Source organism: Denitrobaculum tricleocarpae, assembly GCF_007004665.1.
In the GTDB taxonomy this organism is placed as follows: Bacteria; Pseudomonadota; Alphaproteobacteria; order Kiloniellales; family Kiloniellaceae; genus Denitrobaculum; species Denitrobaculum tricleocarpae.
In genome coordinates this window covers 618,858-674,597 of sequence record NZ_ML660054.1, presented here as the reverse complement: position 1 = coordinate 674,597, position 55,740 = coordinate 618,858, and the positions used below count along the sequence as shown (strand labels likewise).

57 protein-coding genes (2 of these 57 running past the window's edge) are annotated in these 55,740 nt (G+C 59.3%); 30 read left to right on the top strand and 27 right to left on the bottom strand.

Annotated elements, in window-relative coordinates:
• The 3 genes in view from FKG95_RS12260 to FKG95_RS29655 are tightly spaced (at most 22 nt apart) and all read right to left on the bottom strand, a layout consistent with a single transcriptional unit that may run on beyond the window.
• On the bottom strand, positions 1–739 hold the 5' portion of the coding sequence (locus FKG95_RS12260; RefSeq protein WP_142896627.1) for a hypothetical protein. It extends 86 nt beyond the left edge of the window; the window shows 739 of its 825 coding nt (coding positions 1–739); it begins with the start codon at positions 737–739; its stop codon lies off the left edge, out of view.
• Positions 736–1,281 carry an RNA polymerase sigma factor gene (locus tag FKG95_RS12255; RefSeq protein WP_246116749.1) on the bottom strand — a complete coding sequence of 182 codons (546 nt, stop codon included), beginning with the start codon at positions 1,279–1,281 and terminating at the stop codon, positions 736–738. The genes FKG95_RS12260 and FKG95_RS12255 overlap by 4 nt, the downstream gene beginning before the upstream one ends.
• A gap of 22 nt (positions 1,282–1,303) precedes the next feature.
• Positions 1,304–1,474, bottom strand: coding sequence for a hypothetical protein (locus tag FKG95_RS29655; RefSeq protein WP_179954007.1), 171 nt, complete (start codon positions 1,472–1,474; stop codon positions 1,304–1,306).
• A 46-nt stretch (positions 1,475–1,520) separates the two neighbouring features.
• Here FKG95_RS29655 and FKG95_RS12250 point away from each other — a divergent pair, with 46 nt between their 5' ends.
• The 5 genes from FKG95_RS12250 to FKG95_RS12230 all read left to right on the top strand — a co-directional run bounded on the left by FKG95_RS12250 (position 1,521) and on the right by FKG95_RS12230 (position 5,668).
• Positions 1,521–2,246 carry an alanyl-tRNA editing protein gene (locus tag FKG95_RS12250; RefSeq protein WP_142896626.1) on the top strand — a complete coding sequence of 242 codons (726 nt, stop codon included), beginning with the start codon at positions 1,521–1,523 and terminating at the stop codon, positions 2,244–2,246.
• Positions 2,243–2,998 (top strand): SDR family NAD(P)-dependent oxidoreductase, encoded by a 756-nt coding sequence (locus FKG95_RS12245; RefSeq protein WP_142896625.1) that lies wholly within the window; start codon positions 2,243–2,245, stop codon positions 2,996–2,998. The genes FKG95_RS12250 and FKG95_RS12245 overlap by 4 nt, the downstream gene beginning before the upstream one ends.
• 57 nt (positions 2,999–3,055) lie before the next feature.
• A complete protein-coding gene (locus FKG95_RS12240; RefSeq protein WP_142896624.1) occupies positions 3,056–3,892 on the top strand; it encodes an AraC family transcriptional regulator in 837 nt (278 codons plus the stop codon).
• A gap of 231 nt (positions 3,893–4,123) precedes the next feature.
• Complete coding sequence (locus FKG95_RS12235; RefSeq protein ID WP_179954075.1) at positions 4,124–5,023, top strand: alpha/beta hydrolase; 900 nt, start codon at positions 4,124–4,126, stop codon at positions 5,021–5,023.
• Between the two features lie 18 nt (positions 5,024–5,041).
• On the top strand, positions 5,042–5,668 hold the full coding sequence (locus FKG95_RS12230; RefSeq protein WP_142896622.1) for a LysE family translocator: 627 nt from the start codon (positions 5,042–5,044) through the stop codon (positions 5,666–5,668).
• Between the two features lies 1 nt (position 5,669).
• On the opposite strand, the gene FKG95_RS12225 is transcribed toward FKG95_RS12230, so the two are convergent.
• Positions 5,670–6,500, bottom strand: coding sequence for an alpha/beta fold hydrolase (locus tag FKG95_RS12225; RefSeq protein ID WP_142896621.1), 831 nt, complete (start codon positions 6,498–6,500; stop codon positions 5,670–5,672).
• Positions 6,501–6,638: 138 nt separating this feature from the next.
• Here FKG95_RS12225 and FKG95_RS12220 point away from each other — a divergent pair, with 138 nt between their 5' ends.
• The gene (locus FKG95_RS12220; protein WP_179954074.1) at positions 6,639–7,241 is read left to right on the top strand and encodes a CGNR zinc finger domain-containing protein; all 603 of its coding nucleotides are present in this window, start codon (positions 6,639–6,641) and stop codon (positions 7,239–7,241) included.
• 28 nt (positions 7,242–7,269) lie between these two features.
• Here FKG95_RS12220 and FKG95_RS12215 read toward each other — a convergent pair whose 3' ends face one another.
• From FKG95_RS12215 to FKG95_RS12190, 6 genes are all read right to left on the bottom strand, one after another.
• Positions 7,270–8,244, bottom strand: a complete 975-nt coding sequence (locus FKG95_RS12215) for a CobW family GTP-binding protein (RefSeq protein WP_142896619.1) — start codon at positions 8,242–8,244, stop codon at positions 7,270–7,272.
• Complete coding sequence (locus tag FKG95_RS12210) at positions 8,237–9,871, bottom strand: amidohydrolase (protein ID WP_142896618.1); 1,635 nt, start codon at positions 9,869–9,871, stop codon at positions 8,237–8,239. The genes FKG95_RS12215 and FKG95_RS12210 overlap by 8 nt, the downstream gene beginning before the upstream one ends.
• Positions 9,868–10,209, bottom strand: coding sequence for a GYD domain-containing protein (locus FKG95_RS12205; protein ID WP_142896617.1), 342 nt, complete (start codon positions 10,207–10,209; stop codon positions 9,868–9,870). Before FKG95_RS12205 ends, FKG95_RS12210 begins: the two co-directional genes overlap by 4 nt.
• Before the next feature lie 24 nt (positions 10,210–10,233).
• Positions 10,234–11,748, bottom strand: a complete 1,515-nt coding sequence (locus tag FKG95_RS12200; RefSeq protein WP_142896616.1) for an ABC transporter permease — start codon at positions 11,746–11,748, stop codon at positions 10,234–10,236.
• Entirely contained in the window at positions 11,745–12,815 is a 1,071-nt protein-coding gene (locus tag FKG95_RS12195; protein ID WP_142896615.1) for a quaternary amine ABC transporter ATP-binding protein, read from the bottom strand. The genes FKG95_RS12200 and FKG95_RS12195 overlap by 4 nt, the downstream gene beginning before the upstream one ends.
• A 129-nt stretch (positions 12,816–12,944) precedes the next feature.
• Positions 12,945–13,910, bottom strand: coding sequence for an ABC transporter substrate-binding protein (locus tag FKG95_RS12190; protein WP_246116748.1), 966 nt, complete (start codon positions 13,908–13,910; stop codon positions 12,945–12,947).
• A 198-nt stretch (positions 13,911–14,108) separates the two neighbouring features.
• On the opposite strand from FKG95_RS12190, the gene FKG95_RS12185 reads away from it, so the two are divergent.
• From FKG95_RS12185 to FKG95_RS12175, 3 genes are all read left to right on the top strand, one after another.
• On the top strand, positions 14,109–14,798 hold the full coding sequence (locus FKG95_RS12185) for a GntR family transcriptional regulator (protein WP_142896614.1): 690 nt from the start codon (positions 14,109–14,111) through the stop codon (positions 14,796–14,798).
• A gap of 70 nt (positions 14,799–14,868) precedes the next feature.
• On the top strand, positions 14,869–15,165 hold the full coding sequence (locus FKG95_RS12180) for an antibiotic biosynthesis monooxygenase family protein (RefSeq protein ID WP_179954073.1): 297 nt from the start codon (positions 14,869–14,871) through the stop codon (positions 15,163–15,165).
• A 24-nt stretch (positions 15,166–15,189) separates the two neighbouring features.
• A complete protein-coding gene (locus FKG95_RS12175; RefSeq protein ID WP_142896612.1) occupies positions 15,190–15,591 on the top strand; it encodes an NUDIX hydrolase in 402 nt (133 codons plus the stop codon).
• Between the two features lie 86 nt (positions 15,592–15,677).
• Here the strand turns inward: FKG95_RS12175 and FKG95_RS12170 are convergent, their stop codons facing one another.
• Together FKG95_RS12170 and FKG95_RS12165 are read right to left on the bottom strand one after the other, a co-directional pair.
• Entirely contained in the window at positions 15,678–16,196 is a 519-nt protein-coding gene (locus FKG95_RS12170; protein WP_142896611.1) for a GNAT family N-acetyltransferase, read from the bottom strand.
• Positions 16,197–16,218: 22 nt separating this feature from the next.
• Positions 16,219–16,881: a Crp/Fnr family transcriptional regulator gene (locus FKG95_RS12165; protein WP_142896610.1), complete on the bottom strand. Its 663-nt coding sequence runs from the start codon at positions 16,879–16,881 to the stop codon at positions 16,219–16,221.
• Between the two features lie 126 nt (positions 16,882–17,007).
• Between FKG95_RS12165 and FKG95_RS12160 the strand changes: the two genes are divergently transcribed.
• The 6 genes from FKG95_RS12160 to FKG95_RS12135 all read left to right on the top strand — a co-directional run bounded on the left by FKG95_RS12160 (position 17,008) and on the right by FKG95_RS12135 (position 24,772).
• Positions 17,008–17,196: a YgaP family membrane protein gene (locus FKG95_RS12160; RefSeq protein ID WP_142896609.1), complete on the top strand. Its 189-nt coding sequence runs from the start codon at positions 17,008–17,010 to the stop codon at positions 17,194–17,196.
• Positions 17,197–17,308: 112 nt separating this feature from the next.
• Positions 17,309–18,169 (top strand): MBL fold metallo-hydrolase, encoded by an 861-nt coding sequence (locus FKG95_RS12155; RefSeq protein WP_142896608.1) that lies wholly within the window; start codon positions 17,309–17,311, stop codon positions 18,167–18,169.
• Between the two features lie 47 nt (positions 18,170–18,216).
• On the top strand, positions 18,217–19,899 hold the full coding sequence (locus FKG95_RS12150) for a bifunctional protein tyrosine phosphatase family protein/NAD(P)/FAD-dependent oxidoreductase (RefSeq protein WP_142896607.1): 1,683 nt from the start codon (positions 18,217–18,219) through the stop codon (positions 19,897–19,899).
• An 88-nt stretch (positions 19,900–19,987) separates the two neighbouring features.
• On the top strand, positions 19,988–21,829 hold the full coding sequence (locus FKG95_RS12145; RefSeq protein ID WP_246116746.1) for a SulP family inorganic anion transporter: 1,842 nt from the start codon (positions 19,988–19,990) through the stop codon (positions 21,827–21,829).
• A gap of 120 nt (positions 21,830–21,949) precedes the next feature.
• Positions 21,950–22,996: a histone deacetylase family protein gene (locus FKG95_RS12140; protein ID WP_142896605.1), complete on the top strand. Its 1,047-nt coding sequence runs from the start codon at positions 21,950–21,952 to the stop codon at positions 22,994–22,996.
• Positions 22,997–23,245: 249 nt separating this feature from the next.
• Complete coding sequence (locus FKG95_RS12135; RefSeq protein WP_179954072.1) at positions 23,246–24,772, top strand: PAS domain-containing sensor histidine kinase; 1,527 nt, start codon at positions 23,246–23,248, stop codon at positions 24,770–24,772.
• 435 nt (positions 24,773–25,207) lie between these two features.
• Here FKG95_RS12135 and FKG95_RS12130 read toward each other — a convergent pair whose 3' ends face one another.
• The 7 genes from FKG95_RS12130 to FKG95_RS12100 all read right to left on the bottom strand — a co-directional run bounded on the left by FKG95_RS12130 (position 25,208) and on the right by FKG95_RS12100 (position 32,893).
• Positions 25,208–25,831: a PAS domain-containing protein gene (locus FKG95_RS12130; protein ID WP_142896603.1), complete on the bottom strand. Its 624-nt coding sequence runs from the start codon at positions 25,829–25,831 to the stop codon at positions 25,208–25,210.
• 223 nt (positions 25,832–26,054) lie between these two features.
• Entirely contained in the window at positions 26,055–26,618 is a 564-nt protein-coding gene (locus FKG95_RS12125; RefSeq protein WP_142896602.1) for a tautomerase family protein, read from the bottom strand.
• 10 nt (positions 26,619–26,628) lie between these two features.
• Positions 26,629–27,315 carry a fumarylacetoacetate hydrolase family protein gene (locus tag FKG95_RS12120; protein ID WP_142896601.1) on the bottom strand — a complete coding sequence of 229 codons (687 nt, stop codon included), beginning with the start codon at positions 27,313–27,315 and terminating at the stop codon, positions 26,629–26,631.
• 169 nt (positions 27,316–27,484) lie between these two features.
• Positions 27,485–28,717 (bottom strand): ABC transporter substrate-binding protein, encoded by a 1,233-nt coding sequence (locus tag FKG95_RS12115; protein ID WP_142896600.1) that lies wholly within the window; start codon positions 28,715–28,717, stop codon positions 27,485–27,487.
• A 196-nt stretch (positions 28,718–28,913) separates the two neighbouring features.
• Entirely contained in the window at positions 28,914–30,047 is a 1,134-nt protein-coding gene (locus tag FKG95_RS12110) for a galactokinase (protein ID WP_142896599.1), read from the bottom strand.
• Between the two features lie 56 nt (positions 30,048–30,103).
• Positions 30,104–32,059: a beta-galactosidase gene (locus tag FKG95_RS12105; protein WP_218940168.1), complete on the bottom strand. Its 1,956-nt coding sequence runs from the start codon at positions 32,057–32,059 to the stop codon at positions 30,104–30,106.
• Positions 32,060–32,116: 57 nt separating this feature from the next.
• Positions 32,117–32,893 carry a DeoR/GlpR family DNA-binding transcription regulator gene (locus FKG95_RS12100; RefSeq protein ID WP_142896598.1) on the bottom strand — a complete coding sequence of 259 codons (777 nt, stop codon included), beginning with the start codon at positions 32,891–32,893 and terminating at the stop codon, positions 32,117–32,119.
• A gap of 88 nt (positions 32,894–32,981) precedes the next feature.
• On the opposite strand from FKG95_RS12100, the gene FKG95_RS12095 reads away from it, so the two are divergent.
• A complete protein-coding gene (locus FKG95_RS12095) occupies positions 32,982–33,890 on the top strand; it encodes an aldose 1-epimerase (RefSeq protein ID WP_179954071.1) in 909 nt (302 codons plus the stop codon).
• Here FKG95_RS12095 and FKG95_RS12090 read toward each other — a convergent pair.
• The 3 genes from FKG95_RS12090 to FKG95_RS12080 are packed head-to-tail and all read right to left on the bottom strand — an operon-like array spanning position 33,887 to position 37,781.
• Positions 33,887–36,037 (bottom strand): alpha-galactosidase, encoded by a 2,151-nt coding sequence (locus FKG95_RS12090; protein WP_142896596.1) that lies wholly within the window; start codon positions 36,035–36,037, stop codon positions 33,887–33,889. The two genes, FKG95_RS12095 and FKG95_RS12090, sit on opposite strands and share 4 nt — an antisense overlap.
• A gap of 9 nt (positions 36,038–36,046) precedes the next feature.
• Positions 36,047–36,898: a carbohydrate ABC transporter permease gene (locus FKG95_RS12085; RefSeq protein WP_142896595.1), complete on the bottom strand. Its 852-nt coding sequence runs from the start codon at positions 36,896–36,898 to the stop codon at positions 36,047–36,049.
• A gap of 4 nt (positions 36,899–36,902) precedes the next feature.
• A complete protein-coding gene (locus FKG95_RS12080) occupies positions 36,903–37,781 on the bottom strand; it encodes a carbohydrate ABC transporter permease (RefSeq protein ID WP_142896594.1) in 879 nt (292 codons plus the stop codon).
• A gap of 346 nt (positions 37,782–38,127) precedes the next feature.
• Between FKG95_RS12080 and FKG95_RS12075 the strand changes: the two genes are divergently transcribed.
• The 6 genes from FKG95_RS12075 to FKG95_RS12050 all read left to right on the top strand — a co-directional run bounded on the left by FKG95_RS12075 (position 38,128) and on the right by FKG95_RS12050 (position 44,621).
• A complete protein-coding gene (locus FKG95_RS12075; protein WP_142896593.1) occupies positions 38,128–39,228 on the top strand; it encodes an ABC transporter ATP-binding protein in 1,101 nt (366 codons plus the stop codon).
• A 205-nt stretch (positions 39,229–39,433) separates the two neighbouring features.
• Positions 39,434–40,915, top strand: a complete 1,482-nt coding sequence (locus tag FKG95_RS12070) for an ABC transporter substrate-binding protein (protein ID WP_142896592.1) — start codon at positions 39,434–39,436, stop codon at positions 40,913–40,915.
• 65 nt (positions 40,916–40,980) lie between these two features.
• A complete protein-coding gene (locus FKG95_RS12065; protein WP_142896591.1) occupies positions 40,981–41,937 on the top strand; it encodes an ABC transporter permease in 957 nt (318 codons plus the stop codon).
• A complete protein-coding gene (locus FKG95_RS12060) occupies positions 41,930–42,778 on the top strand; it encodes an ABC transporter permease (protein ID WP_142896590.1) in 849 nt (282 codons plus the stop codon). Before FKG95_RS12065 ends, FKG95_RS12060 begins: the two co-directional genes overlap by 8 nt.
• Before the next feature lie 2 nt (positions 42,779–42,780).
• Positions 42,781–43,767: an ABC transporter ATP-binding protein gene (locus FKG95_RS12055; RefSeq protein ID WP_142896589.1), complete on the top strand. Its 987-nt coding sequence runs from the start codon at positions 42,781–42,783 to the stop codon at positions 43,765–43,767.
• Positions 43,767–44,621, top strand: coding sequence for an ABC transporter ATP-binding protein (locus FKG95_RS12050; protein ID WP_142896588.1), 855 nt, complete (start codon positions 43,767–43,769; stop codon positions 44,619–44,621). The genes FKG95_RS12055 and FKG95_RS12050 overlap by 1 nt, the downstream gene beginning before the upstream one ends.
• Before the next feature lie 11 nt (positions 44,622–44,632).
• On the opposite strand, the gene FKG95_RS12045 is transcribed toward FKG95_RS12050, so the two are convergent.
• On the bottom strand, positions 44,633–45,364 hold the full coding sequence (locus FKG95_RS12045; protein ID WP_142896587.1) for a PhoH family protein: 732 nt from the start codon (positions 45,362–45,364) through the stop codon (positions 44,633–44,635).
• A gap of 548 nt (positions 45,365–45,912) precedes the next feature.
• Here FKG95_RS12045 and FKG95_RS12040 point away from each other — a divergent pair.
• The 3 genes from FKG95_RS12040 (at position 45,913) to FKG95_RS12030 (ending at position 48,688) form a co-directional block, all read left to right on the top strand.
• Positions 45,913–46,674, top strand: a complete 762-nt coding sequence (locus tag FKG95_RS12040; RefSeq protein ID WP_142896586.1) for a sulfite exporter TauE/SafE family protein — start codon at positions 45,913–45,915, stop codon at positions 46,672–46,674.
• Positions 46,675–46,723: 49 nt separating this feature from the next.
• Complete coding sequence (locus FKG95_RS12035) at positions 46,724–47,419, top strand: glutathione S-transferase family protein (RefSeq protein ID WP_142896585.1); 696 nt, start codon at positions 46,724–46,726, stop codon at positions 47,417–47,419.
• 162 nt (positions 47,420–47,581) lie between these two features.
• A complete protein-coding gene (locus FKG95_RS12030) occupies positions 47,582–48,688 on the top strand; it encodes a S1C family serine protease (protein WP_218940167.1) in 1,107 nt (368 codons plus the stop codon).
• A 37-nt stretch (positions 48,689–48,725) separates the two neighbouring features.
• On the opposite strand, the gene FKG95_RS12025 is transcribed toward FKG95_RS12030, so the two are convergent.
• Positions 48,726–50,033 (bottom strand): NAD(P)/FAD-dependent oxidoreductase, encoded by a 1,308-nt coding sequence (locus FKG95_RS12025; RefSeq protein ID WP_142896584.1) that lies wholly within the window; start codon positions 50,031–50,033, stop codon positions 48,726–48,728.
• 300 nt (positions 50,034–50,333) lie between these two features.
• Here FKG95_RS12025 and FKG95_RS29650 point away from each other — a divergent pair, with 300 nt between their 5' ends.
• From FKG95_RS29650 to FKG95_RS12010, 4 genes are all read left to right on the top strand, one after another.
• Positions 50,334–50,504, top strand: coding sequence for a hypothetical protein (locus FKG95_RS29650; RefSeq protein ID WP_179954070.1), 171 nt, complete (start codon positions 50,334–50,336; stop codon positions 50,502–50,504).
• 309 nt (positions 50,505–50,813) lie between these two features.
• Entirely contained in the window at positions 50,814–52,328 is a 1,515-nt protein-coding gene (locus tag FKG95_RS12020) for a hypothetical protein (RefSeq protein WP_142896583.1), read from the top strand.
• 171 nt (positions 52,329–52,499) lie between these two features.
• Entirely contained in the window at positions 52,500–52,700 is a 201-nt protein-coding gene (locus FKG95_RS12015) for a hypothetical protein (protein WP_142896582.1), read from the top strand.
• A gap of 87 nt (positions 52,701–52,787) precedes the next feature.
• Positions 52,788–53,255, top strand: a complete 468-nt coding sequence (locus tag FKG95_RS12010) for a cell wall hydrolase (RefSeq protein WP_142896581.1) — start codon at positions 52,788–52,790, stop codon at positions 53,253–53,255.
• A 73-nt stretch (positions 53,256–53,328) separates the two neighbouring features.
• Here the strand turns inward: FKG95_RS12010 and FKG95_RS12005 are convergent, their stop codons facing one another.
• Together FKG95_RS12005 and FKG95_RS12000 are read right to left on the bottom strand one after the other, a co-directional pair.
• Positions 53,329–53,871, bottom strand: coding sequence for a hypothetical protein (locus tag FKG95_RS12005; RefSeq protein ID WP_142896580.1), 543 nt, complete (start codon positions 53,869–53,871; stop codon positions 53,329–53,331).
• Positions 53,872–54,260: 389 nt separating this feature from the next.
• On the bottom strand, positions 54,261–54,584 hold the full coding sequence (locus tag FKG95_RS12000) for a hypothetical protein (RefSeq protein WP_142896579.1): 324 nt from the start codon (positions 54,582–54,584) through the stop codon (positions 54,261–54,263).
• A 453-nt stretch (positions 54,585–55,037) separates the two neighbouring features.
• Here FKG95_RS12000 and FKG95_RS11995 point away from each other — a divergent pair, with 453 nt between their 5' ends.
• The gene (locus FKG95_RS11995; RefSeq protein WP_142896578.1) at positions 55,038–55,307 is read left to right on the top strand and encodes an usg protein; all 270 of its coding nucleotides are present in this window, start codon (positions 55,038–55,040) and stop codon (positions 55,305–55,307) included.
• A gap of 75 nt (positions 55,308–55,382) precedes the next feature.
• Here FKG95_RS11995 and FKG95_RS11990 read toward each other — a convergent pair whose 3' ends face one another.
• On the bottom strand, positions 55,383–55,740 hold the 3' portion of the coding sequence (locus FKG95_RS11990; protein ID WP_142896577.1) for a dioxygenase family protein. 302 nt of this gene lie beyond the right edge of the window; only the last 358 of its 660 coding nucleotides appear in the window; its start codon lies off the right edge, out of view; its stop codon occupies positions 55,383–55,385.

Genomic DNA, 55,740 nt, shown 5'->3' with positions numbered 1-55,740 from the left:
CGTTTTGCAGTGTGCGCGCGATCAGACCGAAACGGGTTTCGGCCATACCTTCGGCCATCAGGAAATAGTGGGCCTGATCATGACGCCACGCCAAAACCTGCGGACCGCCGGCTTTGAGTGTTGTCAAATGTCCGGGAATTCCTCCGTCGCCCTGCAGCACAAAAAAGCTGATCCTGCAGCCCCGCGTGCCGCCATATCCGACCCGATAGCCGGTCATGCCGCCGAGCTGCGCTTCGGGTTCCAGCAGGATCGGTGTCAGTCCGCTGTCGGAGAGATCCGGGATGCGCAGTTCCGGCGCCGTGAGCGCTGCGGTTGCCGGGATGTTGAGCGACGGCGGGCGTTCGTCCGATCTCTTCGCAACCCAAGCCCGGTGGATCTCGGCGGCTTCCTGATGCCAGGAAGCAATCTGTAAGTTCGCAGTTTCCTGACGTGTCGTGTCCCAATGCCAGACCGCACCTGCCACCATGCAAGCCACGAGAACGGCGGCCGCCGCGGCTGTGCGGCCGGTCTGCCAAAATGCAGGCTTTTGTCCGTTGGCGGCCGGCGGCAGAAAATCGAAGTCGGTGGGGGCTTCCGCTTGCTCGAGGAGCGCGGATTTCAAACTTGCGAGCGCGGCGGCTGTTTCCGCTGTGGGGGCATCCTGCGCGATGTTGCGGGCGACCGCTGCGGCTTCAGTCGCTGTCAGTTCGCCATCGACATAGGCGTTCAGGGTTTTCCAGTCTCTGGGGCGGCGGCTCATCGTCTGCGGCCTCCCTGCGATGAATTGACTGCGGACCTGACTGCGGATTTGAGGGGCGTCACATTGGAGCCCGAGATCCGCAACAGCAGCGCCTGCCGGGCACGGCTGACGCGGCTCATGACCGTACCGACGGGCACGTCCAGCAGCGTTGCCGCCTCCGCGTAGCGCAAACCCGCGATGTCGATCAGCGCGAGAATATCACGCTGGCCCGCGGGCATAGCTGCCAGGGCGACCCGGACCGTCACGGCGTCGACCATGCGTTCCTCCGCGGACCAGACGCCCGGATCGAGGTCGTCGGAGTCATCGAATGTGAAGTCGGCGAGCCTGTCCGCGGCCCGCAGGTGATCGAGAAAGGCATTGCGCAGAATTCTGAAAAGCCAGGCACGAAAAGCCGGTTCATCCTGTGGAACTTTCTTAGCAGTCAAGGCCTTAAGGGCGCAGTCTTGAACCAGATCCCGAGAAAGATCAGGGTCTTGAGACAAGCTGATTGCATAGCCGTATAGCCGGTCCCGATAGCTCTCGAGACGTTCCCGTTGATCCAAAATATGAGCCGCCCACTGTCGGTTATTCTTTGCGTTTCTTCCCTTGGCTGCCGGCCTTTTCCAGGACGTGCCAGCGCGCGAAGTATTCGCCCGCCACCGCCGGTCTGTCAAATCGGGCTGCTTCTGCTTGCTTCAGCTGACCTTGCGGGAGGTCAATTTTTACCAAGACACTCCGGTCTTCCGCTGCTGTCATCCCAGTGCTTACATCCGGGTGCTCAGTTTTTTGTACGGTTGGATTTATGTCTCAGTATTTATGTCACGAAACGCCCGATCTTTTCGAGGTCGACACAGAGGTTGTAAAGGCAGAGCCGGGACGCGTGCTGCTTGCCCGCTCCAGCTTCTATCCGGGCGGCGGCGGGCAGCCCGCGGACCGCGGCGTGCTGGAATGGAGCGGTGGCGCAACGGCGATCACCGGCATTGAGGTGCGCGGCGGACAGATGTGGCATCTGCTCGCCGATCAGATCACGCCGTCCGGTGCCGTTTCCGCGATGGTCGATCCGGTCTTCCGGGCACAGATGTGTCGGCTGCACACCGCTTTGCATATCGCTAACGCGCTGGTGTTTGAGGAATTCGATGGCGCGCTGGTGACCGGCGTTCAGATGTCGGATAACGCTACGGCGCGGATCGACTTCGACCTGCCGGGTGCGGACAACGAGCGTCTTCGCGCGCTGGAGCCCGCCATCAACGATGTCGTGCGGCAGGATCTGCCAGTGCGCACGTTGCTCATGCCCTTGTCAGAGGCCGCGCAGGAGGAGGGAACGTTGCGCAGCAAGGCGGTGACACCTCCGCCACAGACAGATGGACGGGTTCGGATCGTCGAGATCGAAGGCCTGGACCGGCAGGCTTGCGGCGGAACGCATTTGACCTCGACAGGGCAGGCGGGCGAGTTGAAAATCCTGAAGGTCGAGAACAAGGGGCGTCATAACCGCAGGCTGCGGCTCGGCCTGATCGAGTTGTCTCTATGAAGAATGAGTTCGAGGGCAAGAGCGTTCTCCTGTCCGGCGGGACGTCGGGTATTGGCCGGGCCACGGCGCTGGCATTCGCGGCCCGGGGCGCAAGGGTCGTGATCACCGGACGCAACGAGTCGCAGGGCGCAGAGGTTGCCGCCGAGGCTGCGGCGCTCTCGGGAGAAATTCACTTCCTGGCCTGCGACGTCCTGGAGCCCGAACAGATAGAGACGGTTTCGCGGACGGCGGTCGACTGGCTGGGCGGTCTCGACATTGCGTTGAACAATGCCGGGCATCAGGAGAAACGAGCCGCCTTGATCGACCAGCCTCTGGAGGTCTTCGAGCGGGTCTTTGACGTCAATGTCCGCGCGATCCATGTGGCGATGCGCACGCAGATCAGGACCATGCTGGAGGCCGGCGGCGGCGTGATCGTCAATATCGCTTCGGTCAGCGGGATCAGAAACCCGAACCCGGGTTTTGCCGTCTATTCCGCTTCCAAGGCGGCGATGATCTCCCTGACGAAGTCCGCCGCGATGGAGTACGGGCCGCAAGGCATTCGCATCAATGCCGTCGCGCCCGGCCGGGTCGATACGCCGATGCTGCGGGCCTCGAAGGTTGCCGATATGGCGGCGGTGGCCGCCGGTCTGCCCTTGCGTCGATTGGGGCAGCCGGAGGAGGTTGCGGAGGCCATTCTCTGGCTGGCGTCGGACCGCGCCTCCTTTGTGGCCGGCCATGTTCTCAGCGCCGACGGCGGCTTTCTGGCCCAGTAGGGCAACAAGAGGTAAAGTCTCTCGATACAGCAAAGATAGCGGGAAGGTCAGAGCAGAGTGTCGGCCACAGCGGCAGCCAATCGCAGTATTCTCTGGAGCGACCGCACGACGCCGGGCGCGCTGATGATGCGCGCCGATTTTACGACCCTCGAGTTTGCCCCCCATGTCCATGATGAACTGGTGATCGCGGTGACCGAAGCCGGGGGATCGAGCTTCCGCAGCCAGGGTATTGAAGATCATGCGGAGCCGGAGAGCCTCCTTGTCTTCAATCCCGACGAACCCCATTCCGGACGGGTCGGCGATCATGGCTGCTGGCGCTACCGCGCGCTTTACCTCTCATTGCCTGCGTTGCGCGACGCGATGGCGGATCTGGAGCTGTCTGCGCCGCAACTGCCTTACTTCCGCGACAACAAGATTTGCGATCCCGGGCTGGCGCGGCGTTTCGTGTCGATGCACCGGGCCTTTGAAGAGGGCGAGTCGGCGCTGGCGAAGTCCGGGGCCTTGCTCGAGGGTCTGTCCGAACTCTTCGCCCGTCATGGCACGCCGCACTACAGGCCCCGCAATCCCGGTGACGAGCGCCGCATCGTCACCAGCTTGATCGAACACCTTGCGGCGAACTTCAGCCAGGACGTGACTCTGTCGCAATTGGCCGAACTGGCCGGGATGACGGCTTTTCATGTCATCCGCTGCTTTAACCGCGAAACCGGCCTCTCACCGCACGCCTACCTCAATCAGCTCCGCCTGCGCGAGGCTCGCCGCTTGCTTTCTGTTGGCCAGCGTCCCGCCGACGTTGCCCTCGCGGTCGGCTTCTATGATCAGAGCGCGCTGAACCGGCATTTCCGCAAGGCCTTTGGTGTGACGCCGGGACAGTATGCAAGGGCGCTGGCATCGTAACGGCTTCAGTAGCGAATTGCATTTTTCTTGAAGCGTAACACTTCAAAATTTGCGTTCAAGGCCAGCAATTTGCTGATCGAGAGGCAGCGAATTTTGTGTCTGTTTAAACGCAAATTGCTTTAGTTGGTCGAAGAGCGGGTACACTTCGGTCTCCGTCGAAGCATATCTGTCGCCGTTCGGCTATCCTGGTGATCTGTTCAATCTGAGCAGGTGCTGTCGCGGGAGGAAGCGTTGCGCGAAGCCGAAGTATTTTCAATCACTGGGCCGCCGGCGCTTCAGGTGCGTCGTCTGAACAACAGCGGTCCACCCGTCCTCTATGTGCATGGTGCCACCTTCCCCTCGGCCTTATCGGTCGGATACCGCTTCAGTGACGGTCAATCCTGGGAAGGGCATTTGCACAGCGAAGGATTCGATGTCTGGAGTTTCGATTTTGCCGGGTTCGGGGGATCGGAGCGATGTAGGAGAAGCACATCTTCTCTCGCAGACAGCCGGGCGAGTGCGGCGGCAAAGCAGATTGCCCGGGTCGTTGAGCATATTTGTGAGCAGCGCCGTGGCGCAGCCGTCAACATCATCGCCCATTCCTGGGGATCCATTGCCACCGGGTGCTACCTGGAAAACCATAGTCACCTGGCCGGCCGCCTGGTGTTCTTCGGACCGATTGCACAGAGGCACGGTGCTGAGAAAGTCGGTGTGAGGGGATTCCCCGCCTCGCGCCTGATCACTGTGACGGCGCAGTTGGAACGCTTTATCGATGACGTACCTGAAGGTGAGGGGCCTCTGCTCGATGAGCCTGGACTGGCAAGCTGGGGGCCGGCCTATCTCGCCAGTGACCCAACCGCCTTAACCCGTGATCCGCCCGCCGTTGCAGTTCCCGGCGGGCCCGCTGCCGACATTGCGGCTGCATGGCAAGGCGAACTGGCGTACGATCCCGGCAGGATTACCACGCCGATCCTTTTGATCCGGGGGGAATGGGATAGCCTTTGCAATGATAAAGATGCAGGGTGGTTGCTCGACGGTCTGGGATCTGAAGTGAAGCGAGATCTTGTCATTCCCGGGGCAACGCACCTGATGCACCTGGAGGAAGGCCGCTTCGCCCTCTGGAGCGCCGTGGCCGAGTTTCTCCGGGGTTGAATTCACGAGAGAGAATGAATGGACTGGACCCACTATAGCCTCTTTGTCGTCGCCGGTCTCACGGTTGCGGCGGCGCCGGGGCCGACGGTGCTGCAGATCTTTGCGCAGTCGCTGACCGGCGATATCCGGCGGCCGGTCAGCCTGATCGCAGGGTCTCTGCTTGCCAACGCCCTTATGGTTTCGGCCACGGTGCTGGGGATCAGCGCCGTGATCCTGGCATCGCAAACGGCCTTCGACATCATGCGGTGGATCGGTTCGGCCTACCTGATCTACCTCGGTATTCAATACTGGCGCATGCGCGGGGCAGTTCTGTCTCCGGCCGGTCTCCCGCCCGCCAAGCCCTATCGGGTTCTTTTCTTCCAGGCGGCACTGACCTCTCTGACCAATCCCAAGGGCCTGGTGTTTTATATCGCCTTTCTGCCGCAGTTCGTGGCACCGGGCGGCGACCCGCAGTTCCAGCTCGCCGTCCTGGGTGCCAGTTACATCCTCCTCTGCCTGATCGCGGACGGCGGCTATGTGCTGGCCGGACGTATGCTCACCAGGCTCTTCACGACACCAAGAGCCATGCGCATCACGAACCGCCTGACGGGGACGGCGCTGATTGCGGCAGGCCTGTCGCTCTTGCGGGTTCAGCGCTCAGCATAGACTAGCGTTCGCAACCCGGCAGGAATTCGAGCGCAGCGGCAATGATGGCTTCCGGCGCATCTTCCTGCATGAGATGTCCGCTGTTCGGCACCTGCAGGAAACGCGCGTTGGGGAGAAGTTCAGCCAGTTCCCGGCCCTTTTCGAGCGGGATCCACTGATCTTCCTCGCCCCAGAGAACCTGGACCGGGCAGCGTAACGCGCCGTAGCGGTCCTGGACCTCATCGGTGTAGCGCAAATCCATCTGCGCGATCTGCCGGTAAAAGGCCTTCTGACCTGTCTCGCCGAGCCAGGGCGCGATATAAGGCGCCAGCCGCGCGTCTGGTAGTGTTTGATAGACGCTGCTGCCGATGTAGGCGGGCAGGAGCGCTTCATGGGCATAGCCCGGCATGCCGGCAAAAGCTGCTTCGTGCTGGCGCACGTGCTGCACGAAGGGCGAGCCCCAGGGCCGGATTGCCACCGGATCGATCAGGGTCAGGGAGCGGTAATCGCAGTCGTTCAGGAAATGCGCGCGCAGTGCCGTGGCACCACCGAAGTCATGCGCGATGACATCCGGCTTTGTTACGCCCCAATGCTGAAGCAGAGCGGCAAAGAGGCGGTTCTGCCGTCCGAGCGAGACATCTTGTCCGTCGCGCATTTCCGATTGGCCATAGCCCGGCATGTCATAGAAATAAACGCTGCGATGACGTGCCAGAAGCGGCGCAATGCGATGCCATTCATAGCTGGAAAAGGGTGTACCGTGCAGCAGCACCAGCGGCGGGCCGTCGCCCATGCTGCCGAAACGAACACTTTCTCCTTCGAACAGGAAGCTATCGGGAAGGTTCCATTCGGTCATGACGAACTCCTGATCTAACTGTTAAATAGTCTTAAAAGGGTTAGTTGACGCAAGTGACCGCGTAAACTAACCATTAAAAATAGTCAAGAAGGTTAGTTTTAAATGCTGAGTGAGAGGCATCGGTTGATGGAGAGCGGAGTGGCGGGCCTGACGGCGGAAGACCTGATTGGCGGCCATGCCTGCCTCGATTTCGTCAATACCGCAGGCGGGGGTGGTAAGAGCCGGGATCTGGACCGCATGGTCAGCTATGAGCTTCTCGCGAATTGGGCGGAGCTGGCCGGGCTGCTCACTGCACGCGAGGCCGCATCCCTGCGCCGGCTGGCGAAGGTCTCGCCGGACGCAGCTGTTTCCGCGCTCAAGCAGACCCTGCGCTTCCGGGAGGATCTGTACGCGTGCCTGATGGCGCTCGCCACAGATGGCGTCGTTCCGGCGGAAAGCTGGCAGGCGATCACGTCACAGATGACGCAGTGCCTTGCGGCGAGTCATCTGAAGAGAGGTCCGTCAGCTTTCACGCGAGCGATCGAACTTGAGGACGGGGAGCTCGATACGATCCTGCTTCGTATCGGGCTTCTGGCCAACGACTTGCTGTTGAGCGACGACCTGCGGCGCCTCAAAAACTGCGACCGCTGCTCGTGGCTCTATCTGGACCGCTCCAAAGGCGGCCGCCGCCGCTGGTGCTCCATGCGTGCTTGTGGCAACCGCGCCAAGGTGCAGCGCTTTGCCGAGCGGCAGCGGGACTAACGCCAACTGGGCGCCGGGAGTGGGCGTTTCAGTCGGATGCGCCATTCCTCTTTTCAGACACCACCTGTGCGAAAGACGCTTCCAATGTCGCAGCATCGAATGTCTCGGCGAGGCCGATCACGACAAAGCGGATGAGCGCGCTGGCTTCGGTCCGGGGTTTCGGTTCCACGGTGGCGCGATAGCCGACCAGATTGAAAAGCTGCGGTTCTTCGGGGGCGTCGCTGAAACGCAGAATGCCTTTGGCGCGCAGGCACTTGCCTGGCAACGACATGGCAAAGACCTCGAATTTTTCCCGGTCCAAGAGGCCGTCGAATTCGCACGACCATGACTGATAGGTCTTCGCGTGTTGCGGTGTCTGCAACTCGTTGCCTGATGACTTTGTGATCTTGCTTGAGACCGGCGCGGCACCGAAGACCATATCGATCGCGATATCACAGTTCACCGTCTCGACGACCTGGCTGTAAGGTGCCGCCTCGGCGAGCAGGTCATTGATCTTTCTGCGGGCTTCCGGCTGGACCAGATCGGACTTGTTCATCAGCACGATATCGTTGACGGCGGCGTGATCGATGATGGTTTCGGCATCGTCGAATTCCAGATCCTGGAAATTGGCCGCGTCCAGCACGTAGAGCTTTGCATCCGATCTGACCATGCCCGCGGTTTCGAGCATGGCAAGCGAGCTGTCGAGGGCGCGCGGGTCGGCGATGCCGCTGGCTTCAACCACGATGGCGTCGGGCGATTCCGTCTGCTTCACGAAACCCACGACGGACTCCACGAAATCGTCATTCAGGGAGCAGCAGACACAGCCGTTTTTGAGGGATATCCGGTCGGCGTCGCGCGTCTGGACCAGATCGTAATCGATATTGATCGCGCCGAAGTCGTTGACGAACACCACGATCCGCTGTCCACCGGCCTGTCCCAGGATCTGATTGACGAGAGTCGTTTTCCCGGCGCCCAGAAAGCCGCCGATGGTGATCAGGGGAACGCGCGCCGCAGCTTCAGGCATTGGTCCACACGCATTCGCCGGCCAGATAGGTGGCTGCGATCCCGATGTTCGCGAGCTCCAGATGTGGCGTTTCCAAAGGGTTGCGTTCCAGGATCACCAGGTCCGCGTGCTTGCCCGCTTTGATCGATCCTAGCCTGTCTTCCATGCCGATCTGATAGGCCGCGTCGATGGTAACCGCCTTTAGGGCCGAGAGACTGTCGAGGCGTTCGCTCTCGCCCAGGCAGCGTCCGTCCCCGGCCAGCCGCGTGGTGGCGGCTTTCATCAGTTCCAGGCAGGACGGATCGGTCATGGGGGTGTCGGCATGCAGGCTGATCCTCATACCGGCGTCCAGGGCGGAGCCGGCGGGCATGTAATGCGCCGCGCGCTCCGGTCCGAAAAGCGCGTCCTCGATGGGTGCGCCCCAATGGGTGATGTGGTTGATGAAGAAGCTGCAGAGCACGCCGAGTTTTTGCGCGCGTTCGATCTGGTCCTTGCGCATCAGGGCGCAGTGTTCCAGCCGGAAACGGTGATCCGCGCGCGGCGTTTTGGTGAGAATGTCTTCCACCAGATCCAGCACCATATCGATGGTGCGGTCGCCCTGGGTGTGAATGGACATGCGCCAGCCCTGGCCGAAGTAGGTCCGCGCCATCTTCTCGAAGTAGTCCTGGGGATAATTCAGACTGCCCGTGTGTCCCGGCTTCAGGTCCATGCGTTCCAGCGTAATCGCTGTCTCGAGATAAGGCTCGCTTAGCCAGATGTTGCCGATGAAGGGTGAGCCGTCGGCATGAATTTTAACCCCTGCCATCCAGAGGCGGTCATCGCCGATGTTCAGCTTTTCGACCTGCATATCGGCGGTCACGGCCTGCTGGTAGGCCGCCACGCGCGGCATGGGCAGGCCCTGCTTCAAAGCACTGAGATAGTAGGCCTTGTAGTGCGGCAGGTAGAGGTGCTCGGTCACCGTCGTGATGCCGTTCTGGATGAAGTCCCCGATCGAAGCGTGAAATTCTTCGCTCAAGCGGTCATCGCCCCAGGCATCGTAAAAGACTTCCAGGGCGCGCCAGGTGATGGCTTCCGCGATCTTGCCGCTCGGGCGGCCAGTTTCGTCGCGCTCGATGATGCTCCCGGTCGGGGTCTCGGTCCTTTCGTTGATCCCGCAGGCTTCAAAGCCCCGCGAATTCATAAAAAGGGCGTGGCAGTTCGAGGTCTGGATGCCGATGGGATTGTCCGGCGCGAGCTCGTCAAGCTGTGCGCGGGTCGGCTGTTCCATATCGGGATGCAGCTGGGCATCGAGCCCGAAAAAGATCAGGTGCTCGCCCGGTTTGGCGGCCGCCACCCGGCGGCGGATCTTGGCCAGCAGGGCTTTGTAGGTGGGAACGGTTTCGGCGCGTACATCGACGACGGGGGCGCCACGGGTCTTAGCCGCCCAGAGAATGTGGGAATGGGCGTCGATCAGGCCGGGCAGCAGCGTGCGTCCGGCCAGATCGACCTCTGTCACATCAGGTCTGGCCAGCGTTCGGGCCTCTTCGAGCAAGCCCACGAAATGGATCTTATCGGCTTTTGTCACAACAGCCTCGGGCGCGGGCGCGCCGTCGTCCATCGTGACGATGGGACCGCCATGAAAAAGGCGGCTGTCGCCTTGACTGCTCATTCCGCGGCTGCGACCGCGCTGTAGCTGTCGCGCAGTTCACCGGCTTTTTTCTGGGCCGCCAGGAAGTCGTCATTGCTCATGAGCGGAATGATCTTGTGATACTTCGCCATGCCGGTGGCCTCTGCCAGGTTCATGTTTGCCGCGACGGCGGACATATCCGGCATCTCGTAGATGAAGAGCATGTCGTATTCGCCTACGGACCCGTAGGCCTCGATCAGGCGTCCCCCCATGGCGGCGACGGCTTTCCTGGAAACCGCGGCGCGGTCGCTCGGCGTGTCGAGCATCTCGGCTTTCTTGTCGTTTTCGTATTTGATCAGCAGGGCGACTGTGACAGTCATTTCGTTTTTCCTTGTGAATGAGAGCTAGCGGCGCCGGCCCTGAATGATGCGGTCCAAAATCATGGCGCAGAAGAGAATGGCCAGACCGGCCAGAATGCCCTGGCCTTCCGAGGCGTATTGCAGGGCTTCCAGAACGTCTTCACCCAGGCCCTTGGCGCCGATCAGCGAGGCGATCACCACCATCGCCAGACTGAGCATGATGGTCTGGTTGATCCCGGCCATGATCGAAGGGGCCGCCAGAGGCAGATCGACCTTCCAGAGCAGGTAGCTCTTCGAGGCCCCGAAGGCAGTTGCCGCCTCGCGGACGGATTTCGGCACGCCGCGCAGACCCAGCACCGTCAGGCGCACCACCGGCGAACTGCCGAAGATCATGGTGGCCACAATGGCGGCGGGCTTGCCGGTGCCGAAGAAGGCGATCACCGGAATCAGGTAGACGAAGGCTGGCATGGTCTGCATGAAGTCGAGGATCGGCCGCACGAAGGCATAGAGCCGCTGGTTGCGCGCGCAGGCAATGCCGAGCGGGATGCCCAGGGCGATGCTGATGCAGGCCGCCGTACCCAGCAGGGCCAGGGTGGTCATGGACTTTTCCCAAAATCCCAAGTAGCCCAGATAGGCGAGGGCGGCGGTGGCGAAGATCGCCGTACGCCAACCCGCCGACAGGCCCGTCATGAGGATGATGAAGCCGCCCATGACCGGCCAGGGTGTCTCGACGAAGAGGATTTCCAGGGCGTCCAGGATCGATTTGATGCCGAAGCTCAGCGCATCGAAAAAGAACTCCGTGCTGATTGCCGCCGACGCCATCCAGGCCTTGATCCCGTCGGCCGTCGTCACCTGATAGGCCGGATCCGTGGGAAAGCCGTTCAGGAATTCGATCTGTGAGGGGAAGCCGAACTTGAAGGCGCAGGCCACATAGGTCAGGAGCGCAAGGCTGGCGCTCGCCGCCATCTGCATGGGGTGGAGACCCGCGCGCAGCGTCCGGTCCGAGCGCCAGAGGGTAAAGCGCTTCTCAAAGGCCGGGTTCGCGATGACCCCCTGGAAAATCTTCACCAGAACCAGCACCGTCAGGCCGCCCAGGATGAGCCAGACCGCGGTATCTTCTGCGGCCTGTGCTTCCGCCTTGATGCCTTCGACGGCGCGTTCCAGCGAGGCGATGGCATTCTCGAAGGTCGCGACCTTATCCGGTGCGTTCTCCCGCGCCGCTTCGAGCTGACCGCGGCGCAGTTCGAGGGTTTTCTCGATCCCGTCCAGCCGCCGCAGGAAGGGTGCGGCCAGATCGCCCCAAAGCCCCCGGGTAATCTGCACCACGGCAAAGGTCTCGACCGCCACGAAGGGCAGGAACCATTTCCAGAGATTGCGCGCGCCGAACCAGACCGGACCGAGCAGGGCCGCGACCAGATTGAACGTCAGTGTGAAGCGCGTGCTGTCGCCGATGGCTTTGAACTGCCGCTCGTAGTAGTCCGTATTGGTGACCGCGAACTCCTCGATGAGTTTGCCGTGGCCGTCGTCGCTCAGGTTCGGATCTTTCGTTGCGATATTCATGCCGCTTCCACCCCCGCGACCACGCCGGCCAGCAATTCGTTCTTGGAGACTACGCCAAGGGTCCTGGCATCGTTGTCCTGGATGACGATCGGGCCGTCTTTGCGCACCGCCTCGGCAATCAGGCGGTTCAGGGTCGTGTCTTCCGTCATCACCGCCGCATCCGCGGGCAGCGCGCCATGGGCCTGCTCGTAGACGCTAAGCGGCTGCATCAGGGAATGGGCCTGGATCAGATTGAGGCGCGAGATACCCGCGACGAAGTCGGACACGTAGTCGTCGGCCGGCTTCATGACGATTTCCTCTGGCGTTCCGATCTGCACCACCACGCCGTCGCGCATGATGGCGATGCGGTCGCCGATCCGCACGGCCTCGTCCAGATCGTGGGTGATGAAAACCGTGGTCTTCTTCATGATCGCGGCCAGTTTCATGAATTCTTCCTGAAGCTGACGGCGGATCAGCGGATCCAGCGCGCTGAAGGGCTCGTCCATCAGCAGAACCTCGGCGTCCGCCGCAATGGCGCGGGCCAGTCCCACGCGCTGCTGCATGCCGCCGGAGAGTTCATGGGCGAACTTGTCGCGCCAGCCCGCCAGTTCGACCATCTCCAGTGCCCGGTCGGCAGCGGCCCAGCGCGGGTTCTGGGCAATGCCCCTGATCTCGAGGGCCATGGCGACGTTGTCGCGCACGGAGCGGTGCGGCATCAGGCCGAAGTCCTGAAACACCATGGCGATATGCCGATTGCGCAGCTCGCGCAGGGCCTCTTCGTTCATGGCCATGACATCTTCGCCACCGACCAGGATCTTGCCTGCAGTGGGCGCCAGAAGCCGGTTGATATGCCGGACCAGGGTCGACTTGCCGCTGCCCGACAGGCCCATGACGCAGAAGATCTCTCCGCGCTCTACGGAAAAGCTGACGTCCGAGACCCCGACCACGGCGTCGTATTTCTCCAGCACCTCGGCTTTTGAAAGTCCGTCTTTGCGCACGGCCTCCAGCGCTTCCTGAGGCGCGTTCCCGAAAATCTTCCAGACGCCGGAAATCTCGATCGCGGCATTACTCGTCGAGGTGTCAGACATGATCTGTCATCCGCAGTATTTTTTTGCTTTGTTGTTTTCAGCGTTGCGTGGCCGCAAAAAGCTCCCGTCGGCGCAGACGTCTTTCCTGTGCCGACGGGGAGGGAGCAGGGCGTCCGCGCGCGGCGGACCTCAGAGGCCGAGCCAGCTATCCACGCGGTCCGAGTTCGCCGCGATCCATTCACGGGCGACGTCCTGGCTGTCACGCTTCTTGACCACGATCTCGTGGGTCCAGCCGTTCACCGTTTCGGTGTCGAGTGCGATATTGGACAGGAACTCTGCGATGGCGGGGACGCGGCCTTCCAGAGATTTCGAGTAGGCGACGTGGATCGACTTTTCTTTGTCGCCGGTCGTAATCTTGGAGTTATCGAACCAGTTCGGGTCTTCCGCCGGCTGCACCATCTTGTACTTGTCTTCCTCGAAGGCGGGCTCTTCCAGCATCACCATATCGAAGATGAACCAGTTGTAGTGCGGGGCGTAGCAGTAGAAGGCGTAGCCTTCGCCCTTGTTGATGGAATCGCGGATCGAGGCGGTGGCGATTTCTTCTTCGGCCTGGATCGGATTGAAGAAATTGGTGACGCCGTAGTCGCGCACCTTGACCAGATTGGCCTTGGTCGAGGCCCAGCCCGGTGCGCCGACCCAGATGTCGCCGCTGCCGTCGCCGTCACGATCGGTCAGAGCGGCGGCTTCCGGGGTCGCGAGGTCGAAAATCGACTTGATGTTGTGCTTCTCGCTGAAGTCTTTCGACATGCAGAAACCGGCCCGGCCCGCGTAGGAATTCTTGCTAAGCGCGACAGAATCTTTGGCGTCGACATATTCACTGGTGAAGTTGGCCTGGTTTGGCAGCCAGACGTCGGGGTGGACGTCGATTTCGCCCTTGCCGCGGTCCATCGCCTTGAAGATTACGGCGTTGGTGCCGGGTACGAGTTCCGAGCTTCCGCCCAGCCGGTCATCGATGATGACCTTGATCAGTCCGGCAATGGCGCGGCCGCTCGCCCAGTTGGGCTCTGCGATCTTTACCGCGTCCTGCGCATAGGCCGAGAGCGTGGAGGCCCCCAGGAAAGCAGCCGAAATGGTCATCAACATCAGTTTTTTCATGGTCTCTCTCCAGTCCCTGTCCATTTTTATGGTGGTAATTTTGATTGACATGTTACAATAGATTGCTGACATGTCAATTGCCCTTCGCGCCTGTCTTGACCGGCGCAGGTGCCATTCGATTTTGCAGCACTCCGGTCTCTGACGTTTTGTTTCGCCGAACGTCAGGGAAGTTAAAACGGGCGAGATGAAAGACGACGAATGCCGACTGTATCCTTTGTGATCGAACGCGAAGACGAACGCCCGCTGAAGCTGATGGACGGCGCCTATAATCAGCTCGAGAACATGATCGTCACTGGCGTGCTCAAACCGGGGCAGTGGGTTTCCGAGACCGAACTGATTGAGCTCAGCGGTTTCAGCCGTGCACCCGTGCGTTCCGCCATCCAGCGCCTGTCGGACCAGCAGCTGATCGCGGTTTATCCGCGCCGCGGCGCGCAGGTTTGCCCTCTGGATTACACCCAGCAGTTCCGTGCTCTTGAGCTGCGGCGCGTTGTCGAGCGCCTGCTGGCGCGCTCCGCATCCAAGCGCGCGGACCAAAGGCAGCGGGCGGAGTTTTCGGCTCTGGTGAAGGCGTTCCGGGCGGCGGCCAAGAAGGGCGATCAGACCCGGATGACGGAACTTGACTCGCTGATGTTCACCTTGACGCTGGAAGCTGCCGACAACGCCTTCGCCTCGAAAGCCATGACATCGGTAAAGGGACTGTCGCGCCGTTTCTGGATTCTTCATCAAGAAGCGCACGGCGATACGGCCAAGATGGCGAATTCCCACGCGGACGTGGCCGAAGCGATCTCCGCGGACCAGGCAGAGAAGGCGGAAGCGGCTGTGGACGCCTTGATCGATTACGTGGAGCAGTTCACCTTGCAGGTCATCGGCTATAATCCGATAAAGTAAATCGCAAACGACATCGATTCGTTTGTTGGGATTCGTTTGTTGGGATTCGGATATCGGGAAAAGCCCGCCTGTGATTCAAGTGATCTATCGTTGGGAGGTTTCGCCGGAAAACCGCGAAGCCTTTCTGGCTGCCTGGGAAAAGACAACAAAGGCCATCCGGGAGGAAACCAAGGGTGCGCGCGGGAGTTTTTGTATCACGAGCGTGGACCGACCGACGGAAGTCCTGACGGTTGCGAAGTGGGATGAACTCGGACAGTGGCAGGCATTCGTGACCACAGCGAAATCCGACTCCATGAAAAGGATGCACGCCCTGGGTAAGCAGATCTCTTATGACGCTTACGAAGAGATTGCGAATTTCACCGTTTGAACCGTCTTTGAGGGAGCGTCAGTCATCGTAAAGGAAATTCGAATTGCAGCAGCCATCATCCTCGATTCCAGCCGGAGGCTGTTGCTGGTCCGCAAGAGAGAGACGGCTTACTTCATGCAGGCCGGCGGAAAAATCGAGACCGATGAAAATCCCGAGGACGCACTCTGCCGCGAGCTTGAAGAGGAACTGGCGCTGAGCGTCGTCGCATCCGACTTAGAGGCGGTCGGAACCTATGCGTCGCGCGCCGCGAATGAAGATGGCTGCGACGTGAAGGCGGACCTTTTTATCCTGAGGCGGGATTTTGCCGCGTCTCCGAATGCCGAGTTGGCGGAGGCGGTCTGGCTGACCCTTGACGAGGCCCGGGATTACCCCCTGGCTCCCCTGACGCGCGATCATGTTCTCGACATCGCAGCGGCCTATTCCTAGATCAAAGCCTGAATCCTGAACTAAACCGCGATTCCGGATTACACGCTGGCTTTGGACATAACCCGACCGGCGGGCCTGGCGGATGCCTATCCGAACTCCAGTGCGTATTTTACCAGGGGCGGCTCCCGGCCCTCGCTGCGCCAGATCAGCGTCATACCGAGCTTCTCCAGAATGCGGTGCGAAATGCTATTGTCGGCCCGTGCGACGGCGGCGATCCGCCCGAGTTTCAATCCGACACGAGCATGGTCGATGACCGCCCGGGCCGCCTCGGTGGCCAGCCCGCGCTGTCTGAACAGGGGGCTCAAACCATAACTCAGTTCGATATCGGGACCGTCGGGATCGCCCGGGCTGTCTTCCTGCCATCTGATGCCGCACTCGCCGGCAAAGGATCCGTCTGAAATGTCGGTGACGACCCACATGCCGTAGCCATGGTTTTCCCAGTGATCGAGCATCACCTGGACGTGGGCCTGCGCGGTTTCCCGGTCCAGCACGCCGTACTTGCGCACGGACATGACCTGCGGGTCGGCGTAGAAGGCGATGAAGCTGGGCATGTCCTCAGTTCGGACCGGGCGCAGGATCAGGCGTTCGGTTCGCAGTATCGTCATGGGACGGCGCGGGTTCCGCTCATCAGCTTCCCTCGGCGAGAGCTTTGATCTGGTCCGGATTCCGAAGTTCAATAGCGCCGCGGGAAAGGGCCACCCAGCCGCGTCGTTCCAGCTCCTTCAACAGGCGTCCCACCACCTCCCGGGCGCTGCCCAGATCGGTGGCCAGATCTTGATGGGTGACCCGTACGACCGTGCTATTGTCCGCGCGGGCCAGAAGGCGTTGCGCCAGACGTTTGTCCAGGCGCTCGAAGGCCACTTCCTCCACCACATGCATGAGGTCCGAGATGCGGCGCGAATAGTCGGTGAAGACCAGGCGCCGGAAGCCCGGCGATTGGGCGATGGCTTCCTCGAAGGCCGCCTTGGGAATGGCGACGGCCTCGACGTCGGTTTCAGTCACACCGTCCGCCGCGTAATTCTCGTCGGCGAGCAGACAGGATGTGGTCATGATACAGGTTTCGCCGCCGGTCACCCGGTAAAGCACGATCTCGCGTCCGCCGGGCGACACCTGTTGCACGCGCACCGTTCCGGCCAGGATCAGAAGAAAACTCTCCGCGGCGACACCTGGTGCAAAAACCGTTGTGCCGGCGGGCAGCGCGACCTTTGCGGCGCGCTCTGTCAGGAACGCCCGGTCCTGAGGGGGGAGAGCCGCGAGTTCGGGAAAACGCTCGATCCAACTGTCGCTCATGGAGGCTTCCTGTTGCCGCTCGAAATGAGATCCTTCACGGGAACGTGACTAAGTCACAGACCACCCGCGGGTGCAAGCTTACTCTACCAGATACCGCTTCTTAATCTGCACGCCAGGAGAAAAGCAATGTCTGCAAACATCGGAGCCATCGACCGGATGCTTCGTATCATCATCGGGGCGGCTCTGATCGCACTCGCGCTTTGGGATTCGACCTACGCCTGGGGCTTTATCGGTATCGTGCCGCTGGCCACCGGCTTTATTAAATTCTGCCCGCTCTACCGCTTGCTCGGGATCTGCACCCTGAAAAAAGCTTAGTGGAACAGCGTCACAGAATCACGGCGTCCATTTCATAAAAACAAAGAACGGCCGCATTTCTGCGTTGCTCCCGCAGCAGGCAGGACTGCGGCCGCATACGGAGGAGAACTCTATGCAGCCAAAGGTCAAAAGCTTCTTTGACGAAGCGACCAGTACCGCGACCCACGTGGTCAGCGATCCGAAGTCGGGTCATGCCGCGATCATCGATTCCGTCAAGGATTTCGACCCGAAATCGGGCCGGACCTCGACCACGTCCGCCGATCAGGTCATTGCCTACGTCAAGGCCGAGGGCCTCACGGTCGATTGGATCCTGGAAACCCATGTGCACGCGGATCACCTGACGGCGGCGCCCTATCTGAAGCAGGAACTCGGCGGCAAGGTCGGCATCGGATCGCAGATCCAAACCGTCCAGGGTGTCTTTAAGACGGTCTTCAATGCCGAGGAGAAATTCGCTGTCGATGGCCGACAGTTCGACAAGCTCTTTGCGGACGAAGAAGTCTTTCTCATCGGCGGGCTCGAGGCAAAGGTCCTGCACACGCCCGGACATACCCCGGCCTGTGCGACCTATCTGATCGGCGACGCGGCCTTTGTCGGCGATACGCTCTTTATGCCGGATTTCGGGACTGCGCGCTGCGACTTTCCCGGCGGCGATGCCCGTGCGCTCTTCCGCTCAATCAAAAAGATCCTCGCCTTGCCGCCGGAGACACGTCTGTTCCTCTGTCACGACTATGCGCCTGGGGGGCGGGAATATCTCTGGGAGACGACCGTTGCGGCGGAGCGCGCCGAGAACATTCATGTGCACGACGGTGTCAGCGAGGACGACTTCGTCGAGATGCGCGCGGCGCGAGACAAACAACTGGATATGCCGCAACTGATCCTGCCGTCCGTGCAGGTCAATATGCGCGCTGGTGAATTGCCGCCCGCCGACGATAACGGCGTCCACTATCTGAAACTGCCGGTCGACGCGCTTTAAGCGGTCTAAAGACAATAAAAAAAGCCGGTCATGAGAGGAAGCGAACAATGGAAATCAAACGCGTCGATCGCGACATTTCAGTCTCACCGCAAATCACCGTTGCCGATGTGCCGGAGGTCGCTAAAGCGGGTTTCCGGACCATCATCTGCAATCGTCCGGACGGCGAGGGCAACGATCAGCCTCTGTTCAAGGAGATCGAGGAAGCGGCCAAAAAGGCGGGTTTGAGCTGCCACTATCTGCCGGTCGAGAGCGGCAAGGTCAGCGATGAAGACGCCGAGAGCTTCGGTCAGTTGCTGGCCCTGGCGCCCAAGCCGGCGCTGGCATTCTGCCGCAGCGGGACGCGCTCGGTGACGCTCTGGGCGCTCAGCCACAAGGGCGACGTCAAACTCGCCGATATCCTGCAGAAGTCCAAGAACGCGGGCTACGACATGCACGGCGTCGTGCGCCGGATTGCCAACAACGGGACAACACCGGTCGATGCCGTGGACGGCAGTTTCGAGGTTGTCGTCGTCGGGGCCGGATCGGCGGGGATTGCCGTGGCGTCTTCCTTGCTCGCCCGGGACCCAGACCTCGAGATCGCGGTCATCGACCCCGCCGACATTCATTACTATCAGCCGGGCTGGACCCTGGTGGGCGGGGGCGTTTTCGGCGCCAACGAAACGGTCCGTACACTGTCTTCGGTGCTGCCGGAGAAGGTGCACTGGATCAAGGCGGCGGTGGCGGCCTTCGAACCTGAGCGCAATGCCATCCTACTGGAGGGCTGCCGCCTGATCGAATATAAGCGGCTGGTCGTCTGCCCGGGCCTCAAGCTCGACTGGCACAAGATCGAGGGGCTGGTGGACACCCTGGGCAAGAACGGTGTGACCTCCAATTACCGCTTCGATCTCGCGCCTTACACCTGGGAGCTGGTGCAATCCCTGCGCGGCGGCAAGGCGCTCTTTACCCAGCCGCCCATGCCGATCAAGTGCGCGGGCGCGCCGCAAAAGGCGATGTACCTCTCTGCCGATCACTGGGTGCGCAGCGGCGTGCTCAAGGACATCGATGTCAGCTTCTACAATGCCGGCGGCGTGCTCTTCGGGGTGAAGGACTACGTGCCGGCCCTGATGGAATATGTGAAGAAGTATGAGGTCGACCTGCAGTTTTCGCACAATCTGGTTTCGATCGACGGACCGGCAAAAACCGCGCGCTTCGCAAGAACCGACGGCGAGGGTCCGAGCGAGATCGTGGAGCGCGAATTCGATATGATCCATGTCTGTCCGCCGCAGTGCGCGCCGGACTTTATCCGGGTCTCTCCGTTGGCTGACGCCGCGGGATGGGTTGACGTCGACCAGAACACCCTGCGCCATAAAACCTACGACAACATCTGGAGCCTGGGCGATGTCATGAATGCGCCCAACGCCAAAACCGCCGCGGCGGCGCGCAAGCAGGCGCCTGTTGTCGCGCAAAACCTGCTCTCGGACATGGGCAAGCGTTTCAATGTCGGGCACTACGACGGCTATGGCTCCTGTCCTCTGACCGTAGAGCGCGGCAAGATCGTGCTGGCGGAGTTCGGTTACGGCGGCAAGCTTCTGCCCAGTTTCCCGAACTGGCTGATCAATGGTCAGAAGCCCAGCCGCCTAGCCTGGCTGCTGAAGGAAAAGATCCTGCCGCCGGTCTATTGGCGGGCGATGCTGCAAGGGCGCGAATGGCTGGCCAAGCCCGAGAAGGTCAAAGCGGAAATGGTGAATTAATGCGCGTCGCGTTCAATCGAGAGAGTGTATTCGAATGCAGATCCGAGGCAGCGTTTGCAGAGCATAACGCGTTCGGATCTGCAGGCGAATGCGGCAAAACGCGGCGTGCATTGATGCTATGAGCGGCGCGGCCCGGACACCTCGGATTGAGCGGGTTCTACCCTGCGTCGGCTGGCTGCGCCGCTACGACGGCGGGCTCTTTCGCAGCGATGCCCTGGCCGCGGTGATTGTCACCATCATGCTGATCCCGCAGAGCCTGGCCTATGCCCTGCTCGCGGGGTTGCCGCCCCAGGTCGGGCTCTATGCCTCGGCCTTGCCGCTGGTCGGTTATGCGCTTTTCGGCTCCTCCAATGCCCTGGCTGTCGGACCGGTCGCCGTGGTGTCTCTCATGACGGCGGTGGCGGTGGGGCAGTTCGCCGCGGTCGGCACGCCGGAGTATCTGGGCGCGGCGCTCGTCCTGGCCTTGCTCTCCGGGGTGATGCTGATCGCCCTGGGGCTGCTGCGATTAGGATTTCTGGCCAGCCTGCTCAGCCATCCGGTGATTTCAGGTTTCATCACCGCGTCGGGCATTCTGATCGCAGCCAGCCAGCTGAAGCATATATTCGGCATCGAAGCCTCGGGACATTCCCTGATCGAACTCTCTGGCTCCCTGATCGAGCACATCGGCGAAGTCAACCTGCCGACCCTCGTGATTGGCGCGCTGGCCACGGTCTTTCTCTTTTGGGTGCGGGCACAGCTTAAACCGCTTCTGAAACGCATCGGTTTTGGAGAGCGGCTGGCGGACAGCTTTGCCAAGGCAGGGCCGGTCGCAGCCGTGATCGTGACGATCCTGGCGGTCGAGTTCCTGGCGCTCGACGCGGCTGGGGTCAAGGTGGTGGGGACGATCCCCCAGGGCTTGCCGCCGATCGCCATGCCGCCCTTCGATCCGGACCTCTGGCAGGCACTGTTGCCCTCGGCGTTGCTGATTTCCGTGGTGGGCTTTGTGGAATCCGTCTCCGTCGCCCAGACACTTGCAGCCAAGCGGCGCGAACGCATCCAGCCGGACCGGGAACTGGTTGGGCTGGGCGCGGCCAATGTCGCCTCGGCCTTCAGCGGCGGTTATCCGGTCACCGGCGGCTTCGCCCGCTCGGTGGTCAACTTCGATGCGGGCGCCCGCACGCCCTTGGCCGGCGTCCTGACGGCGGGCGGCATTGCGCTCACGGCGCTCCTGCTGACGCCGCTGTTTCAGCATTTGCCCAAGGCGACCCTGGCGGCGACCATCCTGGTCGCGGTGCTCTCGCTCGTCGATCTGGGGGCGATCAAACGGACCTGGGTCTATTCCAAAAAGGACTTCGCGGCTATGATGGCCACGATCCTGACTGTCTGGACTGTTGGGGTCGAGGCGGGGATCATTGCCGGTGTCAGCCTGTCCGTGGTGCTGTTTCTTGCCCGCTCCGCACGGCCGCACTTCGCCCGGCTTGGGCAGGTGCCGGGCACCCACCATTTCCGCAATGTGAAGCGGCACGAGGTCATCACCAGCCCCGAGGTCCTGAGCCTGCGGATCGATGAGAGTCTTTACTTCGCCAACGCCCGCTGGCTGGAAGACAAGATCTACGACATGGCGATCGAAGATCCGAAGTTGCGACACGTGGTTCTGAACTGCGCGGCGGTGAACGAGATCGACGCCAGTGCCCTGGAGAGTCTGGAAGCTCTGATCGAGCGTCTTGAGGCGGCTGGCGTCTCTCTGCATCTCGCCGAGGTCAAGGGACCGGTGACCGACAAGCTCAAGCGCTCCGACTCCTTCTGCAGCCATGCCGGACGTATCTATCTCAGTCACTACGATGCGCTGGCGGCCCTGGACCCGGAGACGACCGATCAGGCTGACAAAGGCGCGCGTCCGGAGCGTTCGACGGCGGCGATGCACTTATCGCGAAAAGCCGAGGGGGCCTGAAACCGGGCCTTTGCGATTGCGCCGGACAAGACACCCAGTTCGTGACCTGGCCACAAAATCAGGTCATAAGGGCAGGAGCCTACGAGTGCTCCTGACAACCTCTGGTGAAAACCGCCCGCCATGCTGACCGTCTATTCCGAAAAACACCGCTTGCGTGACGCCAAGACCGAACTTCATGGCGGCACCTTCGTGCGGCCATTCGAGTGTCCCGAGCGGGCGGAGATCGTGCTGGCGCGGGTCCGGCAGGAAGGGCTGGGCGAGGTCATCGCCCCTAGAGACTTCGGTCTTGCGCCGGTGCTCAAGGTACATGATCCGGATTTTGTGCGGTTTCTGGAGAATTGCTGGGAAGACTGGGTCGCTGCGGGCGGGGAAGGCGAGGCACTGCCCAATGTCTGGCCGACCCGCGCCATGAACGGCAAACGGATCCCGCGCAGCATTGACGGCAAGCTCGGCTACTACGCCCTGGCAGGCGAGACCTCGATATCCGACGGCACCTGGGAGGCGGCGCGGGCCGGTGCCGATGTCGTGCTGACGGCGGCGGAACATCTCCTCTCGGGCCAGGGGCAGTCGGCCTTTGCGCTCAGCCGTCCGCCCGGCCATCACGCGGCGGCGGATCAGTACGGCGGTTACTGCTTTCTGAACAACGCGGCCATTGCGGCGCAGTTCGCCCGCGATAAGGGAGTGGAACGCCTGGCCGTGCTGGACGTGGACTTTCATCACGGCAACGGTACCCAGAATATTTTTTACCGCCGCGACGATGTTTTCTTTGCGTCACTTCACGGTGACCCCATGGATGCCTTTCCCCACTTTCTCGGTCATGCCGACGAGTTGGGCGAGGACGCCGGCGAGGGATTCAATCTCAATTTTCCCCTTCCGCCGGGCACGGACTATTCCCGTTGGCGCGATGCGCTCGACGAAGCGCTGGCGCGGATTGTGGCCTTCAAGCCCGGTCTGCTGGTGGTTTCTCTCGGCGTGGATACCTTCGAGCAAGATCCCATCAGCTTTTTCAAACTGAAAAGCGACGACTTCGCCGACTACGGCGCCCGGATCGGTACGGCCATGAAGGCGGTTTCTGTGCCGGCTCTCTTTGTCATGGAAGGCGGCTACGCGGTCTCGGAGATCGGGATCAACACGGTGAATGTGCTGATCGGGTTTGAGGGCGCCTGAAGGGGAGGTTACATCCCATGTCACGGGTTCCTGCAATCCCAGATTGCTCTTCCGGTCGCGGCGGTTCCCCGCAGGCGTAAAACACCAGCAAGGCATTGGAATTTCGCTGGAAAGATGTGATCCTGACGTCTGTACAGGGCTGTCACCCGTGCCTTTTATGCGGAATGGCTCACTCTTACTTTATTCGGCAGACCTCATTTGCGCTGTAGTAGTCGGGTTTGCCGTGAGTTCGCGTCGATGAGTGCCGTTATGCCCGTGAGCCCTGATCCGCTGCTTGAGTCGAACGAACTCTTTCGTGCGGTGTTCGACGCCAGCAGCGATCTCATGTCTGTCAGCAGGCTTGATGACGGCTTTTGCCTCGCCGTGAACGTCGTCTGGCTCGAGGTCCTGGGCTTTGACCGCGATGATGTCATCGGTAAGACGGCGGAAGAGCTTGCCATCTGGACGGAGCCTAGCGTGCGCGCCGAGCTGATTCGCGAACTGAAGCGCAAAGGGGTTGTGAAAAATCTGGACGTCGCTTTGCGCGGTAAGGACGGCACGCTGCGGGACTGCGCCGCCACGCTGCGGCTGCTGCCGGTCGGTGAAGAAGATCTGTTGCTCTTTGCCGCCCACGAGGTCAGGAAGGAGCCTTCGGTTTCCGTCGAGCAGGTGGTGAAGACCTCGCGGGCGCTTCTGATCGATGCGCTGGAGTCCATCAATGAAGGTTTCGTCCTCTACGATGTGGACGGACGCCTGATCATCTGTAACTCCAAGTTCAAGGAGTTCTATGGCTACAGCGATGAGGAAGCCAAGCCGGGGGTGCACCGCCGGGACCTCGGACTCCTCGATATCGAGCGTAACGCGGTGATTGTCGAAGACAACCTCGCACAGCACTATGTCGAGCGGCGCGAGGACCTTTTGACCGGCCCGCCCGAGTCCTTTGTCGTCAGGCTGCGGGACGGCCGAATTCTGCTCTTGAACGACCGCAAAACAGACAGTGGCGGTATCGTCAGTATTCAAAGCGACATTACCGAACTCAAAAAGGCGGAGGCGGCGATCTCCGCCGCCAAGGACGAGGCTCAGACCGCCAACCGCGCCAAGTCCGAATTTCTGGCCCATATGAGCCACGAACTGCGGACACCGCTCAACTCGATTCTGGGCTTCACCCAGGTTATGCGGGAGGAGGTCTTCGGACCGCTTGGCGCCGAGAAGTATCTCGAGTACGCCATGAACGTGAACCACTCGGGACAGCATCTGCTCGCCCTGATCAACGACATTCTGGATATCTCCAAGGTCGAATCCGGCGAGGTAACCCTGGACGAAGAAGTCTTCGACCTTGAAGCGACCCTGCGAAGCTGTATCCGGATGGTGACCGGCCAGGCCGGCGAACCCGAGGACCGCATTGCTTTGGAAGCTGTGACAAATGTCGGTCATTTCGAAGGGGATAAGCGCATTATCAAGCAGGTGATCCTCAATCTGCTGTCCAATGCGACCAAGTTCACACCGGCCGGCAATTCTATCGGAATTTCAATGTCATCCGATGCCAGCGGCGCCATTGTCATTGAAGTCACCGATACGGGCTGCGGTATCGCGGAAGAGAATATTACCAAGGTTCTGGAGCCTTTCGGCCAGGTCCGTTCCGGCTCGCATCAGGCCCACGCCGGAACGGGACTTGGCCTGTCACTAAGCAAGATGCTGACCGAATTGCACGGCGGCCGTCTTTCCATTGAAAGCGAATTGGGCAAAGGCACCCAGGTTACACTATGGTTTCCGCCGCAGCGTAGCACACCAACCTAGTGCCTTTGAAAATATAGGCTTTTCAAAGTTCCGCTGTTGAATCGGAAGTCGATCCGAGCTTAGCGGTTCCCGTCCTGAAATCGATTGAGGAGGCGCCTCGCGGCCCGGCCGGCGGCTTCGGCACGGTCCTGCTCCTGTGCAATCTGCTTTGCCTCTTTAACCACAACGCGCGCGGCTTGTGCTGCCTTCGCCCGTGCCTGCGGATCGGAAGCAATTTTTCGTGCCGCGTAGCGCACAACATGTTTCAAAAGAAAAGCCATAACCCGAGCCTAACCGAACACGCCCGTTCCTGCCAGATCAAGCTGTGGTTAATTCCGTAAGAATCAACAGTCATGGTATTGTGTCATTCAGATTTTCAATGAAATTAGGACTTTGAACTGATTTATTAAAGTATTCTCACGGCAACATATGGAGCTGCTTCCGGCTTCCGCGGTGTTACTTCTTCTTATCGAAGGGATCGAGGCCACTGGCGCCATAGTAGCCGTTCAGGATGAAGATCATGTCGATGGTCTCACCATTCCCCGCCAGTGGATAGTAAACCCTTTCAGAATCAATGAATTCCCGATTGGGATGCGGCATCGAAAAGCGATCGTAGAGCGGCGTTCCGGTCTCCAATACCCGCCGCAGATTACCGAGGATACGCGCCGCAAAGTAGGGAAGAACCGCGTCCTCGACCAGAAGACCAGAGATGTCACGCTTGGCCATAATCGTCTGGGTCGTGCCGACGAGGCGGAAGCGGAACCTTGCCTGACCATCTTCTTGTTCCACGTTGACAAGGTTCACGTAAGTCAGAAGCTCATGAAAATCCAGGGGATCGATATGCTGACGGCCCGGCAGGTGGCCGGGAGGCGCGACACTTTGCAGATAGCGGTAGATTCTAACAAACTGCGGCCGCAAGGCCGGTGGCGCTGCGTTGGTTTCGCGCTCGTATGAGTCCGATAGCAGGCACCAGGAAGTCTCAGTCCCGGCTTCTGTGCCGTCATCGGTGATTTGGTATCCGCCGTGAGACAAGACTTCCGGTTCCACATAACATGACGATATAGCATGACTCTGCGTCATGATTCTATTCTCTGCAAGTAAAGTGGATCATTTTTGTGCTTCATGCCATGTATTTGGGTGAAAGCGTATTTGATCATACAATCAGCGTTAATCATTATGTCAAAAAGACGAGAAATTTGATTTGAATAATTAATAGCATTATTTGTCAAATTGCCACTTGAAGCTGTTTCGGCTTTCGCAAAATCTAGTGTTTTTGGTGTATTGCTAGACTGCGTCGATGTGATCAGCGCGTGGCGGGCGTTTCGGATAAGTCATTCCAGACCCGTTGTTCTACGATCCGGCCGTCCCGGATCAAAAACCAATCGACAAACCGAATACCCTCGAACTTCGAACCATCGAGCCACTCGCCATGCAAGGTTCCCTGACAGATCACCACCGCGCCGTCGTCCGTGCCGGTTTCATCGAAACGCTCGTAAGTCTTCCCGATGCTGCGGTAGCGGGCGCGCGCCCATTCAATCATCGCTTCCAATGAGGTGAAGTCTGCGCCGCCGGGAAAGGTAAGAAGGGCTGTATCGGCCAGCCACTGCTTTGCGGTTTCCAGGTCGCGGGCCTCCATCGCCGCGAGGTAGGAGCGTATGATCTCGCTGGGTGATATTGGCGGAGTTCCCGGACTCTTCCGCGTCCCGCCGCGCATATAGTTTGCCGGGGGTAACTCCTGCAGAGTCACGGTGATTCCCTCCAACGGCGCGCCGATAACTGTTTGGGCCACTTGAGTTATGCCCTTGGCCAGGCGCTCGCGCGTGACCTCGTCGTAACCTTCCATCAGGGTCACGTTAATGACTGGCATATCACTGTCCTCAGATGATTGTTACTTCGATGTCGCCGATCCCATCGACGTGGCCTTCCAAGCGGTCTCCGGCAACGACAGGACCGACACCGGCCGGTGTGCCGGTGAAGATCAGATCGCCGGGTGCGAGTTCAACCAGATTGGACAGGAAGGAGATGGTTTCGGGCACGCTCCAGATTTGCTGAGAGAGATCTCCGGCCTGCTTCAGGCTGTTGTTGACTTTGAGCCAAATAGCACCACTGTGCGGGTGGCCGATGTCCGCTGCGGCACGCAACGCGGAGCAGGGGGCCGAGTGATCGAAGCCTTTGCCCATGTCCCATGGGCGGCCCATTTTCTTCGCAACGCCCTGCAGGTCCCGCCGGGTCATGTCGAGACCGGCAGCATATCCATAGACATGACCGAGGGCATCCGGCTCGGCGATGTTTTTGCCACCGGTCCCGATTGCCACGACCAGTTCCATCTCGTAGTGCAGGTTTTCCGTCGCGGGGGGGTAGGGCATTTCGCCGCCTTCCGCCACGATGGCATCGCGGGGCTTGGTAAAGAAGAATGGCGGTTCGCGATCCGGATCTGCCCCCATTTCGCGTGCATGCTCGGCATAGTTACGACCCACACAATAGATTCTGCGCACCGGAAACACTGCCGCCTGGCCGACTACCGGAAGAACGGCTTCCGCCGGGGTGGGGATAACATAACTCATTCTGATCTCCAAAAGGCGCGTTGGGCGGATAGCACGCAGGCCATATTCCAAGCAGACGAAAAAAAGGGCAGCCGGAACATTCCGACCGCCCTGAAACTAGCTAACCTGTGCTGCCAGGAAAAGTCCAGACGGGACCGAACGCCCAGCTTTTGAAGGCGATTCTGCTCCGCTATCCCTTGACCTTGAAAATCCGCTTCCGTGCTTTCTCCAGGCGTTCGAGGATTTTGTCCATGCGGTCGGGCTTCACCATGAATTCCTGGAAGCCCTTCATGCCGATCTTCGCCATTTCGGGCCGTGTGTCGCGGTCATAGAACTGCGCCGTGCCGGCTTTCGAGAGCATTTCGGCGCCGATATTGAGGAAGGGATCGTCCTTGGCCTTCGCATCGATATGAACCGGCAACTGCAGGATGGCCTCGTTGAAGCGTTCCTGAACATCGGCGCGTGCCAGATAAGCCAGGAACTTGCGGGCGTCTTCCTTGTTCTTTGCTTTTGCGGGAATGTGGATTGTATCCGTTGGCGCGTCCTCGCCGATCCCCACGGCTTCATTGATGATGGGGAACTGGAAGAAGCCCATCTGATCGCGGACTTCATCGGGGAAGTTCGGCGTGATGAAGTTGCCGATCAAATACATCGCAGCCGAGCCGTTGTAGAGGAAGGGCTGGGCTTCCTGCCAGGAATAGGAGGCATGGTTTTCCAGGTAGTATCCCGGTTCGACCAGCTCCTTCCACTTTTCGAAGACGGCGCGCACCCGCTCGTCGGTGTAGGGAACCTTGCCGTCCATCAGCTCGATGTGGAAGTCGAGGCCGTTGACGCGCATGTTGATGTAATCGAACCAGCCGGCTGCGGTCCAGAGGAACTTGGTGCCGATTGCAATCGGCGTTACCCCATCGGCCTTGAGTTTGGCATTGACCGCCAGGAATTCGTCCCAGGTCTTTGGTTCTTCCAACCCGGCTTTCGCGAAGATGTCCTTACGGTAATAGACGCCCCATTGGTAGTAGGTATAGGGAATGCCCCACTGCTTGCCGTCAATGGTCATGGAGCTGCGCGCCGGTGCAAGCTTGGTGTGAAGGTCGTCCTTATCCCAGAGATCGCTGACATCCTCGAGCAGGCCGCGGTCGACAAAGGTTTTCATGCGATTGCCCGCGTACCAGTAGACCACGTCGGGCGGCTCGCTGGTCAGCCAGTTCCGGATCGCGGTTTTGTAGCTTTCTTTCTCGAAGGTATTGAACTGTATCTCGATGTCCGGATTTTCCTGCTTGAACTCTTCAACCAGCTCGTCAAAGGCCTTCTTCGGCGCCGGATCGGCCTGATCCGAATTGATGACGAGTGTGCCGGCCATCGCTGTCGCCGATATCAATGCGGAGGCCGCAAGTCCGCCCATCAGGCTGCGGATAAAGGACATGATAGCTATTCTCCCGTTTCTAGGTCGTTGCGGCCCCTGGATCGTTGATCGATCTCTTTGCCTGCCTGACCCTGAGCTCCCTATAACCGAACGTTTTCGCGCTTATCGATGCGCGCTTTACGTGCGGGCGAAAAAGATTGTCCGGAGGTTTCTATTTGTTGTCAATCATTATCATTTCTTTCGAAAGGCGATGGTTTCAACAGGAATCGAAAACGCATGCCCGCGTATTCATAGTGGCAATCCTGCGCCGCCAGGTGTCGCGTTGCGCGCTTTCGATCAGCGCGACGACACAGCCGCCGAAACCTGCGCCCGCCAGTCGCGCTCCCAAAGCTCCGGCGGTCAGACAATCCTCCACCAGGCGATCCAATGCGGGGACGGAAACCTCATAATCATCTCGCAAGGAGAGGTGAGACGCATGCATGAGCCGCCCGAGCGCCGCATAGTTGCCGGATTTGAGCGCGTTCCTGGCTTCAATAACCCTGAGGTTTTCGCTCAGGACATGGCGTACGCGCCGGTCAAGCGGAGGCGGAAGGTCTTTGAGATCCGGTTCATCACCATCCAGCTCTCGCAGGCTGTTGACGCCGAGTGTTTGCGCCGCGCGCTGGCACTCGTCCCGGCGCAGGTTGTAACCGACGTCCGCAAGACGCCGGCGTTCGCCGCAATCGATGACTTCCAGCCGGTAGTCTGGATCGATGGCGATCGCTTCGCGCGCAAGGGTCAGTGTGTCAATGAAGAGTGCGTTACCCACTGTCCCGTCGACAAGAATCAAAGGGTCCATGATGCCGCAGTTCACGCCGACATGAATACGTTCAATCCGCTGCGCCGTTTTGGCCAGGCTCTCGCCCTCCAGACTGTGTTCAAAGAGTTTCCCGAGGCCGCGCAGCAGGGCTACCGAAAAGGAGGCTGAACTTGCCAGTCCCGCACCGGTCGGAACATTACCGGATGCGGCCAGTCGAAAGCTGCTCACGTCCGCGCCGGCGGATTGAAGCTCCCGAGCCGCGCCGACAACGTAGTCAATCCAATCACCGCGGCGGTGGCGGGAAGCAGAATCCGATGTGGCCGGGATCCTGTGCACGGCCTTGTCTCCGGTCAGGGTTGAGTAACCCTCGATTTCAATATGGTTTCCTGTTGCGTCGCCAAGGTTTTCCTTGAGTGAGAGCTCAACGCTGGTGGTCAGAGGCATGGGTGCCGCAAGCACAAAACCCTGATTGTAGTCCGTATGCCCACCCAGGATATCGACGCGGGAGAGGGCGGTCGTGCTGACTGCAGGTGCCTCTGCAAAGACCTGACGGTAACAGCTGGATCCAGATGGGTCGTCTGGGGCATTCATATCCCGTATCTCTCCAGAATGGACCAACGACGTCCCTTGACGAGTGCGCCTGGACTCTAGCGGGTTCTCCAGGCTGAAACTCCGGCTGGGGGAAGCCTGCGACCCCCTAGGAGGAATTCGGCGTCACCAGGTGCCGGCGCCTCCGCCGGACTTGTGCCGTAATTAAAGGCGAACTGTACTTTGCCCCGCCGGCGCAAGCGCACATCGCCCAAGGGAGCCGCCAACTCAATCCCGGACCACTCGCAAAAGTCTGAGAGGATCTTATCGAGAAGTGGCTTTGACGCCAAGCAAGCGAGGTAGCGGAAGTCGTTGTTCTCAACCAGCGCAGCAGTTCCCTGATGAAATTCGCCGGCGAAGGTGGCAAGTACCTGCTTGTCGGTTTCGAGCTCTTCGCGCCAGAGCACAGCGTCATATCGGGTATTACCCAACTGAACAGCTTCGAGGTGCGCGAGCGCAAAGGATTCCACGCGCAGAACCGTGAGGCCGAGCAGGCCCCGGAGTGGTCCGGGTGCCAGTTGACCGGGAATGGAAAAGTCGCGCGTCTTGCTGCCGCTCCGGGGGCCGACAAGAGTTTTACCGCTGAAGCGGCGCAGCCGATCCGCCAGTGCTTCACTCACATAAGGCTGACAGGGCAGGATCAGGGCTTTGTAGTCGTCGAAGTCATGCCGTGGCCCGACGATATCGACATCCAGGCCGCGCTCCCGCAGGGACTGATAAACTTCGAATACCCAGCGCAGATAGGAGAACTCCCTCCCTTGCGGCTGGATTTCGAGGCTCCAGACAGCGTCGTAATCGATCATCAGAGCGATATCGCCGCGATCCGTATCGGGTAGCTCAAGCGCCGCGAGTTCGCTGGCGACCCGGGCGACTTCAGTCACGCCGCGGTCCGGACTGCCGTCTGGCCTCAAGAGTCCCGCATGCATCTGCTCTTGCGCGAAGGGCGCCTGACGCCAGCGAAAGAAGGAGGTCACTTCGCCGCCGTGGGCAAAACACTCCCAGGCCCAGAGGCGCAGCATGCCGTCCAGAGGCGCCGGGTTGTGCGGCGCCCAGTTGACCGGGCCGGGTTGCTGTTCCATGACCCAGAAGCGGCCATCGCCGCAGGTCCGGTAAAGGTCGTGATGAAAGGCGGCGAAATCCGGGTGTCCCTGGCGCTGGAAGCGGGCCTTCACGTCGTCATCGCACCAACCTTGATCCAGGAACCCCAGCGGATAGCTGTCCCAGGTCGCGACGTCCAGATCCGCCGAAACGTCATAGTGATCGAAGCTGGTCTCAAAGCCCATGAAGTTGTGCAGAACATCCCGGCCCGGCGAATGCCGCCGCAGGATCTCGACCTGGGCACGGTTGAAAGACACGACCTGATCGGAGGAAAAGCGTCTGAAATCGAGCTGGTGCGCCGGGTTGGCCTCGGTCACCGTCAGATTGGGCGGGTCGATGTCTTCGAAGTCGCTGTATTCCTGGCTCCAAAACACCGTGCCCCAGGCCTGGTTCAGAGCGTCAATCGACCCATATCGCCGCGCGAGCCAGAGCCGGAAGGCTTCGGCGGCCGCATCTGAATAGCTGACCGTGGTATTGTGACAGCCGTATTCATTATCGGTCTGCCAGGCAACCACATGAGGATTTTCGCCATATCGCTGCGCCATCTTTTCAACGAAGCCGCATGCAAGGTCGCGATAGGTTTCACTGGAGAAACAGTAGTGGCGGCGAGAGCCGAACTTGCGCGGCCTGCCGTCCGGGTCCCGCGCCAGGATCGCCGGGTGTTGCTTCACCAGCCAGCGTGGCGGCGTGGCTGTCGGTGTTCCCAAGACCACCTGCAATCCGGCGTCGCCGAGTGTTGCAATAGCGCTATCCAGCCATTCCCATGTGTAATTGCCAGCGGAGGGCTCAAGTCGCGACCAGGCAAACTCACCGATGCGCACGATCCGCAGACCCATTTCAAACATGGTCGCAGCATCTTCGCTCCAGCGGCTTTGCGGCCAGTGTTCGGGATAGTAACAAACGCCTAGTCTTGCCACGGCTGTACTTTCAACTCACCAGAGCTATGGGTCGGAGGAGGGGCTATAAACCTGATGTCAGGCGACGTCTACCGCCAATCCGCTGGCTTTTAAAAGCTTAAGGTGCTCCCGTGCGGCGGCATTATCCGTGATCAGCATTTCTGCGCAGCTCAAAGGTGCAATGGCGGCGGTTGAGACCGCGTTCAGCTTAGTGTGGTCAGCGAGGAAATAGACCCGCGCGCTTGCCGCGAGCATGGCCTGCTTGATCTCCGCTTCCTGGAGGTTGGAATTGGTGAAGCCTTTTTCGGGGTGAACACCGTTACAGCCGATAAAGGCTTTGTCGGCGTTGACCTGCGCGAGCAGACCGCCGCCGAGCGGGTTGACCAGCGAGTGTTGAAGCGGCCGCAGTGTGCCGCCGGTTACAATCAAGGTTACACCTGGATGGCTTTCCAGGATCATCGCGATGTTGAGGGCATTCGTGATCACCACAACGTTTCGAAGATCGGGTGGAAAGGCCTGGGCGAGCGCGGTCAGAGTGCTGCCGACATCGATAATGATCGTGTCATTGTCTTCGATCAGGCGAGCGGCGCGCTTTGCGATCCGTTCTTTTTCGTCTTGGCAGGCCAGGCTGGTCACCTCGAGCGCCTGCTCGTTGCGGTGCGGTGGCATCTGGACGGCGCCACCGCGATTGCGCCGAAGCTCGCTTCGTTCTTCCAGGTAACCGAGATCGGCTCTGATGGTGACCACTGAGACATCAAGGTCCTCAGCCAGTTCCGTGACCCGGACGTTGCCGTTCTTGCCAAGCAGGGAGCGGATGTGCTCGTGCCTGAGTTGGGCATCAAGTGACGGAAGCATAGTCTTCGATCTCTTTCCTTTTCTTACGCTCTCTGATCAAACTACAGTGATGGAAAGAAAAACTGAAGCCCTTTGCAGAGAGGCCGCCATGCAAGCCCCCCAAGTTGAAAGCCTTCGCTTTGACGACACCGAGCTTCACCTGGTGCCGGAACTGGGCGGTGTGATTATTGGCTATTCCTCCAGGATCGGCACCGACCATCACCACTGGATGCGCCCGGTCCGGCTGGAGACAGTTGTCGAGAAGGGCGCAATCGCATCTTCAAGCTATCCGCTTGTGCCTTTTTCCAATCGGATCGCGCAGGGTCGTTTTCACTATGACGGCCGAGAGATCACCTTGCCGCCGGACCCCTTGTTGCCGCCTCATGCCATTCATGGCCATGGATGGCGTGCGGCCTGGGAGGTTTCTGAGCGCTCGGAAAGCACGATGCTCCTTCGCTATAGGCACAGGGCGGACGATTGGCCCTGGGCTTACGAGGCGACCCAGCGCTGTGGGCTGGACGCCGAGGGTCTGTGGATTGAGATGACGCTGAAGAATTTGTCGGAGCAACCCATGCCGGCCGGACTTGGGCTCCATCCGCATTTTCCAAGAACCGCTGATGTTCGGCTGAAGGCTGCGGTGGCACAGGCGCACGTAGCAGATCCCTGTCTGCTGCCGATTGCAAAACGAGACGATCATCCCGCGATCGCGCCCTTGGGATCGGGCGGGCCTCTGCCGGAGGGTCTGGACCTTTGTTTCGAAGGCTGGGATGGTTCAGCCGAGATCCTCTGGCCCGCTGAGAACCGTGGTCTGCGTGTTGTCGCCGGTCCCGAGTTCGGCCATCTCGTGATTTTCACGCCACCCGATGAGGACTTCTTTTGCGTTGAACCGGTCAGCCATTGCGTGAACGCCGTGAACCTCGAAGGGAGTGAGTGGGGAGTTACCGGTCTCGTACATCTCGCGCCGGGGGAGAGCGTTTCGGCCTCGGCCCGTTTTCAGCCTTTTTATCCCAAGATTTAAGCCATCCCGCTCTCTGTGATTTGCAGAAGGAGGGCCGTGTCCGGATCGAGGACCGGGATTTGGATGCCCGAGCCTGCGATCGCTCTGCCGGATAGAATGAGCGAGCCGTCGAACAAGGCATCGGGCATGTTCTTCATTCGCCGCCCTGGGTTGCTTGGCTGATTGAAAGCGCACACCCGGTAAAAGCGATCCGGGTCCAGACCCGGTAGGCGCAAGGGCGCGGCCAGGGCATCGCGCGTCTGCTCCATGACCGCGTAACTGACCATGGCTTTCGTCAGGTCTTGAGCGAGGACCCCGAACACCAGCGCCCGGCCGTCTTCCAGGACCTGGCGCAAGACCCTCCCACTGTGCAGGATCGAACGCCAGTCTTTGTGGAGTGCTATGTAATCCGTGACCCTGGAGAGTTCATCTTCGCTCAGTTGGCTGAGGTCCGCTTCCAAACCGAAGTGCCCGAAGAATGCCGTGATCGCGCGGAAGTCCAGATCGAGGCGACGGCCTGTCGTGTGACAGTGCATGGGGCCGATGTGCGCGCCCATGATTTCCGGGGGAAAGAAGAGGCTGAAGCCCTGTTGAATCGATTGCCGGTCGTGCGCATCGTTGGAGTCAGAGGCCCAAATTCTATGAGTTCTGCGCAGGATCCCGAAGTCGGCGCGCCCGCCACCGGATGCGCAGCTCTCGATTTCAACGGTCGGGTGACTCTCGCGCAGGCGGTCGATCAAGGCATAGAGAGCCTTGGTTTGCTGCCCGGTGACAAAGCTCTGGCCATCCGCCTGATGACTGAGATCCCGGTTCATATCCCACTTGAGATAGCTGATTGGATAGGCTTTCAAGAGCGCGTCGAGACTGTCGAAAAGATACTGCGCGGCTTCGGGCCTGGTGAGATTGAGCACATGCTGGTACCGCCCCGTCGGCTCCTGCAGGGATTCGAGGTGGAGAACCCAGTCAGGGTGAGCCCGGAAGAGATCGCTGTCTGGGTTGACCATTTCGGGCTCGACCCAGAGGCCGAACGCCATGCCCAGATCCTGGACCTCGCTGATCAAGGGTTCAAGGCCGTGGGGATATTTCTTTTCGTCCAGGACCCAGTCACCAAGCGATGTCCGGTCGTCGTTACGGTCCTTGAACCAGCCATCGTCCAGAACGAAACGCTCGACGCCGACCTGTGCCGCCAGTTTTGCCAGATGGCTGAGTTTTTCCGGCGCATGATCGAAATAGATGGCCTCCCAGGTGTTGAGGGTCACGGGCCGCGGCTTACGTGTCTGCGGCGGCAGGAGATCGCTGCGCAAAAATCTGTGGAAATTACTGGAGAGACCGCCGAGACCTTCGTCGCTGATCGTGAAGCAGACATCCGGTGACTGATAGCTTTGGCCTGGTCCGAGCATGACTTCACCGGGCAGCAGAAGTTCGCCCATCTGAAGCTGTCGCGTGCCGTCGGGCAGGCGCTCATGCAACACCCGGTGATTCCCGCTCCAGGCCAAATGTGCGCCGATAACCGCGCCTGTGGTTTCGTTAAAGTCCTCCGTGCCCAGAATCATGGCGGGAAAGCTGTCGTGAGAGGTGCGCCCGCGCCGGTTCTCCCGCATCAGGATGCCGACCGGTGCCCGACGGCGGGCGGTCTGAAACTCGCCACACCAGCGGCCCCGGAAGCTCAGGATTTCTTCGTGACTGGATGGAATTGGCAAGGTCGCCGCCGCGCACCACTGCAGGTCATAGTCCGCTGTGCCATCGTTGGTCAGGCGCGTCTTCATAGTCAAGACGTTGCTGTCAACGGCCAGTGAAATGACGATCTGCAGTGTTAGTCCGGCGGCCGTGTCCTTGGCCAGGATCGTCCAACTGCCGTTGTCTTCCTTGACTGAGACGTCGGGGAAACCGGGCAGAGCGTTGCGGCCCTTGCGATGTCCGCTCAAGGCCGGTTGACCCGGAAATCCGTTGACAAGGGACGGACTCAATGTGAGGGGAACCGCGTCATCCAGGCCGCCCTGGAGCGCAGGACGGGTGAGGGCGCGCGCCAGGCTTTCCGGCTGCTCGTCTATTGCAAGCGGCGTGCCCCAGTAAAGGATACGCGGCATCGTGCCTGCGCTCCCCGTCGCGGGGGCCTCGAGCAGGAGCGTGCTGCGGCTGGAATCAAGCCGGTAGTGAGCGCTTTTCATAGCCTGTTGTTATCCCTTGGTCGCTCCAAGCGTAAGGCCCGCGATGAAATGACGCTGCATCAGGAAGAAGAGTGCAACCGGCGGGAGCGCGGCGATGATGGAGCCTGCGGATATCAGTTGCCAGGACGCGAGCCATTGGCCTTTCAAGGCGTTGAGACCGGCCGTGATCGGACGCACCTCGTCGCTTTGGACCAGCACCAGCGACCAGAAGTAATCGTTCCAGACAAAGGTAAAGATCAGCACCGAAAGCGCCGCCAGGGCAGGGCGGACCAGCGGAACAATGATGTGGCGGAAGATTTTCCATTCACTGACCCCTTCGACCCGGGCGGCCTCGATCAGCTCGTTGGGCAGCGCAGCGATGAAATTGCGCATGAAAAGCGTGCAGAAACCGGTCTGGAACGCGGTGTGGAAAACGATGAGCGCCCAGGGCGTATCATAGAAGCCCAGATCGATGGTCAGCGTGCGGACCGGGATCATGAGAATCTGGAAGGGAATGAAATTGCCGCCGACGAAGATGGCGAAGAGCAGGATGCGGAAGCGGATATTGTATTTCGCCAATGCAAAGCCGGCCATGGTCGCGAAGGCGACCGAGACCACCACCGTGGGCAGCGTGATGATGATCGAGTTCAGCATGTAGGTCGCCATGGGCGTGACCCGGAAAATCTCGCTGTAGTTCTCGATCAGCATCCACTTCTCGGGCAGGCCCCAGTAGTTGCCTTTATTGAGATCCTCGATGGAGCGCGCGGACGTCAACATCACGGCGATCAGCGGCAGGAGCCAGGCGATCAACGCAACCGGCAGCGCGGCCTTGTAAGCGACTTGATGGGCGGTGGAGGCTTTTTCGATCGGTCTTGGAAACATCGGCTCAGCCCCTCTCTGCGCGGATCATGCGCCAGAGGAAGAAGGCGATGTAGATGTCCATGATCAGGAAGAGGACCGTGGCGATCGCGGCACCGTATCCCATGCGATAGTTGAACATGGACTGCTCGTACATGAAGTAGGCCAGGACGCTCGAGCTGCCGTAAGGGCCGCCGTCGGTCATGATGGCTACCAGATCGAAGCTACGCAGCGCACCGATAACGGTCACTACGATGGCGATAAAGGTCGCCGGCATCAGCTGCGGCAGCACGACGTGCCAGAGCATGCGAAGGCCCTTTGCGCCATCGAGGCGCGCAGCCTCGATCTGGTCCGGGCTCAGGGAGTTAAGCCCGGTGAGATAAAGAATCATGCAGTAGGCAATCTGCGGCCAGAGGCCGGCGGCGATAATGCCGTAGGTCACCAGATCCTCGTCGGAGAGGACGGCGATCGGATCCATGCCGAAACTGCCCAGGATAACCGTCATCAGACCGTTATGGGGATCATAGAACCATGCGAAGATCAGTCCGACGACGACCTGGGAAATCACGAAGGGAAAGAAGAAAAGCGATTTGACCAGCCGGATACCGGGAACATTCTGGTTCAGGAACAGCGCGATGCCGAGACCGATCGGCGGGGCCAGCATATAGAGCACTAGCCAGTAAACGTTGTTGGTCAGCGAAATCCAGAACTGATCGTCATCGAAAAGCTCTTCGTAATTCGCAAGGCCGATAAAGGTTTTTTCACCAAGCCCGTCCCATTCGTGGAAGCTGATCCAGACACTCTGAGCAATGGGGTTCAGGACATAGAGGGCGAAGACAAAAAAGGCCGGCGCCAGAAACAGCCACGGCGCTATTTTGACCTGGTTCTTGCGCCAATACTGCGACATGAACCTCTCCCCTTGTTTGACGCCTTGAGCGGTGACTTTCTTTTTATTTCGATATCGAGCCGGGTGAGCAACGAAACGCGGTTCTTACAGGGAGCGGACTTCTCAATTCGCTTTTTGCGCTTGCGTTGTTTGGACCGTGAACCCGACAGCGTCGAGTATTTCGCCAGAGCTTTCGTCTTGTCAATTGGAAAGAAAGAAAACGAAAAAAAAAGAAAGAGGCTGCTTGACGAAGATAGAGGTGCTGCTCAAACTGGCAGGTGTTTCTCGTGCGCTCGGCAGAGTGTGCGAGGCACGCAATAAAAGAAAAATAAAATGACCCTGTTGATCCCGAGGGAGGGTTGGGCAAATGGCTGACGTGCAGCTGAAGTCTGTGGTCAAACGCTTTGGGGATGTGGAAATCATCCATGGAGTCGACCTGGAGCTAAAGCATCGTGAATTCGTCGTTTTTGTCGGGCCGTCGGGCTGCGGCAAGTCCACGCTGCTGCGCTTGATTGCGGGGCTTGAGGAAACGACCGACGGCCAGATCTTTATCGACGAGACCGACGTGACCAATGTCGAAGCCGTGGATCGCGGCATCGCCATGGTTTTTCAATCCTATGCGCTCTATCCCCACATGACGGTTGCCGAGAACATGGGCTTCGGTTTGCGCATGTCCAATCACCCCAAGGCGGAAATCGACGAGAAAGTCGGCGAGGCGGCGCGTATTCTGCAACTGGGTCCACTGATGGACCGGCGCCCCAAGGCGCTTTCCGGCGGTCAGCGCCAGCGGGTTGCAATCGGGCGGGCGATTGTCCGCAACCCGAAAGTCTTCCTGTTCGATGAGCCGCTGTCCAACCTGGATGCGGAACTGCGGGTGCAGATGCGCGTTGAAATCGCGAAACTGCATCAGCAGCTTGACGCCACTATGATCTACGTGACCCACGATCAGGTCGAAGCCATGACCATGGCGGACAAGATCGTCGTGCTGCGCGGTGGCTATGTCGAACAGGTCGGTGCCCCGTTGGACCTCTATCATCATCCCTGCAATGAGTTCGTCGCCGGTTTCATTGGCTCGCCGAAGATGAACTTTGTCTCGAGCGAAATCCTCGCCAAAAACGAATCTGCCGTGACTGTGGCGCTGCCCGGCGGCAATCAGGCGGATCTGCCGGTTGCCATGAACGGTGCCGAAATCGGGCAGAAGGTCAAGCTCGGTATTCGGCCGGAACACTTCTCGGAACAGGATGACGGCAACCCGCGTATGGACTTCAACGTCGAGGTTGCCGAACACCTGGGCGGGACTTCGTTCCTCTATGGCCAGTCCGGTAACGGCGAACAGGTTGTCGTCGAGGCCTCGGGAGCCAACCGGGCGAAGCCGGGCGAGGCCTTGTCGCTGGCCGTGCCGCCGAGCTACTGCCACCTTTTCGACAGCGAGGGGAAGGCTTTCAAGCGCCTTCAGTGGGCAGAGTAAGCCGCCTATATCGTTCCAGAATTTGCCGGTCTAATGGTTGCGTTTGTCGGACATGGACGAGAACTGGAAACATAGCCAATGCAGCTTTTCGGGTATAAGATCCCAAGAAAATAACCACGATGAGTGTATCGGATGCCGGATCGATCCCGGCTTTCGGCATGTTCCGGTCGCGGTTGCGCCGAATTAGCATAACGGGGAGTCAACTATGAAGCGGCTCGTAATGGCCGTGGCAGTTTGCGCCGCGGGCTTGATCCCACTCCAGCTTCAGGCGGCGGGTGACGGACATCTCAATATGGGCGTGGTCCTGGAACCTCCGCATCTGGATCCGACAGCCGGCGCGGCGGCTGCCATCGATGAAGTGGTCTATGCAAACGTCTTTGAAGGTCTGACCCGTATCGACCGGAACGGCGAGGTCAAACCGGGTCTTGCGTCGAGTTGGAAAGTTTCGGACGACGGCAAGACTTACCGCTTCGACCTGCGTGACGATGTGAAGTTTCACGATGGAACCGCGATGGATTCCGCCGATGTCGTCTTCTCTATCGAACGGGCCATCGCAGAGGACAGTGTGAACGCGCAGAAGGCTCTGTTCGAAGCAATCGAGTCCGTCGCCGCCGAGGGAGCGGGCACGGTCATCATCACGCTCAAGCGTCCGACCGGGCACTTCCTGTTCAATCTGGGATGGGGTGACGCGGTCGTGGTCGGCGAAGAGAGCGCGGACGGCAACAAAGCCAACCCGGTCGGCACCGGTCCCTTTAAGTTCAAGCGTTGGGTCAAGGGCGACCGTGTCGAATTGGTGCACAACGAAGACTACTGGGGCGAACCTGCGAAACTGGCCACGGCGACCTTCCGTTTTATCCCGGATCCCGCAGCGGCGGTATCGGCCATGATGGCCGGGGATGTCGATGCTTTCGCAAACTTCCCGGCGCCCGAGAGCATGGTGCAGTTCGAAGCCGATCCGCGCTTTACAGTGGTGATCGGGAGCACCGAGGGCGAGACCATTCTCTCGACCAACAACGGTCGTCCGCCCTTTGACGATATCCGGGTCCGTCAGGCCATTGCGCATGCGATCGACCGCAAAGCCATCATCGACGGCGCCATGTTTGGTTACGGCACCCCTATCGGCAGCCACTTTGCGCCGCACCATCCGGCCTACGTCGACCTGACGGACCGCTATCCGCTGAACCTGGAAAAGGCGAAAGCCCTTCTGGCAGAGGCGGGTCACGCGGACGGCTTCAAGGCGACCATCAAGCTGCCGCCGCCAAGCTACGCGCGGCGCGGAGGAGAGATCGTCGCGTCCCAGCTCCGTGAGATCGGAATAGACCTGGAGATCATTCCGGTCGAATGGGCGCAATGGCTGGAGCAGGCATTCCGAGGTCAGGATTTCGACCTCACGATCGTCTCGCATACGGAGCCCATGGATATCGGCATCTATGCCAGAGAAGACTACTACTTCGATTACCGGAGTGAGGCCTTCAATGGGCTTATGGATAAGCTGGCGGCCGAGGTCGATGAAAAGGCGCGTTATGATGTGATGGCGGATGCGCAAAAACGTCTGGCTGACGATGCCGTGAACGGCTTTTTGTTCCAGCTCGCGAAGCACGGCGTCTGGAATGCCAAGGTTAGGGGCCTGTGGGAGAACAGCCCGGTGCAGGCCAATGACCTGACCGATGTTTCCTGGGAAAAGTGACGCCCCCGGAACAAGGAATTGCCTCGCATGCGTCGATCTTGTCGTGAAGACTTCGTCGGTCGTCGATGACCCTGTTCCTGGTTAAGCGCCTGATCATGCTGGTGGCGACCCTGCTGGTGGCCGCCGTTGTGGTGTTTTCGGTTCTGGAAATTTTGCCTGGCGATCCGGCGCTCGTGATGCTCGGCGTGTCGGCGCAGCCCGACACCTTGGCGGCTCTGCGGGCTGAGATGGGATTGGATCAGCCCGCCTGGTTGCGCTTCTTCCAGTGGGTCGGTGGCCTGGTGACCGGTGAACTGGGCCGCAGCTATACTTACGACGTGCCAGTTTCGGAATTGATTGTCGAACGTGTGGTGGTGAGTTTGCCGCTGGCGGTCATGGCTTTGACTCTCTCGACAGTGATTGCCATTCCCCTGGGTGTTATCGCGGCATCCCGACACAACAAACCGCTCGACATCGCCTTGACCGGTGCAGCGCAGTTCGGGATCGCGATTCCCAATTTCTGGTTTGCGATCCTGCTCATCCTGCTGTTCTCAGTGACCCTGCAATGGGTGCCTGCCGGCGGCTTCGCGGGCTGGGATGCCGGGTTTTGGCCGGCGGTCCAGTCGCTGCTGCTGCCTGCCTTCGCCCTGGCGCTGCCACAGGCCGCGATTCTGACCCGGGTGACGCGTTCCTCGGTGCTGGAAGTGCTGCAGGAAGACTTTGTACGTACCGCCAGGGCCAAGGGACTCTCGCGCAACGCGGCCTTGTGGCGGCACGCCGTGCGAAACGCCCTCATCCCGGTGATTACGATCCTGGGGCTGCAGTTTTCGTTTCTGCTGGCGGGGACCATCATCATCGAAAACGTTTTTTATCTGCCGGGCCTCGGGCGCCTGCTGTTTCAGGCGATTGCGCAGCGCGATCTCATCGTCGTCAAAGACCTGGTGGTCTTGCTGGCGGGCTCGGTCGTCCTGGTCAATTTCCTGGTCGACGTGGGATACGCGGTTCTGGATCCCAGGCTGCGCAGCGGGGGCGGCCATGTCTGAGGGGTTTGCCGAGATCTGGCGTATGGGACTGCGCAGCCGGGGTTTTGTAATAGGTGGCGTCATTACCCTTCTGTTTGTCGCGCTCGCTGCCGTCGCCTTGGTCTGGACACCCTATCCGGTCGAAGAGATCGTCGTGGCGCGCCGCTTTCAAGGCATCTCCTCGGCGCATTGGCTGGGTACCGACCAGTTCGGCCGGGATCTCGTGTCCCTGTTGATGGCGGGCGCGGTCAACTCCGTCGCCGTGGCGATCGTAGCGGTCGGACTGGGTGTCGGAATCGGTGTGCCCCTGGGCGCGATTGCCGCGGCGCGTCAGGGTTGGCTGGACGAGATCCTGATGCGCGCCAACGATTTTGCCTTTGCCTTTCCGGCTCTGTTGTCTGCGGTGATGATCACGGCCTTGGCGGGTCCCGGTGCCATCAATTCCATCATCGCCATTGGTATCTTTAATATTCCGGTCTTTGCGCGCCTGACACGCGGCGCGGCGCTGGTGGTTTGGAAACGGGAATTCATTCTGGCCGCGCGCGTGGCCGGGAAAGGACCCGTGCGGATCTCCATTGAGCATATTCTGCCGAACATCTCATCGGTGCTGATCGTTCAGGTCACGATCCAGTTCGCTCTCGCGATCCTTGCTGAGGCGGGACTGAGCTATCTGGGGCTGGGCACGCAACCGCCACAACCAAGCTGGGGCAAGATGTTGAACGAAGCCCAGACGCTGATGTTTCTGGCGCCGCAACTGGCAATCTTTCCGGGGCTCGCGATCGCACTCACCGTGTTGGGACTCAATCTCTTCGGCGATGGATTGCGCGATGTTCTCGATCCCCGTCTCAGGCGCGAGAGATAGCTATGGCTCTGCTGTCGATCGAAAATCTCTGCGTGGAACTGGAAGGGCCGGAGGGGACTTATCGTCTGCTCGATGAGGTCAACCTATTGCTTAACAAAGGTCAATGCCTCGGCCTCGTGGGAGAATCCGGATGCGGCAAATCCATGACCGCGCTGGCGATCATGGGGCTTTTGCCGCAGGGGATGCGCGCGCATGGCTCGATCCTCGTTGATGGGGAAGATCTTCTTAGGGCCGAAGAGGAGCGTCTTTGCCAACTGCGCGGCCGCAAGATGGCCATGGTGTTCCAGGAACCCATGACGGCATTGAACCCGGTTGTCCCGATCGGGCGGCAGGTCGGGGAGGGGCTGCGTTTACATCTCGGCCTGACCCGTCATGAGTCAGAGACCCGCGCGACCCAGAGCCTTGCCCGGGTCGGATTGCCGGTCGAACGTTTTCCGCTCGGCCTCTTTCCGCACCAGCTTTCCGGCGGCCAACGGCAGCGGGTCGTGATTGCCATGGCGTTGGCCTGCGGGCCGGACATTCTGGTCGCGGACGAACCCACGACGGCACTGGATGTGACGGTTCAGGCGCAGATTCTGGATCTGCTCGCGGAGATCATAGACGAATTCGACATGGGGCTTGTGCTGATCACCCATGACCTCGGAGTAGTGGCCGAAACCACAGACACGATGGCAGTGATGTATGCGGGCAGGGTGGTCGAGGACGGCCCGACTGACGAAGTGTTCCGACGTATGGCGCATCCTTACACGCGCGGCCTCTTTGCCGCCATGCCAAGCCATAGTTCCGACGGCGCGGCGACGCGCACCCCGCTGTCAACGATCCCGGGGCGGGTGCCGGACGCGCTCTCGCGGCCGGCAGGCTGTCCTTTCGTGACACGCTGCGGATTTGCGACGGATGTTTGTCATCAATCGGTGCCGCAGATGGAGGCGTTGGGGCATCGTCACGGCGCGGCCTGTTTCAATATCGCGCGCGGGGAGGTCGATCAGTGATGCCCGCCGGAAGTCAACCCCTCTTACAAGTTGAGGATCTGGTTCGCGAGTACAGGCTTCCCCGCGAGAGTCTCTTTGCACCGCCATCTCGGTTTCGCGCCGTCAATGGCGTGAGCTTTTCCGTCGAGCAGGGTAAAAGCTTTGGGATCGTCGGGGAGTCCGGCTGTGGCAAGTCGACCCTGGCCCGCACGGTGATGGGCTTGGAGCAGCCTGTCTCCGGGCGTGTTCTGCTCGAAGGGCGCGATATCTCTCGCCTGCCGGCCAGGGAGCTTCGGTCTCTACGACGAAAATTCCAAATGGTGTTTCAGGACCCGTACGGGTCGCTCGACCCGCGCCTTAAAGTCGAACGGATCGTTGCGGAACCGCTGGAAGTTCTGCTGCCGAATGTGAGCCGGTCCGAGCGACGGGCGCGGGTCGAAGAAACCTTAAACTCGGTCGGTCTTAAACCCAGCGATGCAGATCGCTATCCCCATGAATTCTCCGGTGGGCAGCGTCAGCGGGTTGCCATTGCCCGCGCTTTGATCACCGAACCCAGCCTGATCGTTGCCGACGAACCGGTTTCCGCGCTCGACGTCTCAGTGCAGGCCCAGGTTCTGAACCTGATCATGGATCTGCAAACGCGACGCGGGCTGACGTTTCTTTTCATCAGCCATGACCTCTCGGTTGTGCGCCATATTACCGATGAAGTCGCTGTGATGTATGAGGGCGAAATTCTGGAGACGGGGCCGACCCACAGGGTCTTCAGCGATCCTCAGCACAGTTACACCAAGTCCCTGATCAGCGCCGTGCCTTATCCAGATCCCCGGCGCAGCCGACGGCTTCGTCGTGCCGCGCGCCCCGCCGGGGCTAGGTAGGTTTTCGCGCGTTAGAGGACGGACAGCATGCTGGCGACCAGCGGATGCCGGACGATATCCTCGTCCTTCAGGCGCACCACTGAAATGTCGTCGAGGGGTTCCAGCTTCTGGGCGATTTCCGACAGCCCGGAAATACCGGGCAGCAGGTCGCTCTGGTCAGGGTCGCCGGTCAGGACCATCGTCGAGTGCCAGCCGAGGCGGGTCAGCAGCATCTTGATTTGGACAAAGGTGCAGTTCTGCGCTTCGTCGATCACCACGAAGGCGTTGTTCAGTGTTCTGCCGCGCATGTAAGCAACCGGCGCGATCTCGATCGATCCGTCGTTGAGCATGGATTTGAGCTGTTTCGCGCCCAGCCGGTCGTTCAATGCGTCATAGAGGGGCCGGAGATATGGCGCGAGCTTATCCTCGAGATCGCCCGGCAGGTATCCCAGATTCTCGCCGGCTTCGACCGCGGGCCGCGAGAGCATGATTTTCCCGACGGTGCCTTTTTCCAGAGCTTCAACGGCCTTGGCGATTGCCAGATAGGTTTTCCCCGTGCCGGCAGGGCCGAGCGCGAGCACCATGTTGCGGGTGTCTATGGCTTCAAGTAACGCGGCCTGATTGTCGTTGTAGGGCCGGACCTTGCGCAGATAGCTTTTGTCTCGTTGCTGATTATCCAGCGGTGACCAACCCGTCTGCTCCGGATAGAGCGGACGAACGTTGTTGTCGTTGCGGGAAACTTTGCGCGAGGAACGCTTGGCCATAAAGGGTCTCCGTTTTCTGGAACGAATGAGCGGTTCGAATCACTGGAAGTTCGATAAGCAATCTCAGGAACGAACCACGGGGTGTTAAAACGACAAACGCCTCCGCGAAGGGAGGCGCATCATTCAGAAAAGTAGTTGTAAGAGATGATCTGATTTCGAGGCTGCTGTCGGTTTGAAGCCTCTCGCCGGGACTGCCTGAAGAGGACAACAGATCCGGCTGGTTTTCGGGATCAGGCTTGTTCGGTCGTCTTATCCGATCAAGCAATCGCGACATTCTGTAAGCCCGCGATGGGTTCATAAGATTTAGCAATCTTCCTTGGACAGCAGTACCTTACAAATTCGAGGCTAGCGCGATTCGCAATTCGATGCTCTTACTTTTTGTGTCTTTCACGAAAGAATCATACAAGATGTGGGTAAGTGTCATATCGAAATCACACCTCGGTCGCCTTGCGCCAGGGGTCAAAAGCCAGTCCATATTCGAGAGTAAGCCCTGTTAATGATCAGAACACCGCGCCTGCGCGTTGAACAGTCTGCGAAAAGCTTTCCACGTGATTGAAGATCCTCTGTTTTATCTGGTGGCCGTGCCCGCGCTCATGATCATGGGAATCTCGAAAGGCGGTTTTGGCGGCGGATTGGGTGTGGCCGCGGTGCCCCTGCTTTCGCTCACTATTTCTCCGGTGCAGGCGGCGGCGATTTTGCTGCCGATCCTGATCTTCATGGATCTGATCGGCCTTTGGACCTTTCGCGGTAAGTGGGACAAAGCAACCGCCAAAATCATTATCTGCGGGGCCATCGTCGGCATTGCCATCGGAACGGCGAGCTTCAAGTACCTGGACGAACATACGATCAAGCTTCTGATCAGTATGGTCGCCCTTGGTTTCAGCGGAAACTACTGGCTCAAACAAAGAAATGGTGCGCACCCGGCTAAAGCCCCAAGTGTTGTAAGGGGTGGGTTTTGGTCCGTGATTGCCGGTTTCACAAGTTTTGCCGCGCATTCCGGCGGCGCGCCGCTCAATGTCTATCTGCTGCCGCTCAAGCTTGATAAGACCGTCTTCCAGGCGACCACGGTGATCTTTTTCACCATCATCAACTACGTGAAACTGGTTCCCTATACTTGGCTCGGTCAGTTCTCTTCCGAAAATCTCATGACGTCGCTGGTTATTCTGCCGCTTGCTCTGGTGGGGATCGTCAGCGGGATCTGGCTTCATACCCGCATTCCCGAGAAGCTCTTTTACAATCTCTGTTACAGCTTCCTCTTCCTGACGGGCCTGAAGCTGCTCTACGATGGGGTTTCCGGGATGCTGTCATAATGCTTCCGCAATCTTCGAATACACAAGACTTGAAGGAACACACAGGTTCATGACGATAACGCTCTACGATCTTGCTGGTGCGCAGGATGACCACCGCTTCAGCCCCTACTGCTGGCGGATCAAGATGGCCCTGGCGCATAAAGGACTCGCCTACGAGGCCTTACCCTGGCGCTTCACAGAAAAAGAACGTATTGCCGCTTCCGGGCAGGGCTCGGTGCCGGTGATCGAAGACGCCGGGCGCCACCTGCATGACTCCTGGGAAATCGCAGCTTATCTCGATGAAGCCTACCCCGAGGCTCCGGCTTTGTTTCCCGGTGAGGGTGCGCGCTCGGCGAGCCTGTTTCTGAAGTTCTGGACGGAGCGGGTTCTGCACCCGCTTCTGATGCGTCTCATCTTGACCGATGTTCATGGCGGGCTTCATGAAAAGGATAAAGACTATTTCCGCACGAGCCGGGAGAAGATGCTGAAAACCAGTCTGGAAGCGGTGTGCGAGGATCGTGACACCCACCTTGCCAATCTCGGCAAAGGCCTCGCGCCCCTGCGGGCGACACTGGAGGCCCAGGCTTTTCTTGGCGGAGAGGCACCAACTTTTGCGGACTACATCGTTTTCGGCGCTTTTCAGTGGGCGCGCTGTTCTTCGTCGTTTGAAGTTCTGCCGAGTGAAGATGCAGTAAAGGCATGGCGCCAGCGGCTGTTGGAGATGCACGGCGGTCTGGCGGCAAATGCGGTGCGTCCCGCTGCGTGAAGATATCTCGCGCTTGTGTTTGGAAAGACCGGGCGGCGGTACCATCTCATAGACGGGGCCGTTTGCCTGTAAGAAGAAAACGAAACTGTGAAGCGACGGCTTCGCTTTACAGTTGCTAAGGTAGCGTGGGTTCCGGAGGCAAAGCGAACGAGGAGACCGAGCATGCGAAGCAATGTGACACGGAACAGCCAACTGAACGCAGGTGGTGTTAGAGCCCGCAAGCCTGATGCCGGTGGTAACGCCGCAATTGCTCTGAATTCGCAAATACCGCTTCGGTTCCGCCGAACGCTGAGCGTGACTCTCGTTTTCACGCTCATGGCGATGTTTCTTGCCGTGGAAGCCTTTGCGCAACAGCGCATGGACGGCGTTTTGTCGTCGGTCGTGCGCCTGCGTGCGGAAGTTCCGGGTGATGCGCGCACGGCGGCATCGCTCGGGCAGGTGCGTGAAGGCAATGGCGTCGTCATCGATGACAGCGGTCTGGTGCTCACCATCGGCTACCTTATCCTCGAAGCACAGTCGGTCTCTTTGTTTGCGGCAGACGGCGACGAAGTCTCGGCTGAAATTCTGGCCTATGATCATGCGACGGGATTTGGCCTCGTGCGGGCATCCAGGCCGCTTGGCGGCGGTCATGTCAAACTGGGGGATTCCGCCGCACTCACAGAAGAAGACCGCGTTCTGGTTATCGGGCATGGTGGTATTTCAAGTACGCTTGGCGCGGTCATTGCGTCGCGCAGAGAGTTTGCCGGTTACTGGGAATATCTGCTGGACAATGCGATCTACACCGTTCCTCCTCATCCCAATTGGGGTGGCGCGGCCCTGGTCAATCCTTCCGGAGAGCTGGTCGGAATCGGCTCCTTAATCGTCAACGATGCTGTGGAAGCAAACGGCGCTTTGCCGGGCAATATGTTTGTGCCCATCAATCTGCTGAAGCCGATTTTTGCGGATCTGCTGGAATCCGGCCGCGCCTCCACGCCCCGGCGACCCTGGCTCGGTATGCTGACGACAGAATCCTATGGCCGGGTGATCGTCACCAGCGTGACGCCCGGTGGTCCTTCGTCGCAAGCGGGCCTTGAGCCCGGCGATGTCTTACTCGAAGTCAACGGTGAAGCGGTGCCCGATATGGCAGGGCTTTTCCGCAAGGTTTGGAGCCAAGGCCAGCCCGGTGCGGAAATCCTGCTGAAAGTTTTGCGTGGTACAGACGTGGTTGGGGTGACGGTGACGTCCGGTGATCGTTACCAGTATCTGAAACTCAAGCCGCGATCGCATTAGCGAAAACAGGATTTTCCCGCGAAACTGTGAGACTTCGCTAGCCGAGGACTGAAAAGCTGGATTCGCTGTTAATTTCCCGGTTCCGCGAGTAGAAGCCGACGTCAATACTCCTGCCAATCCGCGGCAGAGTGAATTGCAGCGGCGCGCTGTCGTGGTCGCCTCCGTTTTCGCAATAATCGATCAGCGCGGCCATCATCTTGCCGGCAATGGGAGCGTTCTTGTACTGATTGCCACTGGATCCGCAGGCCATATAGAAGCCGGGCAGGGACGACTTGTCGTAAATCGGAATCCAGTCATCCGAGACATCGTAGAGATCGACAACGCCACGCATCCGGCTGGGAATCCCGAGTGAGGGCAGGCGCTGGGCGTAACGCATGGCCTGCGTAGTCCACTGATCGGTAAAATCGCGATTGAAGTCCGTGTCATCCTCGACCCAGGTGTGGTCGTCACAGGGTGGGTCTTCGCTGCCGACAAGGATGTTGTTGCCATGTTCCGGACGGATGTAGCAGGCAATGTCGCTGTCGGATATCACGATACCGCTGGAGTCAAAATCAAGTCCCGGGGGCGCCGGAACGTGGACCACTTCCTGGCGTAGCGCTCTCGTGCTGATAGTCATATCCTCCAGGACACCGGCCATGGCATTTATCTTGGACGAGGCCGGGCCCGCCACGTTCACCACGATTGGGGCATGGATTTCTTCTCCCGATGCGAGCTGCACGCCTCTCACACGGCCATTTGCCGTCAAAATCTCACTGACCTCAGCGTTATGACGAAACAGCGATCCCCTTGATTGGGCGGCGACGGCGAGGTTCTGCGCGGAGAGCGCAGGGTCGGTGACGTAACCGGCTGTCGGCCAGAATACCCCGCTGGTGATCGCTCCGCCGCTTGGTAGCCCGAAATCGGGATCGTCCTTGGATTTGGCGGGTGCGAAGCGTTCGAGGCTGTAGCCCGGTATTTGTTTCAGGATCCTCGCGGCATCCCACTCTTCGTAGGGACACTCAATCTCGCGCGAAATGTCTTTGTGCTTCTCCAGATAACCATTCGCTTCCGTCGCCATGACCAGACAGCCGGTTTCCTTGAAAGTCGCCAAACCGCTGGGATCGGCGGTCTCCAGGTAGTCTGACCAGTCCCGCCAGTAGAAGTAGCCCTCGTACGCGAAGGCGGTGCCTGCGAAGGTCGAATAGTGCATGCGAATGATCGCACAGGAGCCACTCGTTGAACCGTGCCCGGCGGCCGCGTTCCGATCGACGGTAAGTGTTCTGAAGCCGGCCTTCGCGAGTTCAAAAGCCGTCGCGGCGCCAATGACGCCGGAACCGATTATGATGACATCTGCTGCGGTTGGCACTGGAATGGATTCCTGCTGCGGTTTTTGATACCGCTATTCTAGCTTGCATCTCTGGTTCGCACTATTGCTGACTGCCACTCACGGAGGCCCTCAGCGAACTCGAATTTCAGTAAGTATTCGGGCGTTGTCGAAAATTATTACAGGTATTTGCATTAAGTATGAATATACGTCGGAAATTCTTACAATGGTATGTGAGCGATATGATCGTTCGTATTTAATGATATGATATTGTTTGATTATTGGAACTGGCGCGAATGTTGCTTTTCCCCCTTCATGACTCTCTTGTTCGTGGAGGTTGAGATGGATGCTGAGAAGAATCACGAGTTTGTCATTCGCTGCGATGGTGAGCCCAGTAAGCTGATTATGCTGCCACCCTCGGTTCTGGCGAAGTTTACCCAGCGGCTCAGGCAACGCTACCCCGATCATGATTGGGCCGTTGCAGACCGTTTCCAGCCGCAGGGCGCTGATTGAGGCTGAACCTGCCGCGGAGTGGGTGGAAAACGGGCTTCGATATCCTGTTGGGCTCGAATTGAGGTCGAGACCAGTGTAGGGTAATCGTCAGGGGACGGTTTCTCGCCGTCCCAGGATCTCTGGAGTCCCTGGGTTCCCGGTCATCCGTATGACGGTTTTACGCGCTATGGGCGCCCAGTGCGCTGATTGCGGTTAAGCCGTATTTATGACCCTGTTGAGCCCTTATTTTGACTCTCGGAGTTCAAGCCTTGGCAGCGTATGACTTGGGCCAGTTTGTTGCCGTAGCGACCAGATTTAGGGAATAGAAAATTGGGTAACGACGTTACGGAAAAGAGTGACGGCACTGAGGTCAGTGAAGAAAATTCCGAGGCTCAAAGCGTACGAGAGGAAAACCGGCGCCTTTTTGAGCTGGTTGAGCGATTGATTGCGACGCAGGAAAGCGAGCAACAGCACCGTAAAATCATCGAAACCGAGCTTCAGCAGATGAAGCTCGCGATAGTGGATCAGGCTTCTTCAGGCGGGACCGGCGCTGGTGCGTCAGACAGCACCGCCGATCTGGGCAAAACCCTCGAAGAGTTGACGGCGAATCTTGGGTCTGAACTTGAGGCGAAGCTCCTCACCAAGATGGAAGATGTTGAAAAGCGCGTTGTCCTGCTCGCCGAGCGGAATGACGCCGAGTCGGAAAATACCAGAGGATCTGAAGAGCTGGTCAATGCGACCTGGAAAATGATTGCACCACTGGGCGATGAGCTTGAGCGGCTCTCCGGCTTGATGCAGGACCTTGGACAGCGTCTGGACAAGATAGCGGAGCAGTCGCGCGTTGCCGCGCCTTCCGGCGAACTAGATCAGAATACCGCGCTCGACGGCCTCGATGCACGGATGCAGGAGATGGGCAAGTCTCTGGATGCTCTGGCGGCACGGCAGGACGTGGCACAGACGCAGGCATCGAGTGTATTGCGTAGTCTTGTCGAAACGCACATGGAACGTCTGAACCGCGAATGGGCCGGCCAGATTGCAGGCTTTCAGCGTTCGGTCGACGACCTTCTGCTGAACCGCGGCCTGCTGGATCGGGGTGCGCGTGTCGATCCGCCTCATTCAGAGTTGTCAGTCTCGGACGTAACCGCTTCCGACATGCCTGCCTCGGACCTGCCGGAGCGCAGTGTTACTTCCGAGCCGGCTGGCGGAGCCTCTGAAGTCCCGGACGTGAATCCGAATGTTGTTGCGGGTGATTTTCCTGCGTTCCAGCAGGCAGACGGCAAAGCATCAGACACAGCAGAACGGCTTGACGATGCGCAACCGGCTATGAGCCAGGATTTAAGGCGCGAGATGAAAGCGATGGACAGGCCTTCCGAGTCCTTGCTGATGACGCCTCTCGCGGAGAGTGGTGCTGTTTCGAAGGTCTCCGATGCCCAAGGATCGGCGGAAGATGCCGACGATGATGCTGATGCAAAAGACGCATTGCTGACGGAGCCCGCCGAGTGGCGCACAGAACTGGAGAGCGAAGACGAAGCGATCCTTCTGACGCATCCGATCTTGCCAGAGGACCCAGCAAAAACGCCGGATGACAAGGGTATCGCTGAGAGCGATCAGCAGGTCGCACTTGCAAACGAAGCCGCCGCAGCCACATCCGGGCGGCGAGAGATCGATTTGCGGGCTTTCAAGGATCTACGCTTGTCCAAAGAACCCGGTGACGATTCTGAAAGTCCGAAGGTCACCCTCCCGACAGGGGGGCGGGGCGCGTCTTATGAGAATGCTCCGGCGGAGGCGTCGTTGACTCGGTTTGTGAGGCTTATTCGCGCGCGAAAACGCTCCTCTTCTTCTTGATATTGTTCGCTCTCGTGACGACGTAGCGATAAGAGCGCATTACAGTGCTCGTCCAGCGAGAGCATTGCTGTATGTTTCTCCGGCCCGAAAGTGGCTGGGGTGCCTTTACGTTGCGCTTTCCGCCTCATTAGACTCCCGCACCATGCGGGATCAGGAAAAGGGTATCTTGCCATGAAGACTTTTGACCGTGTTCTCGTCGCTGTGCTTGCGCTGGGTGTGTGGGGCGTGGCGCTCGGGACGTTTCTCGCGCCCGGGCCGGTCCACTCCCAGGCAGGATTTGATCAGCGCGAAATCCGCCAGGCGATCAACAATTGTCAGGTTCAGGGTCCGATATCGGGTTCACAAATCAATGCGACGATAGTCTGTCGATAAATTCCTTTTCTGGTTAAACTCTCCTCAAGGCGGTAGCCTGTTTCACAGCGCTGTGCTGGAGGCGCTGCTGTTGGGAGGGGATTTTGTATGCACCGTTTAGTGTTGGCCGCGATCTCGTTTGGGGTCGGCGCAGTAGCGATTGTGGGAACACCTGCGATGGCTGAAACCGAGCTTAGCAAGGAAGAACGCTGCCTCGCGCTGGCGATGTATTGGGAAGCCAAAGCGGAAGGCGCCGATGGCATGATCGCGGTCGGTGCAGTCGTGCTGAACCGGGTTGCCCACAGTGAGTTTCCAGGCAGCGTGTGCGGAGTGGTGACACAAGGCGGAGAGACCCCGCCCTGTCAGTTTTCCTGGTGGTGCGACGGCAAGAGCGACAGGCCGACGGAGGCCGAAGCCTGGGCGACCGCGCGGGAACTCGCGCCTTCCTTGCTGACTGAGCTGCCATACGACCCGACGAAGGGCGGCCTATTCTTTCATGCTTCGAATATCGACGTTCCCTGGCGGGTAAAGCGCGAGCGCACCGTGCAGATCGGTAAGCACATATACTATCGTTAAGGCGGGACTTTGAAAGACGGCTCTCGCGCTGATGTTAGGCTGCGGGAACGGGGGCAGAGGCGTCGGTCGTCACTCAGTCTTGGTCCTGTTCATCGTACTTTCGCAGGCGGCGGGCAAGCTCCTCGACGTTTTTGAGGTTTTTGCCGTAGTCCAAGAGCGTCGTGGGCATTTTAGGGCGACTGACAATCTGGATTTCGCAGTGCCCAGGCTCATGTTCGATGACGCGCATCCCGATTGCCTGCAAGGCCGCGAAAAGGTCCATTTTCGATTTCGAGATGATCGTGCCATGACCCGGATCAGGTTGGATCTGGCGGCAACCGTAGTCTGTGATGACCTGGCCACAGCGGGTAAAGGCTGTCTCGTAATCCCAATCAACGAAAATGCTTTTCATCTGTTTGACGGAATTGTTCTTGTCTTCCGGGGGAAAGGGCAGGCGCGCGATGGCGTGATTATGGAGCGTGACCAGGATAATGGAAGCCAGGGCACCGAACGCTGCGCCACCGGCAATCCCGGTCGCAATTCCGCCGGCGACCCCCGCGTCTTTGGAGACAATGAATCCGGTCATTGCAGCGAAGGGCACCGACATGGCGAGGAAGACTTTTAGATAGAGGTTCATCGGTTTCTGCGGCACTTGGCGTTATGAAGCTACATCATGGTTATTGATGACAACTGGCTACAACATCAGTGAGCTCACAGAAAGCACAATATCCCACCAATCGCCGATTGCTGGCGAATGATCCTTGCACAGCCGGACGTCGAAAGCCTTTACAGTAAAATTCCGTGACCGAAGAGGGTTAACCTATTTAAGTTATTGATATATCGATAAGTAATAGTTGAAGCGTTCCTCGTTTCTTTGTCGACAGAGTTTACATAATTTTGTTAGCATAGGTGCAATATTTCGATAAGCATATGAATTTTAAAGAAAAAATAAACTGGCATGCGAGTTGCTTTCCTAAAGGGCAGTTGATTGTGTTTCTCGGCGTGCTTTTACGATGCCCGTAGAAGTCAGAGTGGCATCGGAATTTCGTTTTGGAGCCGAATATGTTTGAGTGGATTTTGCTTGTCGCCTTTGTTGTGGTGACCGCTTTCATGTGGTGGCGCATTACTTTGCTGGAAAAACGCCTTGAGCGCGTCAGCACGCGGTTGCGGGCGATTCATGACGACACAGCCCATCAGCACCGCGCGCTTGAGGTCCGGTTGGACAGGATCCTTGAGCACATCGACCGCAGCGCCGGCTGCGATAAAGCGGCGTAAAAGGCCGACGCCTCTGATGCCGAGGCTGGAGGTCTGATCGAGGGAGCTGCCGCGGCCCATGATTCTGCCGTTCACGGCTCTAGTATCCCGAATCTGAAATTCACTTCATTGAATTTCAGATTCAACGCGACACTACCTCATTGAATCGAGTGTGATTCAGTCTCTAAAATTCGTCGCATATTATGCGACGAACTTCAGAAACATCACACTAGGCATGGAGGACTGCCGGGTCCCGAAGGAAAGACCGGGTCCCTAGATTCCTGTTTTTTGAAGACTCGTCGCCTGTATCAGGGAGTCTTGGCGGTGTCCTGGGAAGTGGACGCGACTTGCCATGGCCTCACCAGATCAGGCGTCTGGAATGCGAACCTTCCGTTCACCCTTAAGCTCAATTCTTTCGATAATTATCAGCACTCGACACTGCTGGCTGCCAGTATTGGAAAGTAATGATATTATATTGCATTCATCTAAAATTATGATTTAGCCTTTCAGATGCGGTATGTCTGTAATCTTGGAGATCGTGTTCATTTTATGAAAACAACGATTATAGAGCGTCAACTTGCAGGTTACACACTGGCAACAGCGGAGATTATCTATCGTATGCCGGATCATCTTGAATTGCTGCAAAGCTATGTCTGGCAGGAGTATGATTTAGTACCGGAGTATCCGGAGTTGCAGCGGTTTTTGAAATTCTGGAAGGAAAATCTGGACGGCCCGCTCGTATCCGTCACCGTCGGTTCCCGCGAACTCTTTAAACGGGGCGAGTGGCGGCATACGGAAGCGCTTTTGACACTGCATTAGTGCCGTTGTCTCATCCGGAGATCCTTCGAAGGTTGAGATTGACGACATCGGATCTTCTGCCGGACCAGTTGCCCGCTAAGTGACAGTGATGTCAAAGCGCCCGCTGAGCGCATTTTCACCAAGTTCAGGGCTCGGTGTGAGCGGAACGATCAATGCACCGCGCAGAAGCGGATCCGAGACCCGGTTCAAAAGACCGTCCCGCCGATTCTGAGCCTCGCCTTCAACATACATCTGCGTCACGAGACGATCGATGTTGTCCTCTCGGATCAGAAAGTGAATGTGGGGCGTACGGCCGGGATACGCGACTGGCCGGATGGTTCTAAAACGGTACCGGCCTTCGTTATCCGCAATTGCCCGCCCAAATCCCTGAAAGTTTCTGTCTCGCCGCCCGCGGCTCGCATCGCGGCTGTGGATGTAACGGCCATAGGAATCG

Coding starts and splice junctions, on each gene's coding strand:
- FKG95_RS12065 (WP_142896591.1), top strand. CDS start 40,981: ATGACCCTGTTCCTGGTTAAGCGCCTGATCATGCTGGTGGCGACCCTG.
- FKG95_RS12070 (WP_142896592.1), top strand. CDS start 39,434: ATGAAGCGGCTCGTAATGGCCGTGGCAGTTTGCGCCGCGGGCTTGATC.
- FKG95_RS12210 (WP_142896618.1), bottom strand. CDS start 9,871: ATGAGCAGTCAAGGCGACAGCCGCCTTTTTCATGGCGGTCCCATCGTC.
- FKG95_RS11995 (WP_142896578.1), top strand. CDS start 55,038: ATGAAAACAACGATTATAGAGCGTCAACTTGCAGGTTACACACTGGCA.
- FKG95_RS12010 (WP_142896581.1), top strand. CDS start 52,788: ATGCACCGTTTAGTGTTGGCCGCGATCTCGTTTGGGGTCGGCGCAGTA.
- FKG95_RS12125 (WP_142896602.1), bottom strand. CDS start 26,618: ATGCCAGTCATTAACGTGACCCTGATGGAAGGTTACGACGAGGTCACG.
- FKG95_RS12005 (WP_142896580.1), bottom strand. CDS start 53,871: ATGAACCTCTATCTAAAAGTCTTCCTCGCCATGTCGGTGCCCTTCGCT.
- FKG95_RS12205 (WP_142896617.1), bottom strand. CDS start 10,209: ATGACTGTCACAGTCGCCCTGCTGATCAAATACGAAAACGACAAGAAA.
- FKG95_RS12095 (WP_179954071.1), top strand. CDS start 32,982: ATGCAAGCCCCCCAAGTTGAAAGCCTTCGCTTTGACGACACCGAGCTT.
- FKG95_RS12155 (WP_142896608.1), top strand. CDS start 17,309: ATGCAGCCAAAGGTCAAAAGCTTCTTTGACGAAGCGACCAGTACCGCG.
- FKG95_RS12160 (WP_142896609.1), top strand. CDS start 17,008: ATGTCTGCAAACATCGGAGCCATCGACCGGATGCTTCGTATCATCATC.
- FKG95_RS12115 (WP_142896600.1), bottom strand. CDS start 28,717: ATGTCCTTTATCCGCAGCCTGATGGGCGGACTTGCGGCCTCCGCATTG.
- FKG95_RS12075 (WP_142896593.1), top strand. CDS start 38,128: ATGGCTGACGTGCAGCTGAAGTCTGTGGTCAAACGCTTTGGGGATGTG.
- FKG95_RS12250 (WP_142896626.1), top strand. CDS start 1,521: ATGTCTCAGTATTTATGTCACGAAACGCCCGATCTTTTCGAGGTCGAC.
- FKG95_RS12190 (WP_246116748.1), bottom strand. CDS start 13,910: ATGAAAAAACTGATGTTGATGACCATTTCGGCTGCTTTCCTGGGGGCC.
- FKG95_RS12165 (WP_142896610.1), bottom strand. CDS start 16,881: ATGAGCGACAGTTGGATCGAGCGTTTTCCCGAACTCGCGGCTCTCCCC.
- FKG95_RS12230 (WP_142896622.1), top strand. CDS start 5,042: ATGGACTGGACCCACTATAGCCTCTTTGTCGTCGCCGGTCTCACGGTT.
- FKG95_RS12195 (WP_142896615.1), bottom strand. CDS start 12,815: ATGTCTGACACCTCGACGAGTAATGCCGCGATCGAGATTTCCGGCGTC.
- FKG95_RS12185 (WP_142896614.1), top strand. CDS start 14,109: ATGCCGACTGTATCCTTTGTGATCGAACGCGAAGACGAACGCCCGCTG.
- FKG95_RS12015 (WP_142896582.1), top strand. CDS start 52,500: ATGAAGACTTTTGACCGTGTTCTCGTCGCTGTGCTTGCGCTGGGTGTG.
- FKG95_RS12050 (WP_142896588.1), top strand. CDS start 43,767: ATGCCCGCCGGAAGTCAACCCCTCTTACAAGTTGAGGATCTGGTTCGC.
- FKG95_RS29655 (WP_179954007.1), bottom strand. CDS start 1,474: ATGACAGCAGCGGAAGACCGGAGTGTCTTGGTAAAAATTGACCTCCCG.
- FKG95_RS12100 (WP_142896598.1), bottom strand. CDS start 32,893: ATGCTTCCGTCACTTGATGCCCAACTCAGGCACGAGCACATCCGCTCC.
- FKG95_RS12215 (WP_142896619.1), bottom strand. CDS start 8,244: ATGCCTGAAGCTGCGGCGCGCGTTCCCCTGATCACCATCGGCGGCTTT.
- FKG95_RS12145 (WP_246116746.1), top strand. CDS start 19,988: ATGCGGCAAAACGCGGCGTGCATTGATGCTATGAGCGGCGCGGCCCGG.
- FKG95_RS12140 (WP_142896605.1), top strand. CDS start 21,950: ATGCTGACCGTCTATTCCGAAAAACACCGCTTGCGTGACGCCAAGACC.
- FKG95_RS12130 (WP_142896603.1), bottom strand. CDS start 25,831: ATGACGCAGAGTCATGCTATATCGTCATGTTATGTGGAACCGGAAGTC.
- FKG95_RS29650 (WP_179954070.1), top strand. CDS start 50,334: ATGGATGCTGAGAAGAATCACGAGTTTGTCATTCGCTGCGATGGTGAG.
- FKG95_RS12135 (WP_179954072.1), top strand. CDS start 23,246: ATGCCCGTGAGCCCTGATCCGCTGCTTGAGTCGAACGAACTCTTTCGT.
- FKG95_RS12150 (WP_142896607.1), top strand. CDS start 18,217: ATGGAAATCAAACGCGTCGATCGCGACATTTCAGTCTCACCGCAAATC.
- FKG95_RS12245 (WP_142896625.1), top strand. CDS start 2,243: ATGAAGAATGAGTTCGAGGGCAAGAGCGTTCTCCTGTCCGGCGGGACG.
- FKG95_RS12110 (WP_142896599.1), bottom strand. CDS start 30,047: ATGAATGCCCCAGACGACCCATCTGGATCCAGCTGTTACCGTCAGGTC.
- FKG95_RS12055 (WP_142896589.1), top strand. CDS start 42,781: ATGGCTCTGCTGTCGATCGAAAATCTCTGCGTGGAACTGGAAGGGCCG.
- FKG95_RS12030 (WP_218940167.1), top strand. CDS start 47,582: ATGCGAAGCAATGTGACACGGAACAGCCAACTGAACGCAGGTGGTGTT.
- FKG95_RS12080 (WP_142896594.1), bottom strand. CDS start 37,781: ATGTCGCAGTATTGGCGCAAGAACCAGGTCAAAATAGCGCCGTGGCTG.
- FKG95_RS12225 (WP_142896621.1), bottom strand. CDS start 6,500: ATGACCGAATGGAACCTTCCCGATAGCTTCCTGTTCGAAGGAGAAAGT.
- FKG95_RS12060 (WP_142896590.1), top strand. CDS start 41,930: ATGTCTGAGGGGTTTGCCGAGATCTGGCGTATGGGACTGCGCAGCCGG.
- FKG95_RS12085 (WP_142896595.1), bottom strand. CDS start 36,898: ATGTTTCCAAGACCGATCGAAAAAGCCTCCACCGCCCATCAAGTCGCT.
- FKG95_RS12170 (WP_142896611.1), bottom strand. CDS start 16,196: ATGACGATACTGCGAACCGAACGCCTGATCCTGCGCCCGGTCCGAACT.
- FKG95_RS12045 (WP_142896587.1), bottom strand. CDS start 45,364: ATGGCCAAGCGTTCCTCGCGCAAAGTTTCCCGCAACGACAACAACGTT.
- FKG95_RS12120 (WP_142896601.1), bottom strand. CDS start 27,315: ATGAGTTATGTTATCCCCACCCCGGCGGAAGCCGTTCTTCCGGTAGTC.
- FKG95_RS12035 (WP_142896585.1), top strand. CDS start 46,724: ATGACGATAACGCTCTACGATCTTGCTGGTGCGCAGGATGACCACCGC.
- FKG95_RS12200 (WP_142896616.1), bottom strand. CDS start 11,748: ATGAATATCGCAACGAAAGATCCGAACCTGAGCGACGACGGCCACGGC.
- FKG95_RS12090 (WP_142896596.1), bottom strand. CDS start 36,037: ATGAAAAGCGCTCACTACCGGCTTGATTCCAGCCGCAGCACGCTCCTG.